Genomic DNA, 57,173 nt, shown 5'->3' on the forward strand with positions numbered 1-57,173 from the left:
TACGTGCTGACTGCGCCGGAAGCAGTCGTGCGGCAACAGCCAAAGCTCGTGGAAGGCGCCGTGCGTGCGCTGCTCACGGCTGAACAGTTCTATCGCGAGCACACGCAGGACGCCGTCGCGCTCGTGGCCGCGCGCACGAAGACATCGGTGGCCGCAACGCAGGCGGGCTTCGACACGATGCAAGTCGGCGTACGACTCGACAATCGTCTGCTCGACGATCTCGTGCTCAACGGCGATTGGGCGATTCACGCAGGGCTCGCCCAGCATCCCAAGGAGGACCTGCGCTCGCTGTACCGAAAGCTGGTCTACACCGATGCCCTCAAGGCGGTCGCTCCTGAACGGGTCACGCTCTCATGAGCGCGTTGCCTCACCCACTCCACTCGCCACCCGCCGTCTCGATTCAGGGGGTATCGCAGCTCTACACGACACGCTCGGGCGACCTGAACTGGGCGCTCACCGATGTCGATCTGGAGCTGGGTGACCACGAATTCGTATGCGCGATCGGGCCGAGCGGATGCGGCAAGACCACTCTGCTTAATCTGATCGCTGGATTTCTCAAGCCGACGCTGGGCACGGTAGCGGTGCATGGCGCGGCGGTGCAGGGGCCGGGCCCCGACCGCGGCGTGGTGTTTCAGGAGTACGCGCTGTTCCCCTGGTTATCCACGCGACGAAACGTGGAATTTGGTCTGAAGCAGCAAGGTGTCGCGCGCGCAGAACGGCGCCGGCTCGCAGAGGAATTGCTCGCCCTTGTCGGCCTCGCGCATGCGGGCGACCGGTATCCGTTCGAGCTCTCGGGGGGAATGCGCCAACGCGTCGCCGTGGCACGCGCGCTTGCGACCCGGCCACGCGTTCTGCTCATGGACGAGCCCTTCGCCGCCATCGACGCCCTGACACGGTCGTTGCTTCAGGACGAGTTGCTGCGTGTGTGGCGCGAGTTGAAGCTCTCGGTCTTCTTCATTACGCACAACATCGAGGAAGCCGTGTTCCTCGCGCAGCGTGTCGTCGTCATGAGCCCGCACCCGGGGCGCATCCACGAGATCGTGGACGTGCCGCTGCCCTACCCTCGCGAGCGCGGCGATCCGGCCTTCGGCCAGATCTATGAGCGCATCGGCAGGGTTTTCGAGACATTGAACACAACGGAGAGCCTGACGTGAGTGCGAGCCCTCAAGGAGGCCTGCGCCTCCTGCCCGAAAGCCCGGACACACGTGCCGAGGCGTTCCCCCGATCCCCATCCGGGAATGCTGCAGCGTTGGCATCCCGGCCGTCCGGTCACCAGGACGCTGCGCGTCGACAAGCCATCGAAGAAGCCGTACGACAGGCGCGGCGCACCCGTTATTGGAGTGCACTCGGCAAGCAGTGGCTGCTAGGCACTCTCGGATGTCTGCTGTTTCTGTTGGTGTGGGAGTTCGTGCCGCGCCTCATTCCGGGGATCAACCTCAACATGTTCCCGCCGCCGTCGCGGGTGGCGGATGTTTTCGCCGAGATGACCTGGGGTACGGGCGAAATCTGGCCGCACGTCGGAGCGAGTCTTCAGCGCGCGCTGGGCGGCTTTTTGCTGGGCTCGACGCTCGGTGTCGCCGCTGGCGTGCTGACCGGACATTTCACTGCCCTGCGTCACCTGAGCGATCCGGTGCTGCATGGGCTGCGCGCCATACCGTCCATCGCCATCGTGCCGCTCGCGATCGTATGGTTCGGTCTGGGCGACCTGTCCAAGGTCATGCTGATCGCCTGGGGCGCGTTCTTTCCGGTATGGATCAACACGTTCTTCGGCGTGCGCGACATCTCACCCGCTTATCTGCGCTCAGCGGCGTCGCTCGGCGCAGGGCGTGCCGCCACCGCCCTTCAGGTGGCGTTGCCGGCAGCGTTGCCCTTCGTTTTTGCGGGTTTGCGTCAGGCGACATCGGTCTCGTTCGTGGTGCTCGTGGCCGCCGAACTCGTCGGCTCGGAAAGAGGGCTTGGCTACCTCATTTCGTTTGCGCATTTGGTCTTTCGCGTCGACATCATGTTCGTGGGACTGATCTATCTCGGGGCGCTCGGCTTCGTGGCCGATCAGCTTTTCGCCTGGCTGCTGCACCGGGTGTTCCCGTGGTATGGCGCGCAGGCAAAGCGATGAACGTCAAAGCCGATCTGATCCTGCACAGCGGGCACGTTCTGACCATGGAGCCCGGCGCAGCGCCGGCGCAGGCCATCGCCATCGCGGGCGAGCGCATCGTTGCGGTGGGGCTCGATGAGCACGTTCTCTCCCAGTCGAAAACGCCGGGGACGAAGCTCGTGAACCTGGCCGGGCGGACGGTCATCCCGGGTGTTATCGATGCGCATGCCCACATGGAGCGAGAGGGCCTGAAGACGCTACGCCCGTCCCTGGCCCACGCGCAGACGATTTCGGATGTGCTCGACGTCATACGCAGGGAAGTCGCGCGCACCCCCAAGGGCGAGTGGATCATCACCATGCCCGTCGGCCAGCCGCCGTTCTATTTCGGTGGCCCGAGCACGCTGGCGGAAAATCGCATGCCGGACCGTCACGAACTGGACGCCGTCGCCCCCGATCATCCTGTCTACATTCCGGGACTCTTCGGTAACTGGGGCGTACCGCCGGGCTACAGTGCGCTCAACTCGCTCGCCCTCGCGCGCAACGGCATTCACGCCGACACCTGCCCCGATTGTGAGGGCATCGACATCGAGATCGGTGCCGACGGCCAGCCGAGCGGGATCATCGTGGAGACCAACAAGCGCCCGCTCATCGAATTCGCCGTCCTCACGCAAGTCCCTCCGTTCGATTTTGCGGACCGGCTCGAAGGGTTGCGCCGCTCGTTGCCGCTGTACCACGCGTTCGGCACGACCAGCGTGTATGAGGGGCACGGATCTGCGCCGCAGACCATCGCCGTCTACCGTGCGCTGTGGGAGGCGGGTGAACTGACGATGCGTACACGCCTGTGCGTGAGTCCGACGTGGAACGACGCAGCACAGGCGCGTCTGGCCATGCGCGACTGGCTGTCGTTTGCGCGCGGAAAAGGGCTGGGCGATCCCTGGTTTGCCGTCTCGGGCGTGTTCATCGGGCTGGGCGGCTCTGCAGCGACCGCACGCGCTGTGCGCAAAGTGCTGCCCAACACCGGATGGTCTGGATTCGTCGAGTGGGCCAATCGCATCGAGGACTTTCGCGATTACGCATGGCTTGCCGCCGAGTTCGACCTGCGCGTGCACAGCGTGGTGATCGACCGATTGAGCGAGGTGCTGGACGTCTTCGAGGCCATCGACAAACGCTTCGCCCTCGCGCAGCGGCGCTGGGTGGTGGAGCACGTGGGGCGCGTCGAACCGTCAGATTTGCCACGTATCCGACGGCTTGGCCTGCGTGTGACAACGATCCCGTTCTACATGCTTTGGAAAAACGGGGCGTCACGCCTTGCCGAAGCGCACGACGGTAACCGGTTCGTTCCGCAGCGCACCTTGCTCGAGGCCGGTATCGACGTCGCGTCGGGCAGCGACAATATTCCCGTCAGCCCGTTCAGCGCGGTTTGGGCAAGTGTGGTTCGTGCGGAGCGCACGACAGGGGCAGTCATCGGCGCGGACCAGCGGCTCACGCGCACACAGGCGATCGAGACGATTACCCGCAATGGTGCGTACCTGAGCTTCGAGGAAGCGGACAAAGGGACGCTCGCCCCCGGCAAATGGGCGGATCTGGCGGTCCTGAGTGCGAATCCGCTGGCGATTCCCGAGGCCGATCTGCTGACGCTGCAATCGGCGCTGACGCTGGTAGGCGGCCGGGAAGTACATCGCGCAAATGAGGATCGCGCGGCGCCCTAATCCCGGGCGGTTATGCGTAATTGCGTTCGATGTCGACGCGCCTGCCCGGCGCGTTGCCCGACTCGCTGCGCGAACGGGCCTGGGTGATATTGCTGAACGGCGGCAAGTCCTGCGTGAGCCAGACATTGCCGCCGATCACCGAGCCTTGACCGATGGTCACACGTCCGAGAATGGTTGCCCCGGCATAGATGACAACGTTGTCTTCCACGATAGGGTGGCGCGCAAGCCCCTTGCGCGGGTGCCCGTCGTCGTCTGCCGGAAAGCGCTTTGCGCCGAGCGTGACGGCCTGATAGACGCGTACACGCTGCCCCAGGATGGCGGTCTCGCCGATGACCACGCCGGTGCCGTGATCGATGAAGAATCCCGCGCCGATCTGTGCGCCGGGGTGAATGTCGATGCCCGTCTCCGAATGCGCCTGCTCGGCAATGATCCGGGCCAGCAAGGGCAGATCGAGCCGGTACAGCTCATGCGCGAGCCGGTGATGAATCATCGCCAGAATGCCTGGATAGCAGAGCAGAACTTCGTCCACGCTGCCGGCAGCGGGATCTCCCTGATAAGCCGCGATGACGTCGCAATCGAGCAGGTCGCGGATCTCCGGCAGACGGTAAGCAAACTGCTGAATGGCAACATGTACACGCGCTTCGACGACTGACGTATCCGCCGCTTCGTCATGCCGATCCTTGTAACGCCATTCCAGCGTCGCCTGCTCGGCCAACTGCGCGAGCGCGGTTGCCAGCGCGTGACCGACGTAATAGTTCTCGCCAGCGTGCAGCAGCTCGTGCGGCCCCAGACGCATCGGATATAGCACGCCCTTCAGAAGATTCACGATCTCCGCCAGACGCTCGCGCGATGGCAGGTCCCGGCTTCCCGCTTCGAGCAAGCGTCGCTGTGCTTCACGCCAGCGCACCCGCGAGGACTGCAACGACGACACCACATTCTCGATCTCGAACACTGCCACGAATGAAAACTCCTGTTGGGCCGGACATGGTCAGGCCCGGCGTCAGAAGGTCGCAAAGTAGCCGGTGCCCTCACTTGCGTCAACGAAGCAAATCGGCTTTTCATAGCATCGCTTGCGATATGAGAAGCGCAGTCGTTTCGTGCATATCGATCCGAGAATCGGTTATTGGATCGCACTGCCGTGCCATTTCTATACTGCCAACCGGTCTGGCACTCGACAAACGAGAGTGCCAACGTCAAGAGAGAAATCAGACTCACAAGGGAAATGTCATGAGCCTTCGTCCACTACAGGACCGCGTCATCGTCAAACGCCTCGATCAGGAAACCAAGACGGCTTCCGGAATCGTGCTGCCGGATAGCGCCGCAGAAAAGCCCGATCAGGGGGAAATCGTTGCTGTCGGCCCGGGCCGGCGAGACAAGGATGGCCGTCATATCGAACTCGACGTCAAGATCGGCGACCGGGTGCTGTTCGCAAAGTACGGCGGTCAGGCGGTGAAAGTCGACGGTAACGAACTCCTGGTCCTGCGCGAAGAAGACATCGTCGCGGTGATCGGCTAACGCAATCGCTTCTCAAAACTATCGAGGCTAGGAAACCATGGCAGCCAAAGACATCGTGTTGCGCGACGCCGCACGTACGAAACTCGTAGAGGGCGTGAACATTCTCGCCGATGCGGTGAAAGTGACGCTCGGTCCGAAAGGTCGCAATGTCGTGCTCGAACGCAGCTTCGGTGCGCCCGTCGTGACCAAGGATGGGGTATCGGTCGCGAAGGAAATCGAACTCGCGGACAAGTTGCAGAACATCGGCGCCCAACTGGTCAAGGAAGTCGCATCGAAGACGAGCGATCTGGCCGGTGACGGCACGACCACGGCTACCGTTCTGGCGCAGGCCATCGTCCGTGAAGGTCAGAAGTACGTAGCGGCGGGGCTCAACCCGCTGGACATCAAGCGCGGCATCGACCGTGCCGTCGTGGTCGCCGTCGAGGCGCTGCGCGGCATCAGCAAACCGACCACCACCAGCAAGGAAATCGCACAGGTCGCCACCATCTCGGCTAACGGCGAAGAGTCGATCGGCCAGCGCATCGCCGAGGCGATCGATCGCGTTGGCAAGGAAGGCGTGATCACGGTGGAAGATGGCAAGTCGCTCGCCGATGAACTCGATGTGGTCGAAGGCCTTCAGTTCGATCGCGGCTACCTCTCGCCCTACTTCGTCAACGATGCGGAGAAGCAGATTGCGGTGCTTGAGTCGCCCTATGTGCTGCTGCACGACAAGAAGATCAGCAATATTCGCGAACTGCTGCCGCTGCTCGAGCAAGTGGCCAAGGCCGGCCGTCCGCTGCTCATCATTGCGGAAGACGTGGAAGGCGAGGCGCTCGCCACGCTGGTCGTCAACAACATCCGCGGCATTCTCAAGACCGTTGCCGTGAAGGCCCCGGGCTTTGGCGATCGCCGACGCGCGTTGCTCGAGGACATTGCCATCCTCACGGGTGGTCAGGTCATTGCAGAAGAAACGGGGCTGTCGCTCGAAAAGGCGACGTTGGCCGAGCTGGGCCAGGCCAAGCGTATCGAAGTGGGCAAGGAAAACACGACCGTGATCGATGGCGCGGGCGAGTCCGCCAACATTCAGGCGCGCGTTAAGCAGATTCGCGTGCAGATCGAAGGGGCGACCTCCGATTACGACCGCGAGAAACTGCAGGAGCGCGTGGCGAAGCTCGCCGGCGGCGTGGCTGTCATCAAGGTGGGCGGCGCGACCGAGATTGAAGTCAAGGAGAAAAAGGACCGGGTCGACGACGCGCTGCACGCAACGCGCGCGGCCGTCGAGGAAGGCATTGTGCCCGGCGGGGGTGTGGCGTTGATTCGCGTGCGCGAGAGCGTGCGGGAGGTGCGCGGGGCCAACGCCGACCAGGACGCCGGGATCAAGATCGTGCTGCGCGCACTTGAAGAACCGCTGCGTCAGATCGTGGCGAATGCGGGCGATGAACCGAGCGTTGTCGTGGCCAAGGTCGCACAAGGCACGGGCAATTTCGGTTACAACGCGGCCATTGGCGAATATGGCGATCTGGTGGAGCTTGGCGTGCTCGATCCGACCAAAGTCACCCGTACGGCCTTGCAGAATGCCGCGTCGGTGGCGGGTCTGCTGCTCACCACAGATGCCACGGTTGTCGAAGCGCCCAAGGCGGCCAACCCGGCCCCGGCAGGTGCCGCGGGTGGTCCGGGCGGCGCCGGGTTCGACTTCTAAGACGAACGCCAGAGCGAACGCACTGGCGCACAAATAAGCCGGAGGGCCCCATTCAGACTGACACGGGGCCCTCCGGTTTTGATATCAGCCGACGCAATGAGGCCATGCCTCAAATGTACCGGCAGGTAGCCTCAATAGCGACGAGCGGACAGGCGTCTGACCACATCCACGAGTTTGTCGACCTCTTCGCAGGTGTTGTAGAACGCCAGCGACGGGCGGACTGTCGCTTCCAGCCCGAAGCGACGCAGGATCGGTTGCGCGCAGTGGTGACCCGAGCGCACCGCGATGCCCTCTTCGTTCAGGGCACGCCCCACCGCTTCCGTCTCGTAGCCTTTGAGCACGAACGACAGCACGCTCGCCTTGTCCTGCGCTGTGCCGACGAGCCGCACGCCCGGTACCGGCGCGAGCAAGTGTGTTGCATACGCCAGCAGGTCGTGCTCGTACCGGGCGATGTTCTCGATGCCTACCCGGGAAACATAGTCGAGCGCCGCGCCCAGACCGACGGCATCCGCAATGTTGCCCGTGCCCGCTTCAAACCGGTTGGGCGGCGGCTGGAAGACGGTTCGCTCGAACGTCACGTCCGCAATCATGTTGCCGCCGCCTTGCCAGGGCGGCATGTCCTCGAGAATGGCACGCTTGCCATAGACGACGCCAATGCCGGTCGGCCCGTAGATCTTGTGCCCGGAAAACACGAAGAAGTCGGCGTCGAGGGCTTGCACGTCCACGCGCATGTGCGAGATGGACTGTGCGCCATCGACAAGCGCCTTCGCTCCGGCCCGATGCGCTATGTCCACGATCTCCTTGACCGGCACCACGGTGCCCAGCGCATTGGAGACCTGTGTCACGGCCACGATCTTCGTGCGATCGTTGAGCAGCTTGCGATACTCGTCGAGCAGCACCTGCCCCGAGTCGTCCACCGGAATCACGCGTAACGTCGCCCCCTTGAGGGCAGCAAGTTGCTGCCAGGGCACGATGTTGGCGTGGTGTTCGAGATTCGAGACGATGATCTCGTCGCCCTCGCCCACGTGCTGAACGCCCCAGGTCTTGGCGATCAGATTGATGGCCTCCGTCGTGCCACGCACAAAAATGATCTCGTCCGGCGACGACGCACCGATGAACCGCTGTACGGTGCTTCGGGCGTGTTCGTAGGCATCGGTGGCGCGCCCGGCCAGTGCATGGGCGGCGCGGTGGATGTTCGAGTTTTCGTGCGCGTAGAAGTACGCGAGGCGATCAATGACCGACTGCGGCTTGTGTGTGGTGGCCGCATTGTCGAACCAGACCAGCGGTTTGCCGTTCACACGCGCCTGAAGGATCGGGAAATCACGTCGGATCGCGTTGACGTCGAACGGCGCACGCATGCTTTGACCCAGCGAATTCGGCGCAGAGGCCGACCGCTCGCTCAGAAAGTAGCGCGATCCTTCGTCGTGTTTCGCAGCGTCCTGTACCGGGACACGTCCGGACGCGGACAGCAGATCTCTCAGTACCTCGTCACCCGGCAGGCCGAAGTTCTCTGCCCGGCCGCCCGGCAGCGGTATGCCAAGCGGTTGGGTGACAGGTTCCTGCGCGCGCAAGTTGCCATCGGTGAAATAGTAAGGCGATGACAACGCTCCGGGCGCAGGCGACGGCACCGTCAGACCACTGGCCTGGGGGACGCCCAGCGCGGTGCCGCCCACACGTGGCTCCAGCGCCGGTGAAATACTCACGACGTTGTCCGGCAGACCGTTCTGCGCTGCGGCGTGGGGGGCAAGCGCGGGTGTCCGGTTGCCTAACGACAGCACGTGCGTGGGGGCCGACGGGGCAAGATTGGCGCCCGGCACCTTGCCTTGCAGCAGGCTCAGCCCCGGAACACCCGTCCCGGCCCCGCCAGGGCCGGCAAGCGGAGATCCGCCGGGCACCGGATTGCTGATCGATGCGAGGATCGGTGCGGCGGCAGGTAGCGCCGACGGAACATTGCCTACCGCCCCGCTACCCGCCGACACGCCGGGTGCGTTGGCAGTACCCGGCAGCGCGGCGAAAAACTCCGACGCAAGATGGGCAAGCGTGGCCGGATCCGGCAAGCCCGCAGGCGGCGTCGCATGCGGCAAGCCCACGTCGGACGGATTAACGGTAGGTGTCCGGATAGTCATGGTATTTACCGATCTCCACGTCTTCCAGAACAGCCAGCGCATCGGGGGAATGCACCGCCAGCGAGCAGTACAACGAAATCAGATAAGACGCGATGGCCTGATTGTTGATGCCCATGAAACGTACGGACAGACCGGGCCCTTGTTCGCCCGCCACACCCGGCTGATACAGCCCGACAACGCCCTGACGCTTGTCGCCAACGCGCAGCAGCAGGATCTTCGTCTTGCCATCGGCGACCGGCACCTTGTCGGACGGAATGAGCGGAATACCACGCCAGGTCAGGAACTGGGAACCGAACAGGCTCACAGTAGGCGGCGGCACGCCGCGACGCGTGCATTCGCGACCGAAGGCGGCAATCGCCAACGGATGCGTGAGGAAGAACGCGGGCTCCTTCCACACCTTGGTCAGAAGCTCGTCGAGATCGTCAGGCGTCGGTGCGCCCGTGAGCGGGAACAGACGCTGCGCTTCGGCGACATTGGCCAGCAGGCCGTAGTCGGGGTTGTTGATGAGCTGGCTTTCCTGCAATTCCTTGATCGTCTCGATCGTCAGACGCAGTTGCTCTTTGACCTGATCGTGCGGGCTGCTGTAGAGATCCGAGATGCGCGTATGCACGTCGAGCACGGTGCTCACGGCATTGAGGAAGTACTCGCGCGGCTGCTCTTCGTACGGCACGAACGTTTGCGGCAGCGTGCGCTCGTCTTCGCGCTCGGTGCAGGCGACCTTCACCGCTTCGGGATTCTTGACGGCATTCAGACGGTAGATACCGGCTTCGACCGGCACCCATTGCAGCAGGTGCGTCAGCCAGCGTGGCGTGATCGTGGAGAGCTGGGGGACAGTCTTGGTGGCATTGGCGAGTTGCCGTGCTGCGTTGTCGCCGAGCGCCGTCTGGCCGCTCTGAATCGTCGACATGGTGACTCCGGGGTGGATAGAAGAAAAACAGAAATGCTTATCTCGATTTGCGGATTATCGAGATACCCCTTTGCCGGCTCAACATGCTATAGCCGCCAAACGGGCTAAAGACTGAAGACTGATGAAGGACTGAATCTCAGGGGGCTGGCGTTGGCGGTGAAGTTGCCGGTGAATAGGCGGGCACCGGTACGGTGTGAGACGCGCCCGCCGGTGCCGGAATTTCGTCCGGCGCCGCGAGCAGATGGCCGATCGGCACGCCGAAGGCGTAGGCGATTTTTTCTACGGTGACGATGGAGGCGATGGCCGCGCCCCGCTCCAGCTCTCCCACATAAGAGCGATTCAGGCTCGCGTGTTCGGCAAGCAGCTCCTGCGACCAGCCGCGCGATTCCCGCAATTGTCGGATGGCCATGCCGAGCCGATGAACGAGTGCGGTCATGATGATATTTCTCTCACGATGGATACGGCGAGACGCTCGATCATTCCCGGACTGATCTGGACCGATGTCGTGCGCACGACCGGCGGAGCAGTCAGCTCTGTCGCCATGGCAGACCTCGAAAACGCCAACCGTTGCTAGTGCCGCGATGGCCAGCGTCATCCAGATCGCCCTCGAATCCTTCCTGAACGTTGAAGACCTGCGTGAAGCCGGCCTTGGTCGCCGCCTCTGCCGCCTGCGCAGAGCGGTTCCCGCTGCGGCATAACAACAGCACAGGAGCATTCTTGCTGCCGGCCTTCGCTTCGAGTTCGCGCACGAAACGAGGGTTGCGCGTGAGGCTCGTGCCGGTGGCCCATGCCACATGCGCGGCGTCGGGCACGACACCCACGAAGGCACGCTCCTCCGCCGAGCGCACATCCACCAGCAATACCTCCGCAGCGCCGACCAGCGCCCACGCGATCTCGGGAGAAACGGTCCCGGCAAACGGCAGCCCCGCTGACAACGCCCGCTCGTGCGCGGCGATCAGCTCGGCATGCAGCGGCGTGGTCTCAACATCTACTGTCATGGCGTCTCCTTGCGACTTTCATGTGACTGCGGAATCGACGGATAGTCGATGGATTGGCTCACGGCGCAAATTGCCGTCTATAGCCACCGCCAAGCCATTATGAAAGTCGCCCTTCGGCCACTGAACCAACGAATGCTCATTTACTAAGCAGTCGGGACAGAGAAAGGACATGAGCGTCCTGGGCAGCGAGCACCGCGTGACGGGCGACGATGCGGGATGGCACCTCAAGCACCATCGCCCTTGTTCTCTCATGCCGCCCCTTTCTGCATTACCACTGCGCCTTACTTGCTGGGCGTGTTCTTGAATTGCCACACCAGATTGGCAAACGGCATATCGAGGTCGGCATAGACTTGCGCAGCCTTCGGGTCGTCGTTGCCGTGCAACATTTCCACGCCAGCGGTCGCGTAGTCCGTCACCGGGATGCCAACGCCCGCGAGACGTTGCAATCCAACGGTACGCTTGGCATCGCTGAACGTACCCGAAGCGTCGAGGACAACGCGCGGATCGTAGCCCGCGGCCTTGAGCGATAACGCCGGGAACGTGGCGCAGACCTCCAGCGACACACCGGCGATCAGGATTTGCTTACGCCCAGTCTTTTCGATGGCGGCGCGAACAGTCGGATCGTCCCACGCGTTAATCGACGTGCGGCTGATAACGGGCACGCCCGGCAGTGCGGCCGTCAACTCGGGGATGGTCGGGCCCCACATGCCATCCGGTACGGTGGCCGTCATGATGACCGGGATGCCGAGCGTCTTTGCCGCCTTGGCCAGTGCCACGACGTTGTGCTTGAGCTGGCCAACATCGATGTCGCGCACTCCGGTGAACAAACCAACCTGATGGTCCACCAGCACCAGTACCGTGTTGTCACGCGAGAGCAGCGAGTACGGCGCCCCCGACGGGGCGACGGCTTGCGAGACAGGGGCTGCCGAGGCAGTTCGTGCCGTAACGAGCGAAGACGTGGCGATCGTCAGCGCAGCAACGGTTTTCAAGAACGAATAGTTTTTCATGGTCAATTGGGAACGTTTGCGTTTGGGGAGGGCGCGGTGGCTTTCCACCGCCGCCCGACGGTCCGGCGCGCATTCGCTCCGGTTGATATGAATCATATTTACGCAACGACAATTGATAAATATGTCATTTGACAACCTATCGTTGCATGTATAGAACGATAAGCGTTTCCAACGCCACCGCCACGGACATCGAATGAACTCCGTTTCGATCGACCTGAATGACCTCTACCTCTTTGCTCAGGTGATCGAGCATCATGGATTTACCGCGGCAGGAGACGCGGTGGGCGTGAGCAAATCGCTGATTTCGCGGCGGATGACGGAACTGGAATCCAGTCTTGGCGTTCGGCTTCTCCATCGCACGTCTCGCCGACTGAGCCTGACCGACGCAGGTCAGCAGCTTTACGAGCATTGCCGGGCAATGATTGCCGAGGCCAGGGCGGGCGAAGACGCGGTTCGACAACGAACTGCCGAACCGTCCGGACTGGTGCGGATCAGCATGCCGGTGGTCGTCACGGATGTCGTGCTCGCCAAGGTGTTGCCCCGCTTCATGGAGCAGTACCCGAAGGTCAGGCTGGCGCTTCAGGCCAGCAACCGGCAGGTGGACCTTGTCGAGGAAAACGTCGATGTCGTCGTGCGCGGCATGGGGTTTGACGTGGAGGCGTCGAGCCTGGTCCAGGCGCCGTTGTGCACCGTGCGCTGGGGACTCGTGGCAAGTCCGGCGTATTTGGCGCGGCATGGGGCTATCGATAGTCCCGAGGCGCTTCGTCGAGGCGACGTCATGGTCTACGCCTCGATCAACGAGCCGGTCACTGCCCTGCGACTCATCGGGGCGGATGGCGACGTCACGACACCCATCGTTCAGACCCGCCTGCAAAGCGACAATATTGCGGCACTCAAAGAGGCGGCTCTGGCCGGCATCGGCATTGCCAGCTTGCCGCTTTACGCTTGCGCAAGCGAGATCGCTTCAGGTGTCTTGCAGATCGTCCTTCCGGAATGGCGATCCAGAGAAGGACGATTGGCCATCCTCTTCCCGACACGCCGAGGCATGATGCCCGCCGTGCGTGCGTTGGTCGATTTTCTAAAAGTAGAACTGCCGCCGTTGCTCGGATTGGCCCCAAAGCCCAACGCGATGAGCGCCGCGCCCGTCGTTTGTCCAAGCAGAGGTGCGGTGGAAACTACGCCGCAGGCCATACCGCTGCGATTGGCCGGTGCCGCTGGAGGTGCCGGTCGGACCGGATGACGCAGGATCTCTAGCCTTCCGGACCCAGGCGGAAACCCACTACTTGCGTTCTCGCCGCGCACGGAGTAAAAGTCGATCCAGTCGATCCACCCGTGTCAACCGGGAGTCGTGCGCCCATGGACCCACCCGTCAAGCTCAATGCCGATTCGCTGGGGATCGTCGAGTCTGTGATCATGGGCATTGCCGGCACGGCACCCGCCTACAGCATCGAGATCACAACGTCCACGATCATCGCCACGGCTGGCACGCTGTCGCCGGCGAGCGTCCTGATGTGCGGGCTCATCATGTTCGGCATCGCCTACGCATTCATCAATATGAACCGTGCCCTGGCGAGCGCCGGCACCTCGTATTCCTGGGTAAGCATGGTATTCGGCCGGGCGCTGGGCTTCTTTGCCGGCTGGGCGCTCCTGGTGCTGTGCTGCGTATTCATGGTTTCCGCCATGATCCCGGCGGCGAATGCCACCCTGCTCATCTTCAATCGCCCGATGATGAACAATGTGCACTACGTGACGCTGATCGCGGCCGCGTGGCTCACGCTTGTCAGTGCGGTGGTCGTCAAGGGTATCAAGCTCACCAGCTATGTGCAGGTGCTGATGACGATCGTGGAGGGCGTGATCCTGCTCGTGATTATCGTCATGAGTTTCCTCGTGTTCCCTCATGTGCCGCAGCACTCGTTTTCGTGGGGCTGGTTCTGGCCGTTCGCGTTCGCGCCCAAGCAGTTCGCCAACGGGGCGTTGGTGGCGATTTTCTTTTTTTACGGCTGGGATGTGGCGCTGAACCTCAGCGAGGAGACCCGGGACGCTAATCGCACGCCCGGTCGAGCGGCGTTCTGGTCGATGGTGTTCCTGATGGGGTTCTTCCTCGTCTTCATTGTCATCACGCTACTCGGCCTGTCGGATGCCGAAATCCAGCACTACAACACGAATATCATCTTCGCCATTGCCGAGAAGCTATTCGGGCCGACGTGGGGTTACGTCGCAATCATCGCGGTATTGCTGAGCACGGTCGGAACGGTCGAGACGCAGATGCTGCAGTTCACGCGCACACTCTTTGCCAAAAGCCGCGACGGTGCCCTCCACCAGCGCTACGCTCGCCTGCATCCGCGGTGGCGAACGCCGCATATCGCTATCTTCTTCATCTGGATTACGGGGCTCGCGCTGCTGTTGATGTCGTCTTATCTGCCCACCATCAACGTCATCCTGCAGGATTCGATTACCGCCATCGGCTTTCAGATCTGCTTCTACCTGGGCCTGACCGGCCTCGCCTGCGGATGGTACTACCGCAAGGTACTGACGCAAGGACCGTGGATGGCCGTGACCCATGTCATCTGGCCCGTGGCAAGCGGGGTTTTTCTTTTCTTCATCGCGCTTTACAGCATTCCCTCGTTCGATTGGGTCACCAATATCGTCGGTATGGGCGGCATTGCCATCGGTGTCATCCCGCTGCTGCTTAACCGGAAAAAGATCTGGGGGATTCAGCCTGGATGAGTCGCAGACGTTTTTGAAGTAGAAGGCGGCATTGCAATCGCTGTTTTGTGCAAGTAATTCACAATCCAGCGACTGTTTTCGACGGGGAATTGACGCTAGATTCTGGCGATGTTGCTTCATGCGCCAAGGCGAGCGCTGGCAACGGCACCACTGCATCGTTTGATCCAGTGATTCTCACCACTGGATGATGCTTTGCCTCTTTGCCTCTTTGCCTCTTTGCCTCTTTGCCTCTTTGCCCCTTTTGCCCACTTCTTCCGCTCTCACCTCGTGTTCCCTGACATCGCTACCTGCCCGAGCGCCGACGCCCCGCCTTGCGCCGGCCCATTGACGTCGCTCCTCACGCCGGCAGTCCAGTTGCCGCCACAAGCCTGCGACTGTCATTTCCATATCCTTGGGCCCGCCGACCGATACCCCTATTCTCCAAACCGCATCTACACCCCGCCCGACTGTCTCGTGCCGGATTACGTGGCGTTGCGTAATTGTCTCGGTCTGAGTCGATGTGTCGTGGTCCAGCCTAGCGTCTATGGAAGCGACAACACTGTACTCGTCGAGACGCTCCGGACGATGGGCGACGATGCGCGTGGTGTCGTGGTGCTTGACGATACGGCCGGACCAGGAGAATTGGCGGATCTGCATGCGCTCGGCGTGCGGGGTGTCCGGGTGAATCTCGTTGACGTGCAACGTCCCGGTGCGGACCTGCCGGTCGATAGGCTACTTCGCCTGCAGGAGCGGGTTGCACCGCTTGGGTGGCATCTGGAATTGCTCGTTCCCGTCGACCAACATCCGGATCTCTATGAAGCGCTGCACCGGTTCGACGTGCCGCTCGTATTCGGTCACATGGGTTATCCAACGATCGGTACCCCGCTTACACACCCCGGCATGGCGGCCATGCTAGCCCTCATGCAGGAAGGGCGAGCATGGGCCAAGCTGACCGCGCCTTACCGCCTGGAGACGGGCGAGCCGCCGTATCACCGTGCTCAGACGATTGCGAGATGGCTGGTGGCGCAATGCCCTCGACAGGTCGTCTGGGGCACAGACTGGCCTCACGTCATGGTTAAGACACGCATGCCGCACGATGTCGAACTGCTTGAGGTGACGGCGCAATGGATCGAGGCGCCGCATCTGCGGCACGCGATTTTCGCGGAAAACCCTGCCCGGCTTTATCAATGGCATTGACGACGATGCCGTTCGACGCCACTAACGAAGTGCCGCCAGATGGCTGGCCGCACAGATTTGCAAGGAACTGCTATGACGAAAGATCACGCCGTGGGCTTATTGTTGGGAACCTCGCCGCCCGGCGGTGGATTTACACCCTATGGCGATGCGTTTGCCGCAACCATCCACGAAGTCGATCCGGCGCTGACAATCCAGCCCGTGATGACAAAGGGAAGTACCGAGAATATTCCACAACTGGAGGCTGGGGAGCTGGCATTGGGTCTTGCGGGTGGCGAGCCGGCGTTCGAGGCATTGTCCGGCATCGGTCGGCCTCCCGCGCCGCTTAGGATCATCGCGCCGATGTATTCGTCGGCCGGCATGTTCATCGTGCCGGGCACGTCCCCCGCCCGGTCGATCCACGATCTCAAGGGACAGCCCGTGGTGTTCGGCGCCGTGGGCTCCGGACTTGTCGTGCTGGCGCGATATGTGTTGAGCGGAATGGGCCTCGACATGCATCGCGATTTCAAGGCGATTCTCCTTGAGAACGACAACGAGGCGCTCGGCATGTTGACCGATGGGCGCGCTGCCGCATTGTGGGGCGGCGGAATCGGCTGGCCAGCCTTTGAAGCGCTATCGCGCAGTCCTTCGGGCGCACGCTTCATTGTGCCGGACGATGAGGAAAGTGCAGCCATCCTGTGGCGACACGCGTTCCTGAAACGACTTGTCGTACCGATCGGCACCTATCCGGGACAGACGTCGCCCATCGTTTCCATCGGAAGCTGGTCCGTGATCCTGGCGAGCGCCAATATGGACGATGACCTGGCATATCGTCTTGCACGAGCCGTACATCGGGGGGAGGCGGCAATGGCACAACGCGTGAGCTCCGGGCGTGAGAGTCGGGCCGCCAACACCTGGATGGCATGCCCCGATGTCTCATTCATTCACCCCGGGGTGCGTCGTTATCTCGAGGAGACCGGCATCGAGCCACCGCCTGAGGGGGACATAGCGGACTGACACGGCAATGCCCGGCGTGTTTTTTGCGCTACATTAAAGTTCTGGTCATCATGTGTCGATCATGTCCGCCCCTGCGCTAAAGCACGTCAAGACCTATGGCATGGCCGAGCGTGCCAATCATCTTGAGTTCGATATCCGAACCCAGGACGGCTCACCATTGCTGAGCCGTCCGCATCGACACGAGCATTTCCAGATCAAGATCGGTCTGGCCGGAGACGTCGAACAGACATTGGGCGGAAGCGTTCGTCCATTCAAGCGCGGCTATCTGTCATTCGTTCCGCCTTATCGCGTCCATCTGATCCCGCACCCTCCGGGAACGCGGTTCGTGATGCTCAATTTCTCGCTGCAATTCCTTCGCCCCGATCTGAATGTCGATCAGCTCGATCTCGAGGCGGTCGATCTCATTCGCTTCCCGGAACTCGCGCCGTTCATTTATCAGGAGCATATGGATTTCTTCTTCGAGGAGATGGAATTCGGCCCGGTCGTTTCGTTGCTCGATCAGTTGCAGAAAGAGAATGCAGCACGCGGATTTTGCTCGCTCAGTCTGATGCGTGGCCTACTGATTCAATTGCTTTGTCAGGTCTGCAAAAAATATGAGAAGCCCATTCTCGCTTTGCAGGCCAGTCAGGGACAGCATGGACACCCGCGCCGGGCCATGCAAAAAGTGGCGCGCTTCCTTCGGACGAACTTTTGCGAAAAAATCGAGCTGGCGGACGTTGCCAACGCTGTCAGTCTGTCGCCGAATTATTTAGCCCATCTCTTGAAGAAGGAAACGGGAAAGACATTCGTTGAGCTATTGACGGAGCGGCGCATGGAGCGCGCACTGGAGTTGCTTGCGCATTCGAGTTGCCGTATCGAACAGGTCGCGCATCTGTGCGGCTTTTCCGGGCAGGCCTATTTCACGCGTCGTTTCAAATCGCGGTATGGACAAAGCCCTCGAGACTACCGGGTAACGGTTCGCCAATCCATGATGTCAACGGATACCGGCAGTTAGCCCTATTAGCAACGGGCCAAGGTGTCGGACAGTGATCGATTCATGCAGACATTCGCGCTTCCGCATGCGACAAAGGGTTACGAGCAAACGCGTAACCCTTTGTTTTTTGATGCCGGCTGATGCGGCCCGGCCCGCTATGCGCGTGCTACAGGCCGTCCAGGCGAACCCCGCTGAACTTACAGCGCGATATCCGACACCTTCTTCACCACACCGGACTCCACAGGCGCGGCGCCCGGCACGACCCCATCCAGGCTCGGCGGTGCGATGGCCAGTTGCAGCGTTTGCGCCGTGGTCGCCCATTCCGTCGCCAGAAGCTGAGGATTCTCGTTGAGCTTCTTGCCGTAGCTGGGCACGATCTCGCGGATTTTTTGCTGCCAGGCGGGCGTTTTCATCTGATCGGGGAAAACGCGCTCCAGCAACGACAGCATGATCGCCGGCGAGGTCGAGCCCCCCGGCGAGGCACCCAGCAGCGCGGAAACCGAGCGATCCTGAGACACCACGACTTCCGTGCCGAGCTTCAGGATGCCGCCCTTCTCGGGATCGTTCTTGATGATCTGCACGCGCTGTCCGGCTTCCCACAGACGCCAATCTTCGTCTTTTGCGTCAGGCATGTAGTGACGCAACGCATCCATCTTTTCCGAGCGGGACAGCGTTAATTGCTGCGCCAGATATTTCACGAGCGCGAATTCATGAGCGCCGACCTGCAACTGCGGAATGACGTTGGAGGGCGTCGTCGCCTTGGCCAGATCGAAGTAGGAGCCGTTCTTGAGGAACTTGCTCGACCAGGTGGCAAACGGTCCGAAAAGGATCACTTTCTTCCCATCCAGCACGCGGGTGTCCAGATGGGGAACCGACATCGGAGGCGAGCCGGTATCCGCAAGGCCGTAGACCTTCGCCAAATGGCGCGAGGCAATCTCGGGCTTGTCCGTGACCAGGAACTCGCCGCCGACGGGGAAACCGCCGTATTGCTTCGCTTCAGGAATGCCCGACAACTGCAGCAGCGGCAATGCAGCGCCGCCCGCACCGATGAAGACGGAGCGTGCATCCACCGTCTGAATTTTGGTGCTGTCACTCGTGTCGAAAGCCGACACGCGCCAGGTGCCATCTTCGTTTCGCGTGATCGAACGGACTTCGTACCCGGTCGTAACCTTAACGCCCGCATTACCGCTGAGATGCTTGTAGAACTGGCGGGTAATTTCGCCCAGATTCACGTCGGTGCCGAGCGGCGAGCGCGTGGCGGTGACGACTTCCTCGGGTTTGCGGCCTTCCATCATGATCGGCACCCACTCGGCGATCTTTGCCGGGTCGGTCGTCATTTCCATGCCGGCGAAGAGCGGCGAGGTCTTCAACGCCTCGACACGCTTGCGGATGAATTCGCGATTCTCCTGTCCGAAGACAAGATTCATGTGCGGCGTGGAGTTGATGAATTCGCGCGGATTGCCCAGAACGCCCTTTCGCACCTGGTGCGACCAGAATTGGCGGGAGATCTGGAAATTCTCGTTGATACCGATGGCCTGGGTGATATGGACATTGCCCTTATCGTCCATCGGCGTGTAATTCAATTCGCAAAGCGCCGAATGCCCGGTGCCTGCGTTATTCCAGCCGTTCGAGCTTTCTTCCGCGACTTTGTCCAGTCGCTCGAAAACCTCGAATGTCCAATTCGGTTCCAACTCGGACAGATAGACGCCCAGCGTTGCGCTCATGATGCCGCCACCGATGAGCAGCACATCAACCTTGCGATCCGCCTTGGCGGCGCGATACTGGCTACCGAACAGGTACGAGTATCCGCCCCATACGGCTGCGGCCCCAACGGCGGCTGCAATGAACTTGCGTCGAGTGAATGGCTTGCCGGCGCCATCAGGTGCCGTCTTTTTGTCCGTTTGAGTCATGGGGGGTCAATAACTTAAAAATACCGTGCGGCGTCGCCAGACCGAACAAGCCGGAGACGAGCGTTTTATCAACATGCTCGCCCGCCTTTTTCAGACCGGCGGGACACCATAGGATCGGCGGATCAGAAGCGATGCTAAATGCCGGGCGACGCGGAGGCCGGATTGTAGCGCACACCGAATAAGGACCGCTCGGTAACTGCGGCCCGAAAATGGGCGCAAAGATACATTTATTGCGTCACCAACAGTTTATGCTGCAAATGTTGCAGAAACTTGTCGATTGATAGCGAACTGACTGGCGTGACCGGGTTATACCAATTCAGGGAACGCGTAAAACGCGGCCTGATCGACGTATCGCCCGACAGGGTGTCAGTTGGGGGCGTGTTCGTCATCGCATTCCTGAGTAGATGAGGGGGCTCGTCAGGTCGGATATGACCGATAATCCTGGTTTCTCGCGACCGCGCGCCACGCAACCAAGGGTTAATACCTACACGGGTCATTAAAAATTAATCAATGAACGCTGACGTGTCTGACACCCCCGGCGCGGGTTTCGCAGTGGGCTGATCGTAGCGAGCAGGCCCTCGCCGGTTTTGTGCGGCCGGGATCGACGGCACCTAGGTCGAGGGCCGACGACCCCTGTATCGCCCGCTTACGCCTTCCCCAATCGCTTTGCCGGATTGATCAGATACTTCTCTCCGGTACTCCGCTTGGCGTATTGACTGGCCACGCTCGGCGTCAATGCGTCCGCCAAGGAGATCTCCGCCACGTACTGACTTGCAAACGTCGTGCGCAGCCCCCGATTGACTCGCTCGCGCAGTTTCTGCGCTGCCAGTGGCCCGATTTTCGCTAGAAAATCAAACACGAGCCACCCACCCACGCCCCACGCCATCCCCACACGCGGCAGCTCGATGGGTCTGGGGTCCAGCACGCCGTAGATGTAAATCTGCTTGTGCACCGATGAGCCGTAGCGTTTGTATTCTTTGGCCGTGCGACCGAGCGCCTTTTCCATGGACGACAGAATCGTCCCCGTAACAGGGCCTCCACCCAGTGCATCGAAACACAACGTCGCGCCGGTCGCTGCAAGCGCATCGATGAGATCGGCCTCGAAGGTCGGCGAGGTGCTGTTGAGTACATACTTTGCCCCGAGGTTCTGGAGCACCTGCACCTGTGCTTCGCTCCGCACGACATTCACCAGCGCTACGCCCTCCTCCTGACACAGCTTGACGAGCATCTGCCCGACACTCGACGCCGCCGCCGTATGCACGATCGCATGGTGTCCTTCGCGCCGCATGGTCTCGACCATACCCAGCACGGTCAGCGGATTGACGAACGCCGCAGCCCCCTGAGCCGGGGTAATGCCCTCGTCGAGCACGAAACAGGCGTCCCGGTGGATTCGGCGATATTGCGTGTACATCGCACCGCCCACCATTGACACGGTCTTGCCCAGAAGATCCGACGCACGAGCCCCCGCCCGGATCACGACACCAGCACCTTCGTTACCGACAGGCATCGATTGATCGACGCGCGACGCCAGTGCCCCCAATGTCGCCTCGGGAACCGGTGCACGCAGCGTTGGGCGATTGGACGTTCCGCCGCCCGTCGCTTTGCCAATATCCGCAGGCCCGATCAGCAGGCCGATGTCCGACGGATTGAGCGGTGTCGCCTCCACGCGAACGATCACCTCGTCGTCGGTGGGGTCCCCGGGGTCTACTTCCACCAAGGACAACTCTAGCTCGCCCTGACGCGTGATAAGCGAGCGCAATTCAAGGCCGGTAAGCCGCTCAGACGACGTGAGCGCCTCGTCGGGCACGTGAGTCGGGGCGTTCGATTGATGTTCTTTCATATGACAGTTCCATCGATTTCAATGACAAACACGGCCGAAAGTCTCCAACCGTGCGATGCACCAGGGGATGGACATGCCAGCACCATCACCCAATTTCAGTATTTGAATTGTATTTCAGATGTAGAATTCTCGCTGTGAGCGCCATCATCGCGGATGGCGCACGCATAGGCGTAGGCGAAAGCATGGCGGCATGGCGAGGCGGGAGCGGATCGAATCCATGCATAATGCGGCGTTCAGGCTTCTGCCAAATCTTTTCTAGAGCCCTTGGAATGTCGAATTCGCCCACCCTCCAGACCGTTGAGCGCGCACTTAGCTTTTTGGAATACGTCGCTTCCGCGCAGAGCGCACCGACCGTTCAACAGGTGGCGCTTGAGCTTGATCTGAACATCACCACCTGCTATCACCTGATGCGTACGCTGCTGGCTCGGGACTATCTTGAGCGACGCGAAGACGCCACCCTCGTGCTTGGCAGTCGTGTGGGCGTGCTGTTTGGCGCTTATCAACAGAAATTCAACGTGGACCAAGGTTTGGCCACGCTTGTGGGTAATCTCGCCGAACAAACGCAGGAAACAGCATTCCTCTCCGTCCTGGAAGACAGCAAGGTCATCCTGAAAGTGCTGGCCGAGGGATCGGCCCCGCGGTTGCGAGTGACCGGTTTGTATGTCGGCCACTCCGGCAACGAGCATCGTCGTGCATCGGGGCGCGCCATCCTGGCGTACGTCAGCGCGCAAGAAAAGGATGCCATCCTTTCCAGAAGCCTCGCCGATGTGTCGGGCCGCGAGCGCAGTGCGATCCTTAAGCGGCTGAAAGCGGAACTGGAGGTCACGCGCAAGCGTGGTTGGTCGATGGACGGCGAAGCGTCCGTGGATGGAATCTCCAGTATCGGGGCACCGGTGTTCGACGCTGCTGGAGAGGTTTATGGTGCCGTGGGCATTGTCACGCCTACCTGCCGTATGGATCGGTCAAAGGATATCTACGTCGATTCCGTCAAGTCCATTGCCCGCGACGCCACCGGGCTCCTCAAGCAGGCCAGGCTCGGCTGAGCCGATACTCCTCACCGTCTTCCCGCCCTGCCGCAGGGCGGTGGCGAATCCGCCTTCGACACGGGAGTACGGTCTGGCGCTGGTGACGACCCGAGGTAACGCCGTCCATGCGATAGGAACGCCCGCGCGTTCGAGCTTGTCCACCAGCGCCTGATCTTCACTGCACGACAACGCTTCGAAGCCGCCGAGGCGCCGGTAGACCTGCGCGTCCATGCCAAGGTTGGCGCCGTGCACGTGCCGATGGCCGTCTCGATCCCGGTAACCAGACAGAAAGTTCGCTCGTGCGCGTTCGGCATGCGCTCCATGAGACGCCCAGTTGGCAACGCCCACCGTGCCGCAGACCACCAGCGAGCGCAACGAGAGTTGATGCACCAGCCAAGCCTCAGACACCACCGTGTCGGCATCGGTAAAGGCAAGCCAGCGAGCACCTGCGGCAACCAGATGCCGAGCGCCCGATGCACGGGCGAGGCCGACATTGCAGCAGTTTTCACGCAACAACGTGACAGGCCACGCGCCAGCGATCTCGGCCGTCCGGTCGGTGCAGGCGTCCAGTACGACAACGATTTTCACTCGCTCGCCCTGCAAATCCGGATGCAGGGCCGCGCGCCTCACGGACCCCAGACAGCGATTGATGTCGTCTTGCTCGTTGTGTGCAGGGATGCAGACGCCGATCATCCGTGAATCCCTTCGTACTTACGCCACACGTCCAGCCGAAAGCAGGCTTCGTCGTGCGTCACGATTCGTTCGATCCCGGCAAGGTTTTCCATCGCGTGGTGTATCTGTTCGGTCGTCTGTTGCGTGTCGTGAAACTCGGTCTTGCAGTGACACATGACCCAGTCGCCGCCAATGGCGAGCGATTGCAGGCAGTTGGACAGAAAGATCTGAAGGTTCTTGTTGGAAAAGTAGTACGCAAGTTCGGAGACCACGACGAGATTGGCGGATTCGTTCGCGATGCGTGGCCACGAATGGGGGAGATTCAGTTGCGCCAAGTGAACGTTCGCGGCACCGTCCCCGGCCAGGAGACGCTCGCATTCGGCGATTGCCGTTAAGGAGACGTCTACGGCGCAGACGGTTTCGCAACGCCACGCCAGCAATCGCGTGGCATGCCCCGTGCCGCACCCGAGTTCCAGCGCGAGCCCGTACCCCTCGTGTGGCAGCGATGCCATCAGCACACCTCTTTTGCGGCGCTCATACCACGCCGTGCCAACGGACCATGGATCGGGATCTGACCGGTAAAGCGATTCGAAATCGGTCATTGAAGAACGACCTCGAAAGCGCGTTGCATTCTGGCCAGTACGGACGCCGTAAGAATGGGCGGCGCACCGGTGTCGGGATCAGGCACCAACTGACTGTGAAATGCCTGTATCGCGCGGGCCTTGGCTTGCCGGTCGTGATCGTCGAGCGGAATGGCGAGCGCCCGGTATCCGGGGAAGTCGCCGCTCCTCGGATCGGCCCAATGCCAGCCCCAAATCGGCACCTCGACACATCGGCATCGAACAGCCGCCGCCGCGCGCAGACTCGCTCGCGCGGCCGCTTCATGATCGGGATGACCGTCCAGGCGCCATGGTGCAATAACGGTGTCTTCTGTCTCGAGCGCCGCGATCAGTGCCGCCTCGAGCTCTGGCTCATACCGGGCCACGCTGCCGTCAGGAATCGCCAGTCGATCTCGCCGGGCGGATACCGACAGCAGCCGCAGCGCCTGCTCGCTTTCCCATGTGCGCATGCGGGCCAGGGTGTCGGGCAACCATCGCCGTGAGCCAGGGTGACTGGCTTCTCCATCCGTGACGGCCCACACACGAATCGTTACGCCTCGCCGCGAGAGCTGCTGCATGATGCCGCCGCAGCCCAGTATCTCGTCATCCGGATGCGGCGCGACGACGTGAACGGTACGACTGCCTCGCATCAGTTCCGCCACGTCACCCTCGGGCAACGGATGGTGCTGAATCCAGTCCCGCCAGACAGATTCGCGCGTACCTTCACCGGTGATGTACCGCCTCGTCAGAGCGTCCATGGCCCCTCCTCTGCCCGCTGCACCACGGCGAGACCGTGGGCGGCCAGATCCCGCTCGGCATGGCTTTGGCGGATGAACACCGGCAGATCCGCCATCATGCGGGCAAAACGGGCGTCTTTGCACATCGGTGCCGCGCCCAAGGCACGCGACGCATGCAGCAGAACGGTTTCGGCAGCGGTCTCGACGGCCAGGCGTGCGCGACGTACGGCATGGGCACACCCGTCTGTCGAAAAGGCGTCGATCTCCGCCGCAGCCGCGAGCAGCACGCCCCTCGCCTGCGTCAGCGCGATGTCGATCGCTCCCAGATGTGCGAAGGCGTGCGGGTCTTCAGGCTGCCGCCGCAATGTCTGGCGGACGTGCCCGGCAATAGCGCTCGCCGCGCCGTACCAACACGCTGCGATGCCTGCGGCGCCATGCTGAAATCCGGGTCGCTCGACATAGGCGCCGGGGCTGCCGATCATCGACCCGACAGCGTCCTCGAACACAACGTCCACACTGGCCGTCCTCGCCATGCCTACGGCGTGCCAGCCGTCGCGCGTGATGTTGACCGCGGGCTGATTCATCTCCACTTGCACGAGACAGGAGCGATTGGCCTCGTCCCGGACGCTCACGAGCGCGTGGCGCACATGTGCCGCTCCCGAGCACCAGGCTTTGACGCCCGAGATCTGCACGTCGCGCTCACTGTCGGGAAGATGCGACATATAGACGCGTTTGTCGGGGAGCTCAGCGGACCAGACCGCCAGCAGTCCGTCAGGGATCGCGTGTGCGTCGTGCTTCAGTTCGTTCAGGATGGCCAACGCATCGGTATGGCTCTCGAACAGCTTGGCGAGCGTCAGATCGTGGCGCGCCACGGTCGCCAGCATCTGCCACCGTTTGAGGGTATTGCCCGCACCGGGGAGCGGAATGCCGTCATATCCCGCGTCAATCAGTGAACGCAACGACGCGTAGGGTTCGCTCGGAAAATCCGGTTCATTCAAGTGCTCGCTCAGACTCGTCACGGTGAACGTCGGCAGGTTGAATCTGAATCGGGCAATGCCGTCGCTCTCTCGCTTCGCCGCCCTTCTTGTTGCGGCACTCATGATGGCTTCCTTTCCGGACGGTGCAGGCTGCTCAAACGGTTATGATACAGATCCCTCAATGCATAAATAGCGCAATGAGGATGATGATGGGAATCGGCACTCCGAGAAAAAACAGAAGAAGTGAGCGCATGGCTGCCTCCGAAAGTGAGATATCGGGCTTACGGCTCAACGATCGCGCTGTCTGCCGCCCAACGTGGCTGCCAGACTCGCGAAAAATGCGCCGATGAGCAGCGAGATGAAGAGCCACAGGGCAGCGTAGGCAGATGCCTTACGTGCCTTGTCCGCGGTGTCTCTCGCGGCCGCTTCCGTCGAGGTCAGCTTTGCCTGCACACTCGCATACGTATCGCTGACGCGCTTTTCGGCGTCCTGTTGCGTCAGGCCGGTGTACTGCGCAATCCGCTGGGCGACATACTGCATATCGGCGCTCGGCAGCGGTCCCGTGCGCAGACTGTTCAGGAAGATGCGGGCGACTTCCGCTTGTATCGAGGCGAGCGTAGGGGCCGCAGTCTGATCCGTCGGCGCGTTGCTACCGGGAGTTGTCCGAAATATCGAATCCATGGCGTAACCCATCGACCCGCCGTCTCTGTTGGAGGTCGCGGCTGCGGATGCTGCCTGCGCAGCACCGCCCATCACTGGCGCTGTCACGGATGCCCCGGTGTTGACGATCGAGCCGATCACCGAGGTCAGCAATGCGGCAGTCGCCAATGACGCGATCGCCCAGGTGAGCAAACCGTGTGCGGTGTCGCGGAAATAGCTTTCGTCCCGGTGAACGTCGGGCCAGGGCGTTCTCAATCGTCCCGCCAGATAACCGCCCATGCCGGATGCGACGAGTTGGGTCAGCGTAATCCAGAGAATCGTCGAGACGCCGAGCACTTCGGCGCTGACGCCCCGGTTCACCCAGGGCGAGACCGACGACAGCCCCAGTCCCGTGCCCAGCATCAACAGAATCAACGACAGCGCCGCGGCGCAGACGCCTCCCGCAAGGATGGCGCTCCATGACACGGCACTAATGGCGAATCGGGGACCGACATTCATCTCACCTGCCATCGTGGGGGGCGAGTTCAGTGCGTTACTTTCACTAAGCTGATTCATGACGACCTCTGGCGGTTTTGTGCATGTAGCGGCGTCGTGAGACGTCGGACCTTGCACGGGTTGACCATCGACTTCAGTGATTCAGTGAGTTGGCGCCTTATTCCTCATGCCTCCCAATCATCCTCGACGACGAATTCCGGCGAAGACAGGCGGCATCGGAGCCAAGGGAAAACAATACGCGTTATGCGCTGTTGAAGTCAGTTCGCTGGCGTACCAAACGCGAGTCAGTTCACTCACTTTGCGTGACCACCATTCACGCTCCGATGCTCGGACACACGCCATCTGCGCGCTTTGTCGGGTAACGTACCGACGTCATCGCCAAACCCCCATAACGTGACACGGATAACCGATCAGCCTCTCTCACGGTGGATATCGTGCCCCTCGAGCGCATTGCACTCCATAAGAATCAATCACTCTGGGAGAAGCTGGGCCCCGGTCTGATTACCGGCGCAGCGGACGACGATCCGAGTGGCATCGCCACCTATTCGCAGGTGGGCGCCGCATTCGGGTATGGCTTGTTATGGACGGCCTTGATCACGTATCCGCTCATGATCGGAATTCAGATCGTGAGCGCCCAAATCGGACGCGTCACCGGCGACGGCATCGCCGCGAACCTTCGCAAGCACTACCCCGCGTGGATTCTGTATGTCCTCGTCGGGCTCCTGCTTGTGGCCAATACGATCAATATCGCCGCGGATGTCGGCGCAATGGGCGCGGCCCTGAAGCTGCTGATCGGCGGCTCGGCGGTCTGGTATGCCGTCGCTTTCGGCGTCGTATCGCTGTTCTTGCAGGCGTTCATACCGTTTCCACGATATGCCCCGATTCTCAAGGTGCTCACGCTCGCCCTGCTCGCCTATGTGGCTACGGTCTTCAGCGTCAAGATTTCGTGGGGATCCGTGCTGTACCGGACGGTGGTGCCCGAGGTGTCTTTCAACGTCGGCTACATCGTGGCGGTCGTCGCGGTGTTCGGCACGACCATCAGCCCCTATATGTTCTTCTGGCAGGCGTCTCAGGAGGTGGAAGTCCAGCGCGCGACAGTGGGCCAGGAGCCGCTGACCAAGGCCCCGTGGCAGGCCTGGCGCAATTTGCGGCGCATCAGACTCGATACGTACATCGGCATGGCGTTTTCCAACGTGATCGCCTTCTTCATCATTCTGACGGCCGCGGTCACGCTCTACCAACACGGCGTAAGGGACATTCAGACGTCGGCGCAGGCGGCCGCAGCGCTCCGGCCGCTGGCCGGAGAATTTGCGTTCCTGATCTTCTCCGCCGGCATTATCGGATGCGGGTTGCTGGCCGTGCCCGTGCTGGCGGGCTCCTCTGCCTACGCGGTCGCCGAGGCTTTCCAGTGGCGTATCGGCCTCGGGCGAGAAGTCATGCAGGCTCGCGGCTTCTACACCATACTGACGCTCGCCACCCTGCTTGGCGTGGCGCTGAACTTCACCGCCATCGACCCCATCAAGGCGCTCTTCTGGAGCGCCGTGATCAACGGTGTGATTGCCGTCCCGATCATGGCAATGCTGATGCTGATTGCGGCGAGGCGCGACATCATGGGGAAGTTTTCGATCAGCCTGCGCCTGAAGGCGCTGGGGTGGCTCGCCACCGGCACGATGGCATGCGCCGTCGTTATCATGTTCGCTACGTGGGGACGGTGACCCCTGTCACGCAAGCCAGCGAATAATCGCACCGCACCTGGATGATCGTCTGAACCACGTGTATTTCCCGACCACCGCCATCGTCTCGCTGCTCTATGTGATGGAAGATGGCGCGTCTGCGAGTGCTATGGGGTGGTCAAGCGGGAGTTCGATCGCTTGCTTCCCGACATTCAGGCCATTTGACGTTCTCGTCACGGCGGGCGGGAACGTCAACGCGGGCCTCGTCGCCTGTTGTCTCCTGGCTCACGATCGCACGCACGAATGGCATCTGTCATTCACTTATCTATCGTGCCACGGGCCGCCATCGTGGTCGTGATCGTACTCGCCGTGGCCATATCCGCCGTGGTCGTAGCCGGGGCCAGGCCCCCACCAGCAGCCGCCCAGCGATGCGACGACAAGCATCAACAGCAAACTTCGAACAACCTTCATGACTCTCCCCCTCGGGAATCGACGTTTGCGCCGGGCTTGCCGCCGCAAACGCCTTCCTCATCACTCAGCATGAATCGCCGCTTACCCGATTCCTAACGATCCCTGGTGAGATCCTCCCTGACTTCGCCTGCTTGACCCATTCCGCCTGCGTCACCGGAAGTCGCTGCCTCCCCCTTTTCCCGGGAGACGCCGTCTGGTCCATGCGCGACTTGGAAAAACGCCTCCTTGATCCGTAAGAATTTCTGTTCCAGCTCTCTGATTCGGTCTTTGACCTGACTTGGTGTCATAACCCTCTCCGTACGATCAAGTGCCCGCTCATTCATGACAGGCGTCCGGCCCCATTCCATCAACACTTTGCTCGTCGGTGCGATGAGGCGTCCGTCCGGTATCGCACACGGCGATAAAGAAATTGCGCGCCGAATAGTGCACACGATGTGGGCGGTGCAGCCGGATTGGTACGCTGACGTACCGCGCCGACGCCGGTACGCCGTGTAAGGTCGGAAGGGTCGGAAGGGTCGCCATGAGGCGCCGCAGATCACCAACAGCCGTCGAGTCGACAGGCATGGGCGACCCGGTGACGGCAGTCGCCTGAGTTGCGGTTGGAAAAGCGGCAGCCCGAGACCATCCTCTGAAACGCATTCGGCGAGGTTTCATGAAAGCCACTCTGAAATTGCAGGCGCTAGGGCAGAGTCTCTGGCTAGACAACATCACGCGAGGCATGCTTGGCGACGGAACACTCGCCCGTTATCGTGACGAATACGACGTCACGGGCCTGACGTCGAATCCCAGCATCTTCCTCAAGGCGATCCGCGACACGGCGGCATACGACATCGATATCGCGAAGCCTGCCGACCCGCATCTCACCGATGAAGCGCTGTTCTTCTCGCTGGCCATCAAGGATCTGACGCAGGCGGCCGAGCTGTTCCTGCCGGTGCACCAGAAAACCGGGGGTATCGACGGATGGGTCTCGCTTGAAGTGTCGTCGTGGCTCGCCGAGGATGCGGTGGGGACCGTGGCGGCGGCCAAAAGCCTCCATGCAAGCGCGCGATGCCCCAATCTGTTCATCAAGATTCCCGGTACGCCGATCGGCGTGATCGCCATCGAAGAAGCGATCTTCGCGGGCGTGCCGGTCAACGTCACGCTCCTCTTCTCCCGCGAGCAATACGTAGAGGCGGCGAACGCCTACTGGCGCGGTCTGGCACGTCGACGTGACGCAGGACTCGATCTGCACGTGGCTTCCGTGGCGTCGCTCTTCGTCAGTCGCTGGGATGCCGCCATTGCCGGCGAGGTGCCGTTCGGTTTGCGCAATCGTCTCGGTGTCGCCATCGCCAAACAAACCTATGGCGCCTATCGCGAGCGCATGTCGCATCCAATGTGGCGGGAATTGGCCGAAGCCGGCGCGAGCCCCCAACGCCTGTTGTGGGCCAGTACCGGCGTCAAGAGCCGGGAACTGTCGCCGGGCTATTACATAGAAGCCCTCGCCGCGCCGGACACCGTCAACACAGTGCCGGAGGCAACGCTATTGGCGTTCGCGACGGGAGGTCAGTTGATCAGCGTCATGCGCGAGGACGGCGGCAACGCCGACCCGGTACTCGCCGACTTTGCTCACGCAGGCATCGATGTCGTGGCGCTCGCCGCACGCCTTCAACGCGAAGGCGTAGAAGCGTTTCGTCAGGCCTGGGCCGAGCTCATGCAGGTTATTGCGGGCAAACGTCTGCCGAAGGGCTCCTGAGCCCTGCCGCATTGGGAAGCGCCGTGCTTGGGTCGCGCGCTTCATAGCCGACCCAACAAGAGCAGAATTAGCACGATGGCGAGCACCAGCCCAACCGCACCGCTAGGCGCATATCCCCAACCCGAGTTGTACGACCAGGCCGGGAATGCGCCTACCAAAAGAAGTGCCAGGACAATCAGCACTACGATTCCTAAAGACATGATTGACTCCCCGCGTTGGTGAGAGGGAGACTTCTCCTCCCTCAGAGAGAAGTTAGCTGCGCGGCGGCAACGTGTCGGTTCGGTGGCGTACGCGCAGCGTAAATGCGAGTCGTTCATTCTCGGAAGCCCCTGCCATGCCGTGACCGGTGGTCGCGGCAGCCCATTTATGTTCGGTAGTGGACAGAACTGCCGGGCAAACGCTTCTACTGTCGAGTGAACAGCATCGTGCGTTTCGCATCATCACTGCCTCACTGACCCTACGGAGCAAGCCATGCAACTCGGCATGATTGGATTAGGTCGTATGGGAGCCGATTTGACGCGTCGTCTGATGCGCCACGGTCACCAGTGCGTGGTCCACGACGTGTTGCCGTCGGCGATCGACGCGCTGCACCACGAGGGCGCGGTGGGCGCCACCTCGTTCGACGAGATGATGTCCCTCCTGAAGCCTCCCAGAATCCTCTGGCTGATGGTGCCCGCCGCCGCAGTCGAAGCGGCGATTACGGACCTCGGCCCTCGGCTGTCGCCCGGCGATATCGTGATCGATGGCGGCAATTCCTACTATCGGGACGATATTCGGCGCAGTGTCGAACTGGGCGCGAGAGGGATTCATTTCCTTGACGTTGGCACCAGCGGCGGGATTGCCGGTCTCGCGCGGGGCTATTGTCTGATGATCGGCGGTGAAGAGGAGGTCGCGGAGTACCTTTCACCGCTCTTCAGAGCGCTCGCCTCCGGGGCCGACAGCACGCCGGCGCCCGAGGCCGCCGACATCGACCCTGCGAGGGGTGGCAACGCGTCTACCGCGGCGTCCGGGTATCTGTATTGCGGACTTCATGGGGCGGGGCATTTCGTGAAGATGATCCACAACGGCATCGAGTACGGAATGATGGCCGCCTACGCAGAAGGCCTGAACATTCTCAAATGCGCCAATATCGGCACACAGAAGCATGAAGACAACGCTGAAGTGACCCCGTTGCGGCATCCCGAGTATTACCAGTACACGTTCAATCTGGCCGATATCGCCGAAGTCTGGCGGCACGGCAGCGTGATCGATTCGTGGCTCCTCGACAAGTTGGCCGGGGTATTACGCACCGACCCGACGCTGGCGCAGTTCGCCGGTCACGTCTCTGACTCGGGAGAGGGCCGATGGTCGGTCGCCGCGGCCATTGACGAAGCCGTCCCCGTGCCAGTGCTGAGCGCCGCGCTCTATGCACGTTTCAGCTCGCGAGGACAATCGGCTTTCGCGGATCAACTCCTGTCGGCCATGCGCTATGCGTTTGGGGGGCATCTGGACGTCGCAGCGCCCGCGAAACCTCGCGACGCGTGAGCGGCAAAGCGCCATGGCACGTTTCGATGTTTCGATATCCGATGAGGTCCGAACCCGTGTTCGTGAATCAAACGGCATAGCAGCCAACCGTTGCACCATCGAGGGAGTTGTCAGCGATGCAACCCGATGATCTTGATCCGTTGTGCATCAACACCCTGCGCACCTTGTCGATAGACGCCGTGCAAAAGGCGCAATCCGGGCATCCCGGCACGCCAATGGATGCCGCACCGACGGCATATTGCCTGTGGCAGCGGTTCCTGCGATACGACCCGGAACACCCGCACTGGCCGGGGCGCGATCGCTTCGTGTTGTCCAACGGTCATGCTTGCGCGCTGCTGTACAGCTTGCTGCACTTGTGCGGTGTCAGGGCTGATGATTCGACGGATGGATTGGCCGTGACGATGGACGATCTGAAGTCGTTCCGGCAGGCCGGCAGCCGATGCACCGGACACCCCGAGTACGGGTGGACCACCGGTGTGGAGACCACGACCGGCCCGCTCGGCCAAGGCATTGCGACGAGTGTCGGCATGGCGATTGCGGGGCAATGGCTGAGTGCCACCTACGACCGCCCGGGCTTCACGCTATTCCATTACAACGTCTACGCGCTTTGTGGCGACGGCGACATGATGGAAGGGCTTGGCGCGGAAGCCGCGTCGCTCGCCGGTCATCTCAAGCTGGCCAATCTGTGCTGGATCTACGACGACAACCACATCACCATCGAGGGCTCGACTCGCCTTACGTTCACGGAGGATGTCGGGGCGCGTTTCGCCGCGTACGGCTGGCACATCGAACGCGTGAGCGACGCCAATGACCTGACGCAATTGACCCGCGCCTATCAGCGCTTTCTCGACACCCGCGACGCCCCCACCCTTATCATCGTGCAGAGTCATATCGGCTACGGTGCACCGCACCGGCAGGATACGCGTGAGGCCCATGGCGAACCGCTCGGTGTGGAGGAAGTTCGTCTTGCCAAAGAATTTTTCGGCAGCGATCCCGACAAGCAATTCGATGTGCCGGATGGCGTCACCGCCCATTTTCGCGACGGGTTCGGCCGCCGCGGGCGCGATGCCCATACCCGTTGGCTGGAGCGCTTTGCGGACTATCGGGCGCAGTATCCGGATCTGGCCGAAGCGCTGGATCGGATACACTCGCGCGAGTTGCCTGCCGGATGGGATAGCGCTCTGCCCGAATTTCCGCCGACCACAAGCGGTCTTTCGACACGCTCCGCTTCGGGGCAGGTGCTCAACGCCATTGCGTTACAAGTCCCCTGGCTGCTCGGGGGCGCCGCCGATCTGGCGCCCTCGACCCTCACCCGTCTCACGTTCGATCTCACGGGGGATTTTCAACCCGTCGACGCGCAGCCGGGCGGCGACTATCGAGGCCGGAATTTTCATTTTGGCGTGCGCGAGCATGCCATGTGCGCGATAGCCAACGGCATGAGCCTGTCGTCGCTACGACCGTTCGTCGCCAGCTTTCTGATCTTCACCGATTATTGCCGGGCGGCGATTCGGCTGGGGGCGATGATGGAATTGCCGCTCATCACCCTCTGGACGCACGACTCCATCAGCCTCGGGGAAGACGGGCCAACGCATCAACCGGTCGAGCAACTCGCGTCGCTGCGCGCCATGCCCGGCATGACCGTGTTGCGTCCGGCAGATGCCGGTGAAGTGGTCGAGGCGTGGCGCGTCATCATGACGCGCCAGCACGGCCCCGTCTGTCTGCTATTGACGCGTCAGGCCGTGCCGGTGCTGGACCGAACCCGTTACGGGAGCGCCGCAGGCGTGGCGCGGGGCGCCTACGTGCTGATCGATGCCTGCGATGAAATGGACATCGAAGACGGCACCCCGGACGTGCTATTGCTGGCCACCGGCAGCGAAGTTGCGCTTTGCGCTGCCGCGTACGACGAACTCAAGCGCGAAGGCATTCTCGCCCGGGTCATCAGCATGCCATCGTGGGAGATATTCGAGAGCCAGTCGCTCGCCTACCGAGACCACATCCTCCCGCCCTCGGTCGTCGCACGCGTGGCCGTCGAAGAAGCGTCGACCTTCGGATGGGAGCGGTATGCCGGGCATGAAGGTGCGATTCTCGGCCTGCATACGTTCGGCATGTCGGCCCCGCGCGAGGCGCTGGCTCGTCATTTCGGTTTCGATGTGGCGCATGTCGTCACGGCGGCCAAGGCGCAACTCATGCGTCACGGCACCAGAGCGCGTGGGGAGATGTCATGAGCGAGTCCAAAGGGAACGCGTCGGGAATTGCGTCGGGGGCGGCGTCGGTCAGCCCATATGCCGGAAAACTGTTATCGCCGGACAAGTGGGTCAATGTCTCCCGGCTGGTGACGGCGTACTACTGCAACACGCCGGACCCGGACGTCGCTGCCCAACGTGTGTCGTTCGGTACCTCCGGCCATCGCGGGTCTTCGTTTCTGACGACGTTCAACGAAGCGCACGTGCTGGCTATCAGCCACGCCATCTGCCGTTACCGTCAACAACAGGGCATCGACGGTCCGATGTTCATCGGCATCGATACGCATGCTTTGTCCGAACCCGCCTTCGCAACGGCAATGGAGGTATTCGCAGGCAATGGCCTGGACGTCATGATTTCGGCGGGCGGCGAATACACGCCCACGCCCGCGGTGTCTCATGCCATCGTCACTCACAACCGAGGGCGTACGGCCGGGCTTGCCGACGGCGTGGTCATCACACCATCGCACAATCCTCCCGATAACGGCGGCATCAAGTACAACCCACCCCATGGCGGGCCCGCAGAGTCCGCCGTGACCGACTGGATCGAAACGCAAGCCAACGAGCTGTTGCGCAGCGGAATGCAAACGATGCGGACGATGCCGCGCGTGAGCGTCGAGACGGCCATGCGTGCGTCCACAACGCGCCCCTACGACTTCCTGAATACCTATGTCGACGACCTGCACAACATCGTCGACATGGACTTGCTGCATACCTCCGGCCTTCACATGGGAGTCGACCCTTTGGGCGGGGCCGGCGTGCACTATTGGCCGGCGATTGTCGAACGATATCGACTCAATCTGACGATCACCCGCACGACCGTGGATCCGACATTCGGCTTCATGCCGGCCGATTGGGACGGCCGCATCCGCATGGACCCGTCGTCGGCCTACGCCATGCAGGGGCTAATCGCGCAGAAGGATGCGTTCGACGTCGCATTCGCTTGCGACACCGATCACGACCGACACGGCATCGTGACGTCAGGCGCGGGCCTGCTTCCGCCCAATCACTATTTCGTCGCGACAGTCGAGTACCTGTGCGAGCATCGTCCCGCATGGCCGCCTGCTGCCGCCATTGGCAAAACTGTCGTCGGCAGCCAATTGATCGATCGTCTGGCGTCGAAGCTCGGGCGGCGCATTTACGAGGTTCCCGTCGGATTCAAATGGTTTGCCGCCGGACTGCTTGACGCCTCGTTGGCCGTGGCCGGAGAAGAAAGCGCGGGCACGTGTTTCTTGCGGCGTGACGGCACTGTCTGGACAACCGACAAGGACGGCCTGGTTCCTGCGCTGCTGGCGGGCGAGATGATGGCACGCACCGGGCAAGATCCCGGCGCGCTGTACCAGACGTTGACGCACGCCTTGGGCTCACCGGTCGAAGCGCGGCGCGAGGCAAGTGCGACGCCGGCGCAACAGGCTGCGCTTGCCGCATTGACCGCCGACAAGGTGCATTCGAAGCGACTCGCCGGCGAGCCGATCAACGCAATCCTGACGCAGGCTCCCGGCAACGACGCGCCCATCGGCGGCCTGAAAGTCATGGCCGATCACGGCTGGTTTGCGGCGCGTCCGTCAGGCACGGAGCCGATCTACAAGATATACGGCGAGAGCTTTCAGGGAAGCCACCACTTGCAGCAACTGCTGAGTGAAGCGCAGGCCATTGTCGATGAAGCGTTGAAAGGTGCCGAGTGACACTGAGGCGCACCGCGTCGCCGCCAGGTCAAAGCGAACCACCCTGAAACCCCGCCTGACGCAGGCCTGTCGAGATGTAAGAGCAATGCCGCATCCACTTCCACGGCAAGCCGCTCAGGTAGTTCTCGATCATCAGTACGATCGGCCCCTGATTCAAACCGTAGTGCCACGGCGAAGTCCACCCGCCGGTCCCGCCACCCGGATCTGGGTAAGTGAGGTTGAAAGTCGATTTGAAGCCATAGGGATTGGATTTCGTCAGCTTCGCGCCGTGCAGGAAATGCTCCATTACGGGCAGCACGATCTCGGGGGCAAAGGGCAATGACGCGACGACCGCCCACGGCGCGAGCGTCCCGTCGTCGGGCCCGAACGGCACACCCCGTCCGAGGTAATCGTAGAACTTGCGACTCACGCCGTTGATCCTGAGCAGGTCAGGGCCGGGACCGTCGCTTGCCGTAATCCCCCAGCAGCATTCCCCGTAGCCGTTGTATTGCAGCGGATTGACGATACCGTATTGACGTTGCACGTAGGTGGCGCGTCGGCTGTTCTCGAAGTAGTCGCTGTTCCAGGCGCGCATGGCAGCGTCCTGTATGCCGCGAAAATCGATCCAGATGTGAGACAACTGGTGAGTAAATAGCGGTCCCGCGTAGAGATAATCGAAACCGTAGCAATGCTTCCACTCGTAGGTCGATGCCCAGGCCGTGTAGCTGCTCGGCCCCAGCGGATAGCTTGGCGACCCCAGGGCGAGAATGTAGAGAAGCAGCGCCTCGTCATACCCTTCCCAGCGATAGGGAATGAAGCCGTTTTCCGGACGCCACCCGTGGGTAAGCGTCTCCCCGCCGTTTTGAAACCAGGGCCAGTCGGCGCGCTGGTATAGCGCGTCGGCCAACTCCCTGATGGCTTTTTCTTCGGGTATCTGGCCGTCGAAATAGACGGCCGCCGTGAGCATGCCCGCGAGCAGGAATGCGGTGTCGACGGTCGAGAGCTCACATTGCCAGACGCGCCGCCCCGAACGCATGTCGAGAAAGTGATAGTAGAAACCGTGATAGCCCGTGGCATCGGCCTCGGGGCCCTGCGGACTGTTCCAGAAGAACCGCAGCGTCTTGAGCGTTCGCTCCGCTGCCGCGGCGCGCGACATCAGGCCACGCTCGACGCCGACCGGATAGGCGGCCAATGCCAGGCCCGTGGCGGCAATGCTGGCTGGCCAGCCGGGCGTCGTCTTGTCGAGCACCAGCCCGGTAACGTCGTCCGACTCGTGAAGAAAATAGCCGAAGGTCTCGGCCTGAAGCGATAACAGATCGCTTTCCATCTTCAGGGACATAACAATCGCCTCCGGCGCGTCAGGAGATTAACGTGTTATCGAAATTCGAGAGGCAGAAAAAGACTGATGCCCGGCGATGCCGGCGGTGCATACACCACAGGAGGTGCGCCATACACGTAGTCGCCCCCGCCGCCGCGGTACCCGTCGTAGTGACGCGGGCCCTCACGACGATACGTGTCGCGCCGCACGTCATGTTTCACATTCTGGCGCTCGACCTGATTGCCGCGATGTTCCGGCTCCGCACGCACCGCGCACGGTGCAAGCACGCACAGGATCGCCAACACGAGACCGAGCGTCGCCCCGAGGGGCCCCGTGCCGTGTCTTCGCAGGATTGAGGATTTCATCATTGACTCCTGTGTTCTCAGCCTTTGCGGCCCATGTGATGACCTTCGTTACGGAAGACGTGAATGACCGCACTCACGTTCGATTCGCCCATCTGTTATCGCGCCGCATCGGCAATCTGTCTGTTCGCTGCCGGACCATCCTCTGCTTATCCCTTGTTGGTCCTTGTTCATCCTGTCGACGACTGTTCGCTATCGGACAGACGCAGCGGGAGCCCTCCTCTAGCCTCTGGATGACGCTGCCGATGGAGGGAGTCCGAAAGCGGCAGTGACGGCCCTTGAGTGGGCCTGTACGTCAGCCCGGAGGCTGGTAAAGCACAGTCTTCAGGACGATAGGGAGAGGCTCATGTTCACGTGCAGAACCTGCGGCGAGGTGAGCGACTTTCCGGAGACGAGTCCGGAAGTCAACGATCTCGGTTTTTACTTCGATTGCCCCGGCTGCGGTGCGAGAAACAAGCTTGTCAACGTGGCCACACCTGGCGAGACGGCAGCGCTGGTGCAGCTTTCCGACGAGTAAACGACCACGCCGAACGGTCTGGCGCACTGAGTGGAGAATGCAGCATGGACTATGAAGATTGCGATACGTACGGGATGTACAAAACGCGCGCCGCAGCGGGCCCGAACAGAGCCTAGGGGCCCTTGCGCACGCCGTCACGCAGGCGCTGCCAACGCAGGCGTGACGGATCGAGCTCGTAAGCCCCGGCACGAGCGTATCGCCTGCCTGCCGGGCGGCCGCAATGAAACCGGAGACAGGGATATTGCGCGGTGCGATGCTGACGTTCTGGCGCGTCACGTTACCGCTCATCAAGCCGGGGATCGTGGCGGGCGCGGTTTTCGCGGCGGTGACGTCGTTTGGCGAGGTGTCGGTCAGCTTGTTCCTGACGGCGCCGGATACCGTCACGATGCCCGTGCGCATCTTCACCTACATCGATCAGACCCTCGATCCGGTCGTCAATGCGGTGTCCGCAATATTCATCGGCGTGGCGGTGCTGGCGCTCGTCCTGATCGAAAAGACCATCGGCTTGACCAAGGCGCTGTAAGCCGCAGCAGGACGAGCCATTGTGCGCACGAACACCGTCGCCGCAGTGCGCTCGTCCTCGCGGAGGTTTCCGGTCGGTCCAACGTTCGTATCGTTAGCCGCCTAGACGCTCTGCATCCCCCAACGCCGCACCGTCCATCGCGCGAGCGTATCGAAGACGAGATGCTCCACGAGCAAACCGATCAGAATCACGGTCAGCAACCCGGCGAAGACCCGGTCGGTATAAAGCTCGTTGCGGTTCTGATAGATGTACCAACCCAGCCCGCCGGCACCGGTGTTCGCGCCGAAGACCAGTTCGGCGGCGATCAGCGTGCGCCAGGCGAAGGCCCAGCCCACGCGAAGTCCCGATAGCACCGACGGCAGCGCTGCGGGCGTCAGAATCCAGACCACCTGCCGCAGTCCCGACAGTCCGTAGTTCCGGCCGATCATGCGCAGCGTGGGCGACACCGATTCGAATCCGGTGAAGATACTCAACGACAAGGGCCATAAGACCGAGTGCACGAGCACGAAGAGCAGGCTCCCGGTGCCCAGGCCGAACCAGAGCAGCGCCAGCGGCAGCAGTGCAATCGAGGGCAGCGGATTGAACATGCCCGTCAGCAACGACAGCAAGTCGCGCCCGACAGCGCTCGACATGGCGAGCGACGTCAGCGCAAACGCGCACAACACACCGAGGCCGTAACCCCGCAGTAACACCCAGAGCGAGGTGCCGGTGCGTGCGAGCAGTTCGCCACTGATGGCACTCTCCCACCACGCGCGTGCCGTGGCGCTTGCGCTCGGCAGCAACAGATCGTTATCCACCCAGCGCGCAGCGATTTCCCACAATACAATCAGGACGAGACCGATCAGCAGCTTGCGCCAGAAGCTCGGACTTGCGCTCCATCGGCGGATGCTTTTGTCGGCGCCCTTTCCCGTCGACGATGACGCCGATCCTTTCCCCGGCGCGCCGTCATGACGACGCACCGCTCGCGGGAAAATACGTTCGGGGCGGCGCGGCGGACGAAGCCGGACAATTTCGGGGGGTGGCGAACTCAAGTCGTCTCCTACGTGTTTCGCAGCGGCGCAGGCTCGCCGAACAACAAGTCGTGAATACGCGCTGTCGCGCGCCGGAAGTCGGGCGACGCCATATCGTCGAGGCCGAAGGTTCCCGCGTCGAGTTCGGCGCGCAGGCGTCCCGGCTGGCCGTCGAGCAAGACGATCCGGCTGCCGACGATGAGCGCTTCTTCGATGGAGTGTGTAACGAACAGGAGCGTGACGCGGGTGTCGTCCCACAGGCGCAGCAATTCTTCCTGCATCCGCGAGCGGGTGAGCGCATCGAGCGCGGCGAAGGGTTCGTCCATGAGCAACACGCGCGGACGCACGGCCAGCGCACGGGCAATCGCCACCCGCTGTTTCATGCCGCCCGAGAGCGTATGCGGGAAAGCGTCGGCAAATCGGGAGAGGCCGACTTTGTCCAGCGTTTCAAGCGCGCGCTCGCGGGCTTCCCGACGCGATAGTCCCTTCGCGATGCGCAGCGGAAACATTACGTTCTGCACGACGGTCTTCCACGGCGCGAGTTGGTCGAACTCCTGAAACACCACCATCCGGTCGATGCCCGGTCCGGTGACGGATTGCCCGTCGAGCACAATCTCGCCGCGCGTCGGCTTGACGAAGCCCCCGATGGCCTTGAGCAGCGTTGATTTCCCGCAGCCCGACGGTCCGAGCAGCACGAGGCGATCGGCCCCGTAGACGTCGAACGACACATCGTTTACCGCCGCTACATGGCGCGCGTGAGCGCGGAACTCGATGTCGAGGCCGCGCACTTCGAGAACACGCTCGCCGACGCCTTCTTCCAGGGTTCGTGCGCCCTGCGCTTCGTCTTGCACAGGGAACGGCGCAAGACCCGCCGTGGCGGGATTGGTCCAGGCGCGTTGAGGAAGGCTCGTCGCACGCATCTCAACTACCCTGCCCCAGCGCCGGCGCTTCGAAGAAATAGTCTTTCCAGGATGCCGGCTTGTGACGCACGGCACCCACGCGCTGCATGAATTGCGCGAGGCCCAGCGTGTTCTGCGGGGTGATCGAGAAGTTGACCTTCGGGTCGGTGATGATGCTCACCAGCAGCTTCTTGTCGGTCTTCGACTGATTCACGCGAAGGTAAGTGTCGGCCGCCGCCTCCGGTTGCCGTTTGACGAAATCTGCCGCGCGAGCGAGGGCCAGCACAAAGGCCCGGTAGGTCTTCGGATTGTCGTTGCGGAATTTCTCCGTCGCATAAAGCACGGTGGCGGAGCTTGGGCCGCCGAGCACTTCATAGGAATCGAGCACGATATGCGCACGCGGATTGGCAGCCAGTTCCTGCTCCTGGAACGGCGGCGTGCCGAAGTGGCCCGTAATCTCCGTGCCACCAGCGATGATGGCCGCGGCGGCGTCCGGATGCGACATCGTCTGCGTCCATTTGTCGAGGCGGTCGAAGGCGCCGTCGCCCCACTGCTTCGCCGCAGCGTATTGCAACACACGCGACTGCACGGAGACGCCGAGCGCAGGCAGAGCGATGCGGTCCTTCTCGGTGAAGTCGGCAATGGTCCGAATCTTCGGATTGTTGCTCACGAGGTAATACGGCAGACTGCCCAGCGATGCCACGCCACGCACGTTCTGACGGCCGTAAGTCCGGTCCCACACGGTAATGAGCGGGCCAACGCCTGCGCCGGCAATGTCGATCGCGCCGGAAAGCAGTGCATCGTTGATAGCGGCACCGCCCGACAGGCGCGCCCAATCGACCTTGACGTCGATCCCGAGCTTTTGGCCTTCCTGCTCGATAAGCTGCTGATCGCGAACCACGTTCAGCAGCAGATACACGATGCCGAACTGTTCGGCGATCCGGATGCGCCCTTCGGCATGCGCCGCGGGCACGGCCAGCACGCATGACAGGCCGATCAGCAGGGTGCGCGTCACACGCGCGGGACGGCGAAACAAGGAAGCCAGGACAAAACGCATGAGCGACGTCGACCTCAGAGGGACAGGAGAAGCCGAAAAAGTAGCGGCGGCTCCCCCCGAGGTCAACGAAGCGAATCACACAAGGTTATGGCGCTTCGGCATAAGCCTGTCCGGACGGGGGCGGCACGGTGTCGGTGACGTCCGACAACGCGCCATACGCGCCATACGCGGCATTACAGGCACCGCTCGACAGTCTCGACATTGTCGGACGCGTGATCTGGCGCGGCGCCCTGCTCTAACGTCGTTTCCACACATTTGCGGGGGCCATCGCCACGCGCCCACCCGGCGCTCCGCTCATGCCGAGTGAGCGCCGGTGCGAGAGCACTTCACCCCAGGGAAATGGATTTACCGTTCGTACTTCTCAACGAACGCTTCCGCGTTGAGCGCCCGGAAATCCGCCAGCGCGGCGTCGAGCTGGGCCGGGTTCCAATCCCACCATGCGATGGCCTGCATGCGCTGGGCCGTGCGCTCATCCATGCGAAAACGCAGCACCTTGCCCGGCACGCCGACGACGATAGCGTAAGGCGGCACGTCCCTCGTGACGACGGCCCCCGAGCCGATGGCCGCGCCCGTCCCGATGCTCACTCCCGGCATGACGATCGCGTTGTGCCCGATCCAGACATCCGGCCCGATCGTGACGGCATCCTGAGCACGCCAGTCGAAGATCTCGGCATCGTCGTCGAGCGACATGCCGTACGAGCGCGAGCGATACGTGAAGTGATGCAGCGTGGCACGCCACATCGGATGATTCGACGGATTGATACGCACGCCGGTCGCAATATTCACGAATTTGCCGATATGCGCATGCGCGATCTGGTTGTTGCCCATCGCGTATCCGTAGTCGCCAATCGCTGACGAGCGCACCGCCGAATTCGGTCCCAGATACGTGAAGCGGCCAAAATCGCTATCGCGCACAAGCGACGTCGGATCGATCTCCGGCATCTCGGTCATGACACGGGCGCCGGTCCACGGATCGGCCCCCTCCCCACAGTTGATACGTTGCATGCTGCCCTGTCCTCAATGCACCAGACTGCGCAGGTACGCCGACGCGCGCTCCGCACAAGCCACCAGTACGAACGTGACGATCAGCAGATACGACACCGTCTGATAGTCGAAAAGGTTCATCGCCGTGAGCAACTGGAAGCCGATGCCGCCCGCGCCGACGAAACCGAGCACGAGCGACGAGCGGAGATTCTCGTCGAAGCGGAACAACCCGATGCCGAGCAGCGACGGCAAGACGCCCGGCACCACCGCATGCGTGAGCACCGCCATTCGACCCGCACCCGTGAGCGTCAGTGCTTCGACCGGCCCCATATCCATGTCTTCGATCACTTCGGCAAACAGACGCCCCAGCATGCCGACCGAATGCACCGCCAGGGCCAGCGCGCCGGGGAACGGGCCGAGCCCGACCGCCGTCACAAACAGCAGCGCCCACACCAGATCGGGCACCGCGCGCGTGACGCCGATCACAGCGCGCGCGCCGTAGTAAAACGGCAGTCCCGGCGTCACATTCCTGGCCGCCAGAATCGCCAGCGGGAACGCCAGCACAATGCCGAACACCGTACCGAAGATAGCCAGATCGATGGTCTCAAGCACCGGCCGCAGATTTGGGATGAACTGTGCGAAGTCCGGCGGCATGGCGCGCGAGATGATGTCAGCCATGCCGTGCGCGCCAGTGATCAGGTCTTGCGGACGCGCCTGAACGACGATCCACGCCTGCACGAACAACGCCAGCGCGATAAGCACCCCGCCTATCGTCAGCGCGTGACGCAAGCCCGCAGGCATGTCTCCGGGACTGCGACCGCCCCTCATTTCAAGTGCAGTGCTCATTACGACTCATTTTCCTCGTTAAGCATCGTCAAGCCGCGTCAGGCCGCATCAGGCCGAGTTGGTCCGAGTTAGACCGAGTCAAGCCGAGTTAGCCTGGTTAGGCCTCGGTGACATAAAGACTGGAGATCTGCCGGGCGGGCACTTCGCTCGCCGGTTGATCGAACGCCATCACCCCACGGCGCAGGCCAACCATGCGATCCGCATAACGCATCGCAAGGTCCGGCTGGTGCAGCACGACAATGACCGCCAGACCGTCTTCGGTCGCCAGTCGCCGCAACAGACGCATGACTTCGTCGGCGGCTTCGGGGTCGAGACTCGCGACTGGCTCGTCGGCGAGCAGCACGTGCGGCGCTTGCGACAGTGCGCGCGCCACCGCGACGCGTTGCGCCTGCCCGCCCGAGAGCGTGCCCGCACGTTGATTCTCGAGATGCAGCAGGCCCACTTCGTCGAGATAAGCGCGCGCCGGTTCAATCGCTTCGCGCGGCACGCGGCCCAGTGCCGTGGCGAATGTGCGATGACGGCCAAGCGCGCCGCTGCACACGTTGGCGATCACGCTGCGACGCTTGACCAGATTGGCGTTCTGGGAAATCAGCGCGAGCGGCAAACGCGCTTCGCGAAGCGGCTCGCCGGACAACTTGACGAGATCGCGGCCAGCCAGATTGACGCTGCCGGTCGTCGGGCGATTGATGCCGACCACGCATTTCATGAAGGTCGATTTTCCGGAGCCATTGCTGCCGAGCACCACGACCATTTCGCCGGCCGAGACCGACAGATTGAAGTCACGCAACGCGGTATGACCATTCGCGTAGCACATCGTCAGATCTTGAACGGCGAGCTTCACGCCGGGCGCCAGCCGCGTACGGCGAAAGGCCCCGGGCATGACGGCCCCGGCGGCCGCGAATGCGTCAGCCGGGGTCAATGCCAGTCCGTCCGCTACTTTGGACAAAGTGTTCACAGTTTGGACAGGTCGATATGGAGGGTGGAGACGAGATCGCGAATCTGGTTGTAGGCCGCGTCGGTCTGCGGCACCGTCTTGAGGGCCGGCGTGGCGTTGGCGATCATGAACTTTTGATCGGCTTCCGGCAGTTCCTTCAGATCGAGGTTCGACAGGATCTTCCCCAGACGCGCCTTAAACTCGGCCGGCAGATCGCCGCGCACGGCCATCGGGTCGACCGGAATCGGATCCGACTTCCACAGCGTCACATACGCCTTGTCGTCGTACTCGCCATGCAAACGCGCGCTGGCGATTTCTTCGCTGTTGAGCTCGCCGGCTTCGACCTTATGGTTACGCAGCGCTTCGAACGATGCCGTGTGGCTGCCAGCATAGATCGCCTTCACGCCCTTGTCCGGATCGATGCCGTTCTTGCGCAGACCGTAAGCCGGGAACAGGTGGCCCGAAGTCGATGCCGGATCTGCGTACGCGAACGACTTGCCCGCGGCGTCGGCCAGCGTCTTCACGCTCGAACCCGGCCACGTGACGATCGACGCGTAATAGTTCTGCGGCGAGCCGTTTTCATTGGCAAACGTGGCCACAGCGTCGGCGTGCGCGACCTGATGCGCCAGCACGTAGCCAAGCGGACCGAACTGAGCGAATTCGAGCTTGTTGTTGCGCATCGCCTCGATCTCGGCGTTGTAGCTCGTTGCGATGTAGAGCTCGACCTTGCAACCGAGCTTGTCGCCGATCAGCTTGGCGATGTCCGTGTAGACGGGCAGCATGCGCGCCGACGATTCATACGGCTCGACGCCGAAGCGCACGACACCGTCGTTCGGGCACTCGCCAGCGGCGTGTGCTGCGCCGCTGGCAACGGCAGCAAAGAAGGCAACAGCGGCGAAGCGTTTGAGTGCTTTCATGAATTCCCTCTGGGGTTGTACAACGGGCCTGCGAAAACTTTGCTGCGGATTCTAGGAGCCGCATATGACAGAACCGTGATTGATTTATCTGAACGTCTAGATGAATTTATTACTAAAAATTAGGCGTGTGAAACATGACATTTCTGCGTCCGGTAACGTCACAGTCACACATCCATCACGGCTCGCGCACTACAATGCGCCCCAAACCATGAACGTTTGAAGTAGGGGAGATGACATCGCTATGACAGCGAGCGGGAATGCAGTGCCGACGGAAAGTATTGCGCGTGTGGAACGTGGCGCGGGGGTGGCGGTCTGGCGACAGATCGAACAGATCCTCGCCAAGGAAATTGCCGCCAACGGCTTCGGCGACGACGGCCGTTTGCCGAGCGAGGGGGAACTGGCCAAACGTTTCGACGTGAACCGTCATACGGTGCGCCGTGCTGTGATGGGCCTGGCGGCCAATGGCCTCGTGAGCATCGAGCAAGGGCGCGGCACTTTCGTGCAGCCCGGCGCGATCGACTACCTGATCGGGCGTCGCACACGCTTTACCGAGAATCTGCGTCAGCAACATCACGCCGCCGAGGGACAGATGCTCTCGGCCGTGCGTCTTCAGGCGGAACCGGCCATCGCCCAGGAACTCGCGCTGCGTGCGCGGGCGCCGGTATGGCGTATCGAGTCGCTGCATGCGTCAGATGGCGTGCCGCTCACCTATGCGCGCAACTGGTATCCGGCAGCGCGCTTTCCGGATCTGCCGAGTCTTCTGGAAGAGGACAGCAGCATCACGCACGCGCTCGCAACGATGGGCGTGGCGGACTATCTGCGTAAGTGGAGCCGAATCGGCAGCGTGCTGCCCGATACCGAAATTGCATGGCGGCTTGGCATCAATCGTCAGCAACCGGTGCTGTGGGTCGAGAACGTGGACGTCGACCTGGAGGATGTGCCGATCAAATACGGCATCACGTACTTTGCCGCCGACCGCGTCCAACTGATGGTCGATACGTCGATGTAAGCGAAGCGAGGCACCCGCAAGCTGTGGTGCCAGCCCCAATCCCGCCCCGCTCAGACGGGGCCGGTCTTTCCTTTGAAGACAGCGTGGCGTTGCGCTCTTTCCTTGGCGAATTTGTCGCTCAGTCGCGCGTCGAGGTCTTTTCGTTCGACCCGAACGCCGCAATGCGTGCACACGTTGTCCAGCCCTACGTCGTGCCCGCACTCCTGATGCGAATACAGCACCGCCACGCCCTCGTCAGGTGCCTTGCACCACGTCTCTCCCCACGCCCGTAACGCCTGAACGACGGGATACACCTCCCTGCCCTTTTCGGTCAGGCGATATTCATATCGCCGGGGCTTCTCGCTGTACAGATGACGCGCCACCATGCCGTTGGCCTCAAGCGCCTTCAGGCGCGACGTGAGCATCTGCGGGGTCGCTTCGGTCTGGATCTGAATCTCTTCGAAGCGCGTGGCGCCCATGAACAACTCGCGCAGACAGAGCATTGTCCAGCGGTCGCCAACGATGTCCAGCGACCTGGACACCGGGCATACCGTGGACTCTCCAAGCTTGACCATTTGCCTCATTCCTCCGCAGTTACTATTTTTTTCATAGTAACACAAAAAAATCTATCGCCTACGGCTTGCGTTGCGTCACAAATACGGCTCTTCCCCTTTATTTACTTGACACTATGATTTTCATAGTTATATTCTCCGCCTATGCCGTTGCATACCCCCGGGGCCGCCCGACATACGGCCCGGCCAGCGATATCCCACCGCAGGAACGGTGGTCCCATCGCCCTTTTTCAAGTGGAGAATCGAGATGTCGAATGCTGTATATCAGGTGGAGAGAACCGGCCTTCTGTTGGTCGATCCGTACAACGACTTCCTGTCCGAAGGCGGCAAGTTGTTCCCAATGATCAAGGAGATCGCGACCAATGTCCGCCTTCTCGACAACTTGCGCGCAGCCGTCGATGCCGCACGCAAAGCCGGGATTCAGATCTTTTACGTGCCGCACCGTCGCTGGCAGCCGGGCGATTACGACAGTTGGGATCATCCGAATCCGACGCAGCGCCTGATTCAGCAGCGCCACACGTTTGCAAAGGGCACCTGGGGCGGAGAGTGGCACCCCGATTTCGTGCCGCAGGAGAACGACATCATCATTCAGGAGCATTGGGCGCAAAGCGGGTTTGCCAATACCGATCTTGACTTCCAGCTCAAGCAGCACGGCATCACGCATGTCATTGCCACGGGGCTGCTTGCCAACACCTGCATCGAGTCCACGAGCCGCTTCGCAATGGAACTCGGCTACCACGTAACGCTCGTTCGCGACGCCACCGCGGCATTCACACAGGAACTGATGCGCGCCGCCCATGACCTCAACGGTCCCACATTCGCACACGAAATCCTTACGACGGAAGCACTGGTCGCCGCGCTGGCGGCAGCTCAGGGAGAGAAAGCATGAAGATCACCGGAAACCTGTTCATCGGAGCGCACGAAGTCTGGGCCAATGCGGGCACGATGAAGGCCTTGAATCCCGCGACAAACGAAGAAATCGAACCGTCGTTCGCTTTTGGCGGACGTGAGGAGGTCGATCGTGCCGCCATGCTGGCCGACGAGGCATTCGACAGCTATAACGCGACATCGCTGCCCAGGCGCGCGGAATTCCTCGAACGCATCGCGACGGGTCTGGAAGCCATTGCCCCGGCCCTCGCCGAACGCATTTCGCTGGAAACGGGCCTCCCCGCTACCCAGTTGGAAGGCGAGGCCATCAAGTCCGCAGAGCAGTTTCGTCAATTCGCTGCTGTCGTCAGACAAGGGCGATTCCGTCAGGCGACGATCGATCCCGCCCTTCCCGACCGGCAGCCGCGCCCGCGCATGGATCACCGCATGCAAAAGATCGGGCTCGGTCCCATCGCGATCTTTGGTGCGAGCAATTTCCCCATCTCTTATTCGGTGGCGGGCGGCGATACCGCGTCAGCGCTGGCAGCCGGTTGCCCGGTGATCGTCAAGGCACACAATGCCCATCCGGGCGGTTCCGAACTGATGGCCCGCGTCATTCAGCAGGCTGTTGCAGATTCGGGCTTGCACGAGGGTGTGTTTTCGATGGTGCGAGGCGGTGGAAACGCCGTGGGAGAAACTCTCATCGATCATCCGCTGGTCAAGGGCGTTGCTTTCACGGGCTCCGAGGTTGGCGGTATGGCCCTGTATCGGCGCGCACAGCAACGCCCCGATCCGATCCCGGTATTCACCGAAATGACCAGCGTCAATCCGACGTTCGTGCTGCCTGCCGCGTTGGCGGCACGTGGTGCCAGTATCGGCGACGGCTTTGGCGAGCGCATGCTGGTCAACGTCGGACAGGCCTGCCTGAAGCCCGCCATCCTCCTCGCAGTCGCCGGCATCGGTTACGACGCGCTGCGCGAGGCGCTCATCGCACGTGTTGCGGCTATGCACGCCCGCCCGATGTTGACGCCAGGCATCTGGAAGTCCTACACGCAAAACCTCAGCGATCGCGAAGGCGCCGGCGCACAACGCATCGCGCAAGGAGGTGCGGCCCAAGGGGTATGGGACGGGCAATCGGCACTCCTCGAGGTCGACGGCACGCAAATGCTCGAGTCGCCATCGCTTTTCGAAGAGGTATTTGGCCCTGCGGCGCTGCTAGTGCGAGTGAAAGATGTCGCGCAGTTCGTCGCGCTGGCGAAGCAGTTCCGTGGCCAGCTCTCGGCCACGATGCAGATCGACGAAGACGATTTCGAACTCGCCTCATGTCTTTTGCCGACGCTGGAGCGCCGCACGGGGCGCATTGTGATCAACGCCTTCGCGCATCCCCAGGAAGTGTCGTACGCATCGATTCACGGCGGCCCGTTTCCCGCCACTTCGGATAGTCGCTTCACTTCCGTGGGAATGACGTCGATCGAACGCTTTCTCCGTCCGGTGTGTTACCAGGGCTTCCCGGACGCGCTTCTGCCCGAAGCACTGAAACACGGTAATCCGAGGGCGCTATGGCGGCTGACGTTTGGCGAACTGTCGAAGGCATGAGCGCCGGTGTCCTCAGGCGCATCTAGGTGAGTCAGGACCGGCGGCGTTGTCGCCGGTCCAGGGCAATGGCACGTCCGAATCGGGACTGCCGGGAACCTCTGTTGTCGATGAACTTCCACCGGTCGTGCCTTGCGTGTCTGCGCTGGGATAGCACGCGAATCAGACCCGTCTGATGGCTTCGTCTCAAGGGAATTGATACGGTTGCATAGCGGGAAATGCCGAATGATCCGAATCAATTTTTCGTAGACGGAGGAAGTGATGGAAGTTGGAAACAATGCGCCCGGTGCAAATATTTATTCAATGCCGGATGCTGATCAAGACGTGGCGACAAAGCCGCCCCTGACGAATGCGACGCAGGCGGAATCACCATCGCCCGAACAGGCAGCGCAGGCGGACGGCAAACCTGCGCCACGTGTCAAGCGTTCTACGCCGCCCGCCGGCGACCCGCCCAGTACGGCGGGCCGCTTGTCGACGTCCAGCGCGACGGCGAACTCGCGCCCCTCTGCACCTCCGGCATCGGCCGGCAGCGAGGGAGACTTTCTCGGCTTCGTCAAAGAAGAAGGCAAACGGCTGCTGGCAGAGCAGTTTCCGGGGCAGAACCTCGATCCGGACAACATCTACGTGAATCAACGCGATGTCGTCTCGGGCGTGCTCCGCTCTTCTCAGCCGGTGACCCAGGCGTTGCTCGATGTGGTCAAGGACGGTCGGGCGCCATCTTATGATTTGGCGCATACGGGTTTGTTCAAATCGCAGACTTGGGACGAAGAGAGCCGCGTGGCACGGCGCCCATACGCCCAGGGTTCGTCGAATGCGCTCGTCGAGATCGAGAATGAGGTGGCACGGAAGCTGTTGAACGACCCGCGAAATGGGTCACTTGCCAGCCGCTATGATGACCATCTGCGACGCAAACAGTATCCGCTCGCGAATGCGACCGAGCGCGCGCAGCTACGCACGTTCGAGACCCAGCGTCGGGACGACGAAGCCGCGGTAAATCGCTTGATGGGTGAAACAGCGAGCCCGCAGCACTTTGCAAGACAGCAGGTACAGGATCACGTATGGCGCAAGACCGGCGTGACAGTCGACCCGGACCAGTTGAAGGTGGTCGCAGAATCGGGCACGCCAGCAAACCCGATGCGCTCGGAGCTAACGCTGTCGGAGGCTGCGCTGCGCGGCCCGTTCTCGTCGAGCACGCAGTTTTCGTTGGCTGCTCAACCGCATGTGACCGAGGCTCAGCGCGCAGCATTGACCCCAGCACTCCTCTCGCAACTGATGGGCGAGCAGGATGTGCGAGGCGACTACCTGACAGCTCAGGCAGCCCGCTACCAGCAGCCTGAGATGAGCGCGGCGGCCAATGAAGCGCTTGCCAGCCGCGCACAACAGTCCGCCTATGGCGCCAAACTTAAAGGCACCCTGACGACGCAGGGATACAACCTGATCCAGCGCACGATGCAGTCGCCGGACGCGGTCGCCAAGGCCGGTGTCGACAATGCGCTGGGCGGGGTCAAGATCTTCGGGGGCGATCAACTCAAGGACGTCCAGGTTTATCGGGAAACCGACACATCCAGTCAATCAAATCGTTATGTCATGTATGCGCCGGGGGCGCCGGACCAGGAGTATTACGAAGCCAGTAGTTGGCACGCCTTGACCGAGCAGGTCGGTCAATGGACCGGGTCCGAGGCCGGTCGTCGCTATTTGACGAATCAACTCGATCCCGCCAATCGGAAAGCCGCCAGCATGGCCCAGAAGCCATCGACCTGGTCTAGCAACGACGTGCAATGGCAGGCATTCTCGGGCGGACCGAGTTATCGCGGCCAACTAGGCAACGTGGAAGCCGAGCGACGTCGCACGACACTCGCGGAATCTCGCGCGGCACTCATGCCCTCGACGGACGCGAGTGCGTCCACCGCCCAGCGCAAACAACTCAATTCCTTGAGATTGGCGGCCGAATCGGCGCAGCAGGCCTATCAAGCGGTGCAACAACCGACGCCGTTTGCCGAATACGCGCACGCAAAGGTCAGTGACGGCGTCAACAAACAACTCCGTGAGCTCGGCGTCACGCAAAGCATCGACCCGGACAAGGTAGAGGTGGATCTGGCCGGCGACGGCGAAGTCAAGATGTCGCTGACCAACATGGTCACCTACGGGTATCGGGAGCGAAGCGAGCTGAACGTTGAGAGAGTCATGAAGTTTCGCTCGACCGACGGTCAGGACGTGAGCTCGCTCGGCAGGCCGGAGATGCGCAGCTATATCAGTTCGCTGGCGCGCGGCTCCTACATCGGAGAGAAATACGTCCAGGATACGACCGCCACTCACCTGTCGAAAGGTCCCGCACTCGACGAAAAGCGACGACTCCACCAGAACGCAGTACAAACGAGTCTGCAGCGCGATGCGCTTGAGGCAAAGCTCTTGGGGACGTTGAGCGACGATCAGTACGCGTCGCTCAAGCCGATCATCGACCGGTGGTCCTCGCCGGATACGGCGAGTCGGGCAGACATCGCCTCGGGCAAGGCCGCGGGCGTGCATACGCTCGAACTGAACGGCAAGCAGGTCCATGGCACGTATGCCTTCCATATGCCTGGCGCAAATGGCAGGCAAAACAGCGCGCTGGTCTATACGCCGGGGGCCCCGGACGGCAACGTATTCCACACGTATGACCAGTTGCGCGAAGGGTTCGAGACATCGAACAAACCCGCCAATCAGGCGTGGGCCAATTACATGTACGACCGGGTCAATCACACGGATAAGACCGAGATCGGAAAAGTGGTTGAGCGCACGTACCGCAACCTTGACCCGCAGGCGCATGTCAAGGGCGGCGACCGGATCTCGGCCGACACGGCGCGGGAATACGATCGCGGCGTGCTCCGCCTGACCGGGGATGTTTCTGCGACCACGACAACGCGCGGTGAGGTCATTGCCGAGCAAGCGTGGAAAGGCTTGTCTTATGCGGCAGCGGCAGTGACATTTCCGTTCCCGCTCGCGAGTGCTGCGGTAGGCGTGTTGTCCGCAGGCAAGAGTTTTGCGGACGCCTTCAAATCCTATACGGACGGAGACCGTGCGGCCGCGTTCGGAGATTTCGCGAGTGGCGTCCTCGATCTGGCAGGCGCGGCGGGCGACATCCTTGGCAAGGGACTGAAAGGCGGCGGCAGCTTGTTGAAACAAGCCGCGAAGCAACGCGCGCTGGCCGCCGCCGGCGCGAACGCGGTTACGCCAAACGCGCTTCCCGCTTCGGTGCGCAACGCAATATCCGACCAGACTTCAACGATCGGTTCGTCGTACCACGTTCAAGGCGGCCTGCCTGCAGGCCGGCAAACGGTGCACGCGGGGGGCTATATGGACGGCGTGGTCGAAGTTGCCCCACCCAACGGCGCGTCGCGTTACTTTGCCCAGAACGGGAATTCCTATCTCGAAGTACAGCCCGACGCCGATCTGCGTCAATTGGGACTGGTTGATCCTCGCAAGGGCGATAAGCAAGTGTTCTTCGAGACCATCGAGAAGAACGACCTCAATCATTGGGTTTACAGCGCGTCAATGCCGGAGACGTCGCCAGTCTCGACTGCCGCCAACGCGTTACGGGGCGTCGCCGACACAGGTAGCTGGAAGCCTGCCCGGACGGGTGATTCGCTGCGCAAGGTAGAAGGAACGGAAAATGTGCCGGTGAGAAATGTCGGGACCGACTTCAACCGGGAATATGCCGTCCTCGACCCGCAGTCCAACGCACCGTTGCCTGGACGTTATATCGAAATCAACGGAGAACTGTTTAAAAAACCCAGCCTGAACGGGTATCAGGCGACGCTATCGAAAAACGATATTGGCCGAATGGCGACTCAGGGTTCCGGTGTTCTGGATCTTTCCGGCAAGCAGTACGTGAAAATGGATGGAAAGTATTATGAATCGTTTTCCGTTGCCAATGGAGACAGTCGATACATCAAGCATCCGACGCGCACGGGCGATTATCACGAAATCCAGCACATGTCCGACGGCACATGGCGCGCCTTACCCAAAGGCGGCAAGGGCGGTGCTCCCCACTACAATTTCAACTTGAATGCCAATCACCATATTGCGTCAAGCGAGAGGCCCGGCTACAACTTCCCATTTGATCCAGCCAAATACGCGGAATATTTGAAGAACAATAATATCAAGGCGATCATCAGCCTTGATGACAGTCTGGCCAAAGTCAAGAATCTGGGTCAGGCAAAAATTCTCAAGGACGAATTCGATAAAAACGGCATTGAGTGGTTCTTCGACAAGAACTATTTCATCACCGATTTCTTCGATGCGACAAACTCTCCGGGCGCGGATCAGTTGGCGCGCACGGTCGGCTTGATGGAAACGCTTCGGTACAAGTACCCCGGGTCGAACATCATGGTGCACTGTGGCTTTGGTGATGGCCGATCAGGGACGGTGAAATCCGCTTTTGTCATGCATCGTAACTTCTTGGGCAAGACCAATCACCCTTCCGTCAAATCTGCCGACGTGGTGCCGGCGGATGTCCATCCGCCCGTCCAGGTTAAGGCTTATCCACTGGTGTCTGATGCCATCAATGACATCAGACAAACACACCTGGGAGCAGTCGAACGGGAAGAGGACGTCCAATTGCTGAATGAGTTTTTTGAATATATGACTGCGTAAATCGGTATTGCCGCACTGGCGAGCCTGGGGCCCGGGGAGCCCCTAGCTCGCCTCATTGCCTGTAGACCCCCGCTGAAGTCGCGTCGGCACACACTCCGGAGTCCTCGAAACGACGTCCGGCGGATGGCCGAGTCCAAGGATAAACAGATACTCTCGTTCCACCTCGGTCAGCATCAGGGCCGACGCCAACCGATTCAATACCTCTATCGACGGCGGGCCGCCCCGCCCCTGCTCCAGCCATGTGTACCAATTCGGGCTGATGGCAGCGCGCATGACCACTTCCTCACGGCGCAAGCCCGGCGTGCGCCGGCGCCCTTGCGAAAAACCCAACTCGGCGGGGTTCAGGCGAGCGCGACGATCCCTCAGAAACTTCCCGAGCAAGGCGTGCTGTTCGACACGGATAGCTTGCGCGCCGGTGCCGCCCAATGCGACGCCGTCATCCACACGGCGTTCGATCACACCTTCGCGCACTTCGTCGCAAACTGTCAAAAAGATTACCGGGTCATCCACGCCTTGGGCGATGCCCTCAAAGGATCGATTCGCCCGCTCCTCGTGACATCCACTACGGCAATGGGGGCCACCATCGCGGGTGAGCCTGCGAGAGAAGATCAGTTCGTCGCCGATCACCCCAACCCGCGCGTCGCCTCCGAACTGGCGGTGCGCGAGATGCTGCTCGACGGTGTCAATGTCGGCGTGATCCGTCTGTCGCAAATCCACGATACGTTCAAGCAAGGCCTCGTCACCGAACTCATCGAATTGGCTCGCAAGACCGGCGTGTCTGCCTATGTCGGTGCGACGAAAAGCACGGCGGCATTCGAGCAGCCGTGCAAACCGTCAAGCCGCCTGAATTTCCGTCAACACCAGTTCGGCAAACGCCAGCGACGCGGCCGTCCGATGGCCTCTGCGCTTTTGCAGCAATGCTACTGGTCTGCGCGCGACGGGCTGCGCGAGCCGAATATTGCGAAGTCCGGGCGAGGCTTCCCCATCCAGTTGCGGCAGCACCGTCCCCATCTCGCCTAACTCGACAATCTTGAGTACCGCGCCGATCGAGTTGGCTTCGATGGCGATATTCGGCTCGATATCATGGGCACGGAAATACGCGTCCGCATAGGCGCGCGCCGCGAAGCCACTCGTCAACATGACGAGCGGCAAGCGAGACAGCGGCTCGGCGGCAATCGCCTCCTGATGACGAAACGCCTCATGCTTTTCGCTCACGATCAGCATGGGCTGTTCGTCGAACAATGGCGTCGCATGAATGTCTTCTGCGTTCACGTCGGTGAAACCGACGGCCACGTCGACCTCGTCGGCATCGAGCGCGGCTTCGATGGCGTCCAGCGGCATCCCGGAAATTTCGATTCGAACGTTCGGATACTTCTGATGAAACGCGTATGCCCACTTGGGCATCAAGGTACCGATGAACGACGGCGTGCACGCCAGTCGAAGCACCCCTCGAGAAAGATCGTCGACCTCTTGAAGCGCTCTCCACCCCGCTTCCAGCTCACGCAGGGCTTTGCGTGCGTATTCGAGGTAGACGTCGCCGGCATCCGTGATGCGCACGGCCCTGCCCGTGCGGTCGAATAGCGTCGCGCCGAGATACTCCTCGATCTGCCGGATCTGCTGGGACAACCCCGGTTGGGAGACCCCAAGCGCTTCTGCTGCTCGCGTGAAATTCCTGTGCTCGGCTACGGCCAGCAAATACCGAATCTGGCGCGGCACCACGCGTCGTTCTCTCATAACTTCTACTTATCGCTGCGGTTGAAAACATATCTTGGACGTGTGAAGCGCGACGTTTCAGAATCGTCGTGTTCTATCCCGCCCCCGCATCGCACGGGGGTCTTTACTGCTTATAAAGCACAAGTCACGACTAAGGCAATCGCAATGCTCGACAAGTTTATGGAAGTCACCGTTGGTCGATGGTCGGCGCGCATCCGGCAGGATCTTGATCTTCCCGTGCGTCTTTCCCTGCCCCTCGACAAATCGTTTGACCTCGGTACGTTTGACACACCGCTCGTGACCATTCGGGTCAATCACCCCGCCGCCATCCCCGCCCTGCTCGAACCGTCGCTGGACACACTGGGCGAAGCCTACATTCGCTCCCACATCGACATCGAGGGCGATCTCGGCGATGTCATGCGCGTGGCGTACGCGCTGGCGGGCGGCACTTACAGGGTCGCCGGCGCGCTCCCCAAGCTGGCGCGCCGATTTTCGCACAGCAAGAAGGAAGACCGCGATTCGATTCAGTATCACTACGACGTATCGAACGATTTTTACAAGCTCTGGCTGGACGAGCGGATGGTCTACTCCTGCGCCTATTTCGAGCGCGGCGACGAATCGCTTGGCGCGGCGCAATTGAAGAAGATCGATCACATTCTCAACAAAATCCGCGTAGAACCCGGCCATACCTTGCTCGATATCGGCTGCGGATGGGGGGCGCTGGTGATGCGTGCCGCACAGCGCTTCGGTATCAAATGTGTCGGCATCACGTTGTCGGAGCGTCAGTTGGCGCTCGGGCGCGAGCGCGTGGAAATGCTCGGCCTGTCGGATCTCGTGGAGCTCCGGCTTCAGGACTATCGGGACGTGACCGGCGTTTTCGACCGGATCACGAGCGTGGGCATGTTCGAGCACGTGGGACTTGCCAACATGGACGCGTACTTCCGCATCGTCGGCGACTTGCTGGCCGCCGGTGGCGTGGCACTCAATCACGGCATCACGTCGACCGACGCCAATAGCGGCGACACCCCTTTCGGCGGTGGCACATTTATCGACAAATACGTGTTTCCGGCCGGAGAACTGCCGCATTTGTCGTATGCGATCCGCTCCATGCAGAGCGGTGGACTGGAGGTGCTCGACGTCGAAAACCTTCGCCGTCACTACGCGCAGACTTTGCAGGAATGGACGGTGCGGTACGAACAGCATGGCCACGAAATTCGCGAGATGATCGGCGAGACCAAATACCGTATCTGGCGCGTCTATCTGGCAGGTTGTGCATACGCCTTCGAGGTCGATAACGTCGCCATCTTCCAGATCGTTTGCC

50 protein-coding genes and 2 pseudogenes (2 of these 52 only partly in view) are annotated in these 57,173 nt (G+C 61.7%); 25 read left to right on the forward strand and 27 right to left on the reverse strand.

What is annotated here, in order from left to right:
* The 4 genes from ACIPHM_RS01165 to ACIPHM_RS01180 all read left to right on the forward strand — a co-directional run.
* A protein-coding gene (locus tag ACIPHM_RS01165) for an ABC transporter substrate-binding protein (RefSeq protein WP_400323559.1) crosses the window boundary here: on the forward strand, nt 1-357 show its final stretch. 645 nt of this gene lie to the left of the window's left edge; only the last 357 of its 1,002 coding nucleotides appear in the window; the start codon falls outside the window, past its left edge; the stop codon is at nt 355-357.
* Nucleotides 354-1,154 (forward strand): ABC transporter ATP-binding protein, encoded by an 801-nt coding sequence (locus ACIPHM_RS01170; RefSeq protein ID WP_400323561.1) that lies wholly within the window; start codon nt 354-356, stop codon nt 1,152-1,154. The genes ACIPHM_RS01165 and ACIPHM_RS01170 overlap by 4 nt, the downstream gene beginning before the upstream one ends.
* Before the next feature lie 95 nt (nt 1,155-1,249).
* Nucleotides 1,250-2,113 carry an ABC transporter permease gene (locus tag ACIPHM_RS01175; protein WP_400323564.1) on the forward strand — a complete coding sequence of 288 codons (864 nt, stop codon included), beginning with the start codon at nt 1,250-1,252 and terminating at the stop codon, nt 2,111-2,113.
* The gene (locus ACIPHM_RS01180; protein WP_400323567.1) at nt 2,110-3,801 is read left to right on the forward strand and encodes an amidohydrolase; all 1,692 of its coding nucleotides are present in this window, start codon (nt 2,110-2,112) and stop codon (nt 3,799-3,801) included. The genes ACIPHM_RS01175 and ACIPHM_RS01180 overlap by 4 nt, the downstream gene beginning before the upstream one ends.
* 10 nt (nt 3,802-3,811) lie before the next feature.
* On the opposite strand, the gene epsC is transcribed toward ACIPHM_RS01180, so the two are convergent.
* On the reverse strand, nt 3,812-4,759 hold the full coding sequence (gene epsC, locus ACIPHM_RS01185) for a serine O-acetyltransferase EpsC (protein WP_400323570.1): 948 nt from the start codon (nt 4,757-4,759) through the stop codon (nt 3,812-3,814).
* 269 nt (nt 4,760-5,028) lie between these two features.
* Here epsC and groES point away from each other — a divergent pair, with 269 nt between their 5' ends.
* A complete protein-coding gene (groES, locus tag ACIPHM_RS01190) occupies nt 5,029-5,316 on the forward strand; it encodes a co-chaperone GroES (protein WP_400323573.1) in 288 nt (95 codons plus the stop codon).
* 37 nt (nt 5,317-5,353) lie between these two features.
* Nucleotides 5,354-6,994, forward strand: a complete 1,641-nt coding sequence (gene groL / locus ACIPHM_RS01195) for a chaperonin GroEL (protein ID WP_400323576.1) — start codon at nt 5,354-5,356, stop codon at nt 6,992-6,994.
* Nucleotides 6,995-7,125: 131 nt separating this feature from the next.
* On the opposite strand, the gene ACIPHM_RS01200 is transcribed toward groL, so the two are convergent.
* From ACIPHM_RS01200 to ACIPHM_RS01220, 5 genes are all read right to left on the reverse strand, one after another.
* Entirely contained in the window at nt 7,126-9,120 is a 1,995-nt protein-coding gene (locus tag ACIPHM_RS01200; protein WP_400323579.1) for a family 2A encapsulin nanocompartment cargo protein cysteine desulfurase, read from the reverse strand.
* Nucleotides 9,095-10,027 carry a family 2A encapsulin nanocompartment shell protein gene (locus ACIPHM_RS01205; RefSeq protein ID WP_400323582.1) on the reverse strand — a complete coding sequence of 311 codons (933 nt, stop codon included), beginning with the start codon at nt 10,025-10,027 and terminating at the stop codon, nt 9,095-9,097. Before ACIPHM_RS01205 ends, ACIPHM_RS01200 begins: the two co-directional genes overlap by 26 nt.
* A 136-nt stretch (nt 10,028-10,163) precedes the next feature.
* The gene (locus tag ACIPHM_RS01210) at nt 10,164-10,463 is read right to left on the reverse strand and encodes a helix-turn-helix domain-containing protein (protein WP_400323585.1); all 300 of its coding nucleotides are present in this window, start codon (nt 10,461-10,463) and stop codon (nt 10,164-10,166) included.
* A 91-nt stretch (nt 10,464-10,554) separates the two neighbouring features.
* Complete coding sequence (locus ACIPHM_RS01215; protein WP_400323588.1) at nt 10,555-11,025, reverse strand: rhodanese-like domain-containing protein; 471 nt, start codon at nt 11,023-11,025, stop codon at nt 10,555-10,557.
* Nucleotides 11,026-11,306: 281 nt separating this feature from the next.
* Nucleotides 11,307-12,032 (reverse strand): isochorismatase family protein, encoded by a 726-nt coding sequence (locus tag ACIPHM_RS01220; protein WP_400323591.1) that lies wholly within the window; start codon nt 12,030-12,032, stop codon nt 11,307-11,309.
* 193 nt (nt 12,033-12,225) lie between these two features.
* On the opposite strand from ACIPHM_RS01220, the gene ACIPHM_RS01225 reads away from it, so the two are divergent.
* The 5 genes from ACIPHM_RS01225 to ACIPHM_RS01245 all read left to right on the forward strand — a co-directional run bounded on the left by ACIPHM_RS01225 (nt 12,226) and on the right by ACIPHM_RS01245 (nt 17,922).
* On the forward strand, nt 12,226-13,272 hold the full coding sequence (locus ACIPHM_RS01225; protein WP_400323594.1) for a LysR substrate-binding domain-containing protein: 1,047 nt from the start codon (nt 12,226-12,228) through the stop codon (nt 13,270-13,272).
* A 116-nt stretch (nt 13,273-13,388) separates the two neighbouring features.
* Nucleotides 13,389-14,759: an APC family permease gene (locus ACIPHM_RS01230; protein WP_400323597.1), complete on the forward strand. Its 1,371-nt coding sequence runs from the start codon at nt 13,389-13,391 to the stop codon at nt 14,757-14,759.
* A gap of 267 nt (nt 14,760-15,026) precedes the next feature.
* On the forward strand, nt 15,027-15,935 hold the full coding sequence (locus ACIPHM_RS01235; RefSeq protein ID WP_400324292.1) for an amidohydrolase family protein: 909 nt from the start codon (nt 15,027-15,029) through the stop codon (nt 15,933-15,935).
* Nucleotides 15,936-16,007: 72 nt separating this feature from the next.
* Nucleotides 16,008-16,928 carry a TAXI family TRAP transporter solute-binding subunit gene (locus tag ACIPHM_RS01240; RefSeq protein WP_400323600.1) on the forward strand — a complete coding sequence of 307 codons (921 nt, stop codon included), beginning with the start codon at nt 16,008-16,010 and terminating at the stop codon, nt 16,926-16,928.
* 61 nt (nt 16,929-16,989) lie between these two features.
* Nucleotides 16,990-17,922 (forward strand): AraC family transcriptional regulator, encoded by a 933-nt coding sequence (locus ACIPHM_RS01245; RefSeq protein WP_400323603.1) that lies wholly within the window; start codon nt 16,990-16,992, stop codon nt 17,920-17,922.
* A 176-nt stretch (nt 17,923-18,098) separates the two neighbouring features.
* Here the strand turns inward: ACIPHM_RS01245 and mqo are convergent, their stop codons facing one another.
* A complete protein-coding gene (gene mqo / locus ACIPHM_RS01250; RefSeq protein WP_400323606.1) occupies nt 18,099-19,811 on the reverse strand; it encodes a malate dehydrogenase (quinone) in 1,713 nt (570 codons plus the stop codon).
* 646 nt (nt 19,812-20,457) lie between these two features.
* Nucleotides 20,458-21,651, reverse strand: a complete 1,194-nt coding sequence (locus tag ACIPHM_RS01255) for a zinc-binding dehydrogenase (protein WP_400323609.1) — start codon at nt 21,649-21,651, stop codon at nt 20,458-20,460.
* A 269-nt stretch (nt 21,652-21,920) separates the two neighbouring features.
* On the opposite strand from ACIPHM_RS01255, the gene ACIPHM_RS01260 reads away from it, so the two are divergent.
* Nucleotides 21,921-22,694, forward strand: coding sequence for an IclR family transcriptional regulator (locus ACIPHM_RS01260; RefSeq protein WP_400323612.1), 774 nt, complete (start codon nt 21,921-21,923; stop codon nt 22,692-22,694).
* On the opposite strand, the gene ACIPHM_RS01265 is transcribed toward ACIPHM_RS01260, so the two are convergent.
* The 5 genes from ACIPHM_RS01265 to ACIPHM_RS01285 all read right to left on the reverse strand — a co-directional run bounded on the left by ACIPHM_RS01265 (nt 22,614) and on the right by ACIPHM_RS01285 (nt 26,876).
* Nucleotides 22,614-23,369, reverse strand: a complete 756-nt coding sequence (locus ACIPHM_RS01265) for a glycosyltransferase (protein WP_400323614.1) — start codon at nt 23,367-23,369, stop codon at nt 22,614-22,616. The two genes, ACIPHM_RS01260 and ACIPHM_RS01265, sit on opposite strands and share 81 nt — an antisense overlap.
* On the reverse strand, nt 23,366-23,950 hold the full coding sequence (locus ACIPHM_RS01270) for a class I SAM-dependent methyltransferase (protein WP_400323617.1): 585 nt from the start codon (nt 23,948-23,950) through the stop codon (nt 23,366-23,368). Before ACIPHM_RS01270 ends, ACIPHM_RS01265 begins: the two co-directional genes overlap by 4 nt.
* Complete coding sequence (locus ACIPHM_RS01275; protein WP_400323620.1) at nt 23,947-24,705, reverse strand: PIG-L deacetylase family protein; 759 nt, start codon at nt 24,703-24,705, stop codon at nt 23,947-23,949. Before ACIPHM_RS01275 ends, ACIPHM_RS01270 begins: the two co-directional genes overlap by 4 nt.
* On the reverse strand, nt 24,693-25,784 hold the full coding sequence (locus ACIPHM_RS01280; protein WP_400323623.1) for an acyl-CoA dehydrogenase: 1,092 nt from the start codon (nt 25,782-25,784) through the stop codon (nt 24,693-24,695). Before ACIPHM_RS01280 ends, ACIPHM_RS01275 begins: the two co-directional genes overlap by 13 nt.
* A 165-nt stretch (nt 25,785-25,949) precedes the next feature.
* Nucleotides 25,950-26,876, reverse strand: coding sequence for a hypothetical protein (locus tag ACIPHM_RS01285; RefSeq protein ID WP_400323626.1), 927 nt, complete (start codon nt 26,874-26,876; stop codon nt 25,950-25,952).
* A 371-nt stretch (nt 26,877-27,247) separates the two neighbouring features.
* Here ACIPHM_RS01285 and ACIPHM_RS01290 point away from each other — a divergent pair, with 371 nt between their 5' ends.
* Together ACIPHM_RS01290 and ACIPHM_RS01295 are read left to right on the forward strand one after the other, a co-directional pair.
* On the forward strand, nt 27,248-28,531 hold the full coding sequence (locus ACIPHM_RS01290; protein ID WP_400324294.1) for an NRAMP family divalent metal transporter: 1,284 nt from the start codon (nt 27,248-27,250) through the stop codon (nt 28,529-28,531).
* A 43-nt stretch (nt 28,532-28,574) separates the two neighbouring features.
* Nucleotides 28,575-28,652, forward strand: a pseudogene (locus ACIPHM_RS01295) (Crp/Fnr family transcriptional regulator); the annotation flags it as partial.
* Between the two features lie 158 nt (nt 28,653-28,810).
* Here ACIPHM_RS01295 and ACIPHM_RS01300 read toward each other — a convergent pair.
* Nucleotides 28,811-28,960, reverse strand: a complete 150-nt coding sequence (locus ACIPHM_RS01300) for a hypothetical protein (protein WP_400323629.1) — start codon at nt 28,958-28,960, stop codon at nt 28,811-28,813.
* A 652-nt stretch (nt 28,961-29,612) separates the two neighbouring features.
* Between ACIPHM_RS01300 and tal the strand changes: the two genes are divergently transcribed.
* A complete protein-coding gene (gene tal / locus ACIPHM_RS01305) occupies nt 29,613-30,692 on the forward strand; it encodes a transaldolase (protein WP_400323632.1) in 1,080 nt (359 codons plus the stop codon).
* 41 nt (nt 30,693-30,733) lie between these two features.
* On the opposite strand, the gene ACIPHM_RS01310 is transcribed toward tal, so the two are convergent.
* Nucleotides 30,734-30,892, reverse strand: a complete 159-nt coding sequence (locus ACIPHM_RS01310) for a DUF3309 family protein (protein ID WP_400323635.1) — start codon at nt 30,890-30,892, stop codon at nt 30,734-30,736.
* 271 nt (nt 30,893-31,163) lie between these two features.
* On the opposite strand from ACIPHM_RS01310, the gene gnd reads away from it, so the two are divergent.
* From gnd to pgm, 3 genes are all read left to right on the forward strand, one after another.
* Nucleotides 31,164-32,216: a phosphogluconate dehydrogenase (NAD(+)-dependent, decarboxylating) gene (gene gnd / locus ACIPHM_RS01315; RefSeq protein WP_400323638.1), complete on the forward strand. Its 1,053-nt coding sequence runs from the start codon at nt 31,164-31,166 to the stop codon at nt 32,214-32,216.
* A 116-nt stretch (nt 32,217-32,332) separates the two neighbouring features.
* Nucleotides 32,333-34,441, forward strand: coding sequence for a transketolase (tkt, locus tag ACIPHM_RS01320; RefSeq protein ID WP_400323641.1), 2,109 nt, complete (start codon nt 32,333-32,335; stop codon nt 34,439-34,441).
* Nucleotides 34,438-36,141 (forward strand): phosphoglucomutase (alpha-D-glucose-1,6-bisphosphate-dependent), encoded by a 1,704-nt coding sequence (gene pgm, locus ACIPHM_RS01325; RefSeq protein ID WP_400323644.1) that lies wholly within the window; start codon nt 34,438-34,440, stop codon nt 36,139-36,141. Before tkt ends, pgm begins: the two co-directional genes overlap by 4 nt.
* Nucleotides 36,142-36,169: 28 nt before the next feature.
* On the opposite strand, the gene ACIPHM_RS01330 is transcribed toward pgm, so the two are convergent.
* Together ACIPHM_RS01330 and ACIPHM_RS01335 are read right to left on the reverse strand one after the other, a co-directional pair.
* Nucleotides 36,170-37,459: a glucoamylase family protein gene (locus tag ACIPHM_RS01330; protein ID WP_400323647.1), complete on the reverse strand. Its 1,290-nt coding sequence runs from the start codon at nt 37,457-37,459 to the stop codon at nt 36,170-36,172.
* A gap of 35 nt (nt 37,460-37,494) precedes the next feature.
* Nucleotides 37,495-37,803, reverse strand: a complete 309-nt coding sequence (locus ACIPHM_RS01335; protein WP_400323650.1) for a hypothetical protein — start codon at nt 37,801-37,803, stop codon at nt 37,495-37,497.
* A gap of 343 nt (nt 37,804-38,146) precedes the next feature.
* Between ACIPHM_RS01335 and ACIPHM_RS01340 the strand changes: the two genes are divergently transcribed.
* A complete protein-coding gene (locus tag ACIPHM_RS01340; RefSeq protein ID WP_400323653.1) occupies nt 38,147-38,317 on the forward strand; it encodes a hypothetical protein in 171 nt (56 codons plus the stop codon).
* 220 nt (nt 38,318-38,537) lie between these two features.
* Nucleotides 38,538-38,840: an ABC transporter permease gene (locus tag ACIPHM_RS01345; protein WP_400323656.1), complete on the forward strand. Its 303-nt coding sequence runs from the start codon at nt 38,538-38,540 to the stop codon at nt 38,838-38,840.
* 101 nt (nt 38,841-38,941) lie between these two features.
* Here the strand turns inward: ACIPHM_RS01345 and ACIPHM_RS01350 are convergent, their stop codons facing one another.
* The 7 genes from ACIPHM_RS01350 to ACIPHM_RS01380 all read right to left on the reverse strand — a co-directional run bounded on the left by ACIPHM_RS01350 (nt 38,942) and on the right by ACIPHM_RS01380 (nt 45,487).
* A complete protein-coding gene (locus tag ACIPHM_RS01350) occupies nt 38,942-39,814 on the reverse strand; it encodes an ABC transporter permease (RefSeq protein ID WP_400324296.1) in 873 nt (290 codons plus the stop codon).
* Between the two features lie 65 nt (nt 39,815-39,879).
* Nucleotides 39,880-40,770, reverse strand: a complete 891-nt coding sequence (locus ACIPHM_RS01355; RefSeq protein ID WP_400323659.1) for an ABC transporter ATP-binding protein — start codon at nt 40,768-40,770, stop codon at nt 39,880-39,882.
* Nucleotide 40,771: 1 nt separating this feature from the next.
* Nucleotides 40,772-41,806: an ABC transporter substrate-binding protein gene (locus ACIPHM_RS01360; RefSeq protein ID WP_400323662.1), complete on the reverse strand. Its 1,035-nt coding sequence runs from the start codon at nt 41,804-41,806 to the stop codon at nt 40,772-40,774.
* 345 nt (nt 41,807-42,151) lie between these two features.
* Entirely contained in the window at nt 42,152-42,811 is a 660-nt protein-coding gene (locus tag ACIPHM_RS01365) for a DapH/DapD/GlmU-related protein (protein WP_400323665.1), read from the reverse strand.
* A 12-nt stretch (nt 42,812-42,823) separates the two neighbouring features.
* Entirely contained in the window at nt 42,824-43,636 is an 813-nt protein-coding gene (gene phnE / locus ACIPHM_RS01370) for a phosphonate ABC transporter, permease protein PhnE (RefSeq protein WP_400323668.1), read from the reverse strand.
* A gap of 97 nt (nt 43,637-43,733) precedes the next feature.
* Entirely contained in the window at nt 43,734-44,516 is a 783-nt protein-coding gene (locus ACIPHM_RS01375; protein WP_400323671.1) for a phosphonate ABC transporter ATP-binding protein, read from the reverse strand.
* Nucleotides 44,517-44,587: 71 nt separating this feature from the next.
* Nucleotides 44,588-45,487, reverse strand: a complete 900-nt coding sequence (locus ACIPHM_RS01380; RefSeq protein WP_400323674.1) for a phosphate/phosphite/phosphonate ABC transporter substrate-binding protein — start codon at nt 45,485-45,487, stop codon at nt 44,588-44,590.
* 241 nt (nt 45,488-45,728) lie between these two features.
* On the opposite strand from ACIPHM_RS01380, the gene phnF reads away from it, so the two are divergent.
* Entirely contained in the window at nt 45,729-46,496 is a 768-nt protein-coding gene (gene phnF, locus ACIPHM_RS01385; protein ID WP_400323677.1) for a phosphonate metabolism transcriptional regulator PhnF, read from the forward strand.
* A gap of 50 nt (nt 46,497-46,546) precedes the next feature.
* Here the strand turns inward: phnF and ACIPHM_RS01390 are convergent, their stop codons facing one another.
* Nucleotides 46,547-47,050 carry a winged helix-turn-helix transcriptional regulator gene (locus tag ACIPHM_RS01390; RefSeq protein WP_400323680.1) on the reverse strand — a complete coding sequence of 168 codons (504 nt, stop codon included), beginning with the start codon at nt 47,048-47,050 and terminating at the stop codon, nt 46,547-46,549.
* Between the two features lie 244 nt (nt 47,051-47,294).
* Here ACIPHM_RS01390 and ACIPHM_RS01395 point away from each other — a divergent pair, with 244 nt between their 5' ends.
* The 3 genes from ACIPHM_RS01395 (at nt 47,295) to ACIPHM_RS01405 (ending at nt 54,139) form a co-directional block, all read left to right on the forward strand.
* Nucleotides 47,295-47,936: an isochorismatase family cysteine hydrolase gene (locus ACIPHM_RS01395; protein WP_400323683.1), complete on the forward strand. Its 642-nt coding sequence runs from the start codon at nt 47,295-47,297 to the stop codon at nt 47,934-47,936.
* A complete protein-coding gene (locus tag ACIPHM_RS01400; protein WP_400323685.1) occupies nt 47,933-49,510 on the forward strand; it encodes an aldehyde dehydrogenase (NADP(+)) in 1,578 nt (525 codons plus the stop codon). The genes ACIPHM_RS01395 and ACIPHM_RS01400 overlap by 4 nt, the downstream gene beginning before the upstream one ends.
* 258 nt (nt 49,511-49,768) lie before the next feature.
* Nucleotides 49,769-54,139: a dermonecrotic toxin domain-containing protein gene (locus ACIPHM_RS01405; protein WP_400323688.1), complete on the forward strand. Its 4,371-nt coding sequence runs from the start codon at nt 49,769-49,771 to the stop codon at nt 54,137-54,139.
* 69 nt (nt 54,140-54,208) lie between these two features.
* Here ACIPHM_RS01405 and ACIPHM_RS01410 read toward each other — a convergent pair.
* Together ACIPHM_RS01410 and cynR are read right to left on the reverse strand one after the other, a co-directional pair.
* Nucleotides 54,209-54,541: pseudogene (locus ACIPHM_RS01410) on the reverse strand (helix-turn-helix domain-containing protein); the annotation flags it as partial.
* 432 nt (nt 54,542-54,973) lie between these two features.
* Nucleotides 54,974-55,873 carry a transcriptional regulator CynR gene (cynR, locus tag ACIPHM_RS01415; protein ID WP_400323691.1) on the reverse strand — a complete coding sequence of 300 codons (900 nt, stop codon included), beginning with the start codon at nt 55,871-55,873 and terminating at the stop codon, nt 54,974-54,976.
* A 144-nt stretch (nt 55,874-56,017) separates the two neighbouring features.
* Here cynR and ACIPHM_RS01420 point away from each other — a divergent pair, with 144 nt between their 5' ends.
* A protein-coding gene (locus ACIPHM_RS01420; protein WP_400323694.1) for a class I SAM-dependent methyltransferase crosses the window boundary here: on the forward strand, nt 56,018-57,173 show its 5' portion. It continues 59 nt past the right edge of the window; 1,156 of the gene's 1,215 nt are visible here — the first part of the coding sequence; its start codon is at nt 56,018-56,020; its stop codon lies beyond the right edge, outside the window.

Source organism: Pandoraea sp. NPDC087047 (assembly GCF_044745225.1).
Lineage (GTDB): Bacteria > Pseudomonadota > Gammaproteobacteria > Burkholderiales > Burkholderiaceae > Pandoraea.

Excerpts from the sequence above, each read along its gene's own strand:
- ACIPHM_RS01345 (WP_400323656.1), top strand. The coding sequence starts at position 38,538 with ATGAAACCGGAGACAGGGATATTGCGCGGTGCGATGCTGACGTTCTGG.
- ACIPHM_RS01280 (WP_400323623.1), bottom strand. The coding sequence starts at position 25,784 with ATGAGTGCCGCAACAAGAAGGGCGGCGAAGCGAGAGAGCGACGGCATT.
- ACIPHM_RS01220 (WP_400323591.1), bottom strand. The coding sequence starts at position 12,032 with ATGAAAAACTATTCGTTCTTGAAAACCGTTGCTGCGCTGACGATCGCC.
- ACIPHM_RS01375 (WP_400323671.1), bottom strand. The coding sequence starts at position 44,516 with ATGCCCGGGGCCTTTCGCCGTACGCGGCTGGCGCCCGGCGTGAAGCTC.
- phnE (WP_400323668.1), bottom strand. The coding sequence starts at position 43,636 with ATGAGCACTGCACTTGAAATGAGGGGCGGTCGCAGTCCCGGAGACATG.
- ACIPHM_RS01275 (WP_400323620.1), bottom strand. The coding sequence starts at position 24,705 with ATGGACGCTCTGACGAGGCGGTACATCACCGGTGAAGGTACGCGCGAA.
- ACIPHM_RS01355 (WP_400323659.1), bottom strand. The coding sequence starts at position 40,770 with ATGCGTGCGACGAGCCTTCCTCAACGCGCCTGGACCAATCCCGCCACG.
- groES (WP_400323573.1), top strand. The coding sequence starts at position 5,029 with ATGAGCCTTCGTCCACTACAGGACCGCGTCATCGTCAAACGCCTCGAT.
- ACIPHM_RS01180 (WP_400323567.1), top strand. The coding sequence starts at position 2,110 with ATGAACGTCAAAGCCGATCTGATCCTGCACAGCGGGCACGTTCTGACC.
- ACIPHM_RS01170 (WP_400323561.1), top strand. The coding sequence starts at position 354 with ATGAGCGCGTTGCCTCACCCACTCCACTCGCCACCCGCCGTCTCGATT.
- ACIPHM_RS01270 (WP_400323617.1), bottom strand. The coding sequence starts at position 23,950 with ATGACCGATTTCGAATCGCTTTACCGGTCAGATCCCGATCCATGGTCC.
- ACIPHM_RS01225 (WP_400323594.1), top strand. The coding sequence starts at position 12,226 with ATGAACTCCGTTTCGATCGACCTGAATGACCTCTACCTCTTTGCTCAG.
- tal (WP_400323632.1), top strand. The coding sequence starts at position 29,613 with ATGAAAGCCACTCTGAAATTGCAGGCGCTAGGGCAGAGTCTCTGGCTA.
- ACIPHM_RS01265 (WP_400323614.1), bottom strand. The coding sequence starts at position 23,369 with ATGATCGGCGTCTGCATCCCTGCACACAACGAGCAAGACGACATCAAT.
- ACIPHM_RS01260 (WP_400323612.1), top strand. The coding sequence starts at position 21,921 with ATGTCGAATTCGCCCACCCTCCAGACCGTTGAGCGCGCACTTAGCTTT.
- gnd (WP_400323638.1), top strand. The coding sequence starts at position 31,164 with ATGCAACTCGGCATGATTGGATTAGGTCGTATGGGAGCCGATTTGACG.
- ACIPHM_RS01395 (WP_400323683.1), top strand. The coding sequence starts at position 47,295 with ATGTCGAATGCTGTATATCAGGTGGAGAGAACCGGCCTTCTGTTGGTC.
- ACIPHM_RS01400 (WP_400323685.1), top strand. The coding sequence starts at position 47,933 with ATGAAGATCACCGGAAACCTGTTCATCGGAGCGCACGAAGTCTGGGCC.
- ACIPHM_RS01405 (WP_400323688.1), top strand. The coding sequence starts at position 49,769 with ATGGAAGTTGGAAACAATGCGCCCGGTGCAAATATTTATTCAATGCCG.
- ACIPHM_RS01365 (WP_400323665.1), bottom strand. The coding sequence starts at position 42,811 with ATGCAACGTATCAACTGTGGGGAGGGGGCCGATCCGTGGACCGGCGCC.
- ACIPHM_RS01230 (WP_400323597.1), top strand. The coding sequence starts at position 13,389 with ATGGACCCACCCGTCAAGCTCAATGCCGATTCGCTGGGGATCGTCGAG.
- ACIPHM_RS01245 (WP_400323603.1), top strand. The coding sequence starts at position 16,990 with ATGTCCGCCCCTGCGCTAAAGCACGTCAAGACCTATGGCATGGCCGAG.
- ACIPHM_RS01390 (WP_400323680.1), bottom strand. The coding sequence starts at position 47,050 with ATGGTCAAGCTTGGAGAGTCCACGGTATGCCCGGTGTCCAGGTCGCTG.
- phnF (WP_400323677.1), top strand. The coding sequence starts at position 45,729 with ATGACAGCGAGCGGGAATGCAGTGCCGACGGAAAGTATTGCGCGTGTG.
- ACIPHM_RS01310 (WP_400323635.1), bottom strand. The coding sequence starts at position 30,892 with ATGTCTTTAGGAATCGTAGTGCTGATTGTCCTGGCACTTCTTTTGGTA.
- ACIPHM_RS01210 (WP_400323585.1), bottom strand. The coding sequence starts at position 10,463 with ATGACCGCACTCGTTCATCGGCTCGGCATGGCCATCCGACAATTGCGG.
- ACIPHM_RS01255 (WP_400323609.1), bottom strand. The coding sequence starts at position 21,651 with ATGAAAGAACATCAATCGAACGCCCCGACTCACGTGCCCGACGAGGCG.
- pgm (WP_400323644.1), top strand. The coding sequence starts at position 34,438 with ATGAGCGAGTCCAAAGGGAACGCGTCGGGAATTGCGTCGGGGGCGGCG.
- ACIPHM_RS01380 (WP_400323674.1), bottom strand. The coding sequence starts at position 45,487 with ATGAAAGCACTCAAACGCTTCGCCGCTGTTGCCTTCTTTGCTGCCGTT.
- ACIPHM_RS01200 (WP_400323579.1), bottom strand. The coding sequence starts at position 9,120 with ATGACTATCCGGACACCTACCGTTAATCCGTCCGACGTGGGCTTGCCG.
- tkt (WP_400323641.1), top strand. The coding sequence starts at position 32,333 with ATGCAACCCGATGATCTTGATCCGTTGTGCATCAACACCCTGCGCACC.
- ACIPHM_RS01340 (WP_400323653.1), top strand. The coding sequence starts at position 38,147 with ATGTTCACGTGCAGAACCTGCGGCGAGGTGAGCGACTTTCCGGAGACG.
- ACIPHM_RS01360 (WP_400323662.1), bottom strand. The coding sequence starts at position 41,806 with ATGCGTTTTGTCCTGGCTTCCTTGTTTCGCCGTCCCGCGCGTGTGACG.
- ACIPHM_RS01300 (WP_400323629.1), bottom strand. The coding sequence starts at position 28,960 with ATGAAGGTTGTTCGAAGTTTGCTGTTGATGCTTGTCGTCGCATCGCTG.
- groL (WP_400323576.1), top strand. The coding sequence starts at position 5,354 with ATGGCAGCCAAAGACATCGTGTTGCGCGACGCCGCACGTACGAAACTC.
- ACIPHM_RS01215 (WP_400323588.1), bottom strand. The coding sequence starts at position 11,025 with ATGACAGTAGATGTTGAGACCACGCCGCTGCATGCCGAGCTGATCGCC.
- ACIPHM_RS01335 (WP_400323650.1), bottom strand. The coding sequence starts at position 37,803 with ATGAAATCCTCAATCCTGCGAAGACACGGCACGGGGCCCCTCGGGGCG.
- cynR (WP_400323691.1), bottom strand. The coding sequence starts at position 55,873 with ATGAGAGAACGACGCGTGGTGCCGCGCCAGATTCGGTATTTGCTGGCC.
- ACIPHM_RS01205 (WP_400323582.1), bottom strand. The coding sequence starts at position 10,027 with ATGTCGACGATTCAGAGCGGCCAGACGGCGCTCGGCGACAACGCAGCA.
- ACIPHM_RS01285 (WP_400323626.1), bottom strand. The coding sequence starts at position 26,876 with ATGAATCAGCTTAGTGAAAGTAACGCACTGAACTCGCCCCCCACGATG.
- ACIPHM_RS01240 (WP_400323600.1), top strand. The coding sequence starts at position 16,008 with ATGACGAAAGATCACGCCGTGGGCTTATTGTTGGGAACCTCGCCGCCC.
- ACIPHM_RS01330 (WP_400323647.1), bottom strand. The coding sequence starts at position 37,459 with ATGTCCCTGAAGATGGAAAGCGATCTGTTATCGCTTCAGGCCGAGACC.
- mqo (WP_400323606.1), bottom strand. The coding sequence starts at position 19,811 with ATGACTCAAACGGACAAAAAGACGGCACCTGATGGCGCCGGCAAGCCA.